This window comes from Pseudomonas sp. WS 5411 (assembly GCF_012985595.1).
Classification (GTDB): Bacteria; Pseudomonadota; Gammaproteobacteria; order Pseudomonadales; family Pseudomonadaceae; genus Aquipseudomonas; species Aquipseudomonas shahriarae.
Map to the genome: position 1 here is coordinate 1 of NZ_JAARMC010000003.1, position 56512 is coordinate 56512.

The window sequence follows — 56512 nt, forward strand, 5'->3', positions numbered from 1 at the left end:
GCTCTGCTTTTGATCTGGCTTTTGATCTTGATCTCAGGCGCCCCGTTAAACCACGATGGCCGCAGGCAGGTATTGCGCAGTGGGCACCCCGGCAGGATGCCGGGGTAGCCGCGACACGGCCATGGATGGCCGATCGCGGCGGGCCCACGGAGCAATGCCTGACTGCGGGCATGCCGAGCCTAGGCGAGGCACCGAGTGGTGGGGCAAGAGCCCTTTTGGTTACTTTTGGGGCTCTTTTCCAAAAGTGACCCGCTGTAAGAGCGGAACCAATAGCCGCCGTAACCCCAGCAACGGATATGTACACAAACCCAAGAAGCACCAGAGAAAAGAGTTATGTAGAGACTCATGCCTATCGCAACCTCGCCAAAGCTCAACAGCTCCCACCTTTGATTTTTGTTGCCTGGTTAGAAGTAGTAACCAATATTCACGTTGGTGCGGTAATACCACTCGTTGCTGCCCACCGAGCTGGTATTGGTAAAGCCGCTGCCATTCTCGGCCCCGCCATAGGGGTTGGCGTTGCGCGCCCAGGTAAAGTCGACCCAGGCCATCACCGGCATCGCCAGGAACTGCGCGCCCACGGTGAACATCTGCGAATCATCCCAGGCGCTCTTGTCTTTCATCATCCGGCTGTAGTCGGTGTACAACTTGACCTTCTTCAACTGCCCCAGCGTCGGCGTGTAGACGTCATAGCCGAGGTTGATCGAGACGAGGGTGGCCTTGGACGCGATCAGGTACGCGGGGGTCAGGCCGTTGCCGCCCATCAGCACCGAGTCCTTGCTGACGCCGGTGGGGTTTTCAGGGTCGTATTCGTAGCGGATGGCCTGGCTGGTAACGGTCCACAGCCCCTTGTTGATGATGGCGTGTACACCGGCGGCCCAGTAGTCGCCGTCGTCCCGGGTGGTGGCGTTGTACAGCTGGGCGGTGGCCAGCGAGGCGCCGATCTCGGTTTTCCAGCCATCGCTGTTGAAGGTCCGTGCTACGCGGGCGTTGAGTTGGTTGCGCTTCTCGTTGTCCTGGCGCGATTGGATCGCGGCAATCGCATTGTCCTTCAGGTCGGCGTAACGCCCGACTTCAGGCGAGTAGCGAAGGTCGCTGGGCAACATGCGCGGGAAGAAACCCAGTTGCACGTCCCAGTCCTGGTCCTTGTAGCTGTACTTGAGGCCGGTGCCGGCACTTGAGGCATAGCCCATGAAAAACGGCAGGTGGTAGCTCCAGCCAAATTGCGGATATGGCTCCAGGCCAAACGGCTTGAACGGCGCTCCCAGTTGCACGTTGGAGTTGGCATTGAGCCGATAGCCGACGAAACCACGGTCGATGGAGCGCTTGCCGTCGTCCTGGAACCAGTAGCCGATATCGCTATAGAGGCTCTTGTAGGTGGCCTGCACGTCCAGGCGGAACGTGTCGAAGAGGAAGCGGCCATTGTTCTCGGTGGTGTCCCAATGCTCGTCGCGATAGTTGGTACGCAATGCACCGCCGATATCCAGGCTGGCGTCGCCGGCCTCACTGCGCCAGGCAATATGCGGGAATGGTTTATTGGCGGCGTTGGCCCGCACCGGTTCGGAAGGGATGGGTTCTGCGGCGAAACTGCTGAAACTGGCAAACATCAATCCTGCACACAAGACACGCTTCATAGAGACCTCTCTACCGGGTAATCGGCAACACTCGTCCGCTTGCCTTTAAAGGCAACTAAGGAGGGAGCGGGTCTTACCGGGTTTAAGTGTTGGTTATTATTGTTTTATCGGCGAAACGCCGTTTAATCAGTGAATGCACAGGGGTAGAGCAGGAAGTGTGCCAGGCGGCGTATTTACTGGGGTTTTACAAAAACCTGCTTGAAAACAATTGTTTATATGGGAAACAAAGCGCTGTGTATAACCCATGAAACAACCTGTAAGTGCGGTAACAAAGTTGCTCGGGATAGGTGCGTCTTTATTGCACGCTGCCAATGAAACGGGCAATTTTGTGTTTTACGGGTGAATAATAAGTTGCCTACTTATTTACTCGATAGATCGTCTGCCTGACATTGTGGCGAGGGGACAAGCCCCCTCGCCACAACAGCCCCACCACCGAGCCTATGCAGACTAAAGGTCCAGCACCAAGCGCCGGCTCTTGCAGCCCGAAACGCACACCATCATCGACGTGTTCGCCGCACGCTCGGCCTTGGTCAGTACCCCGTCGCGGTGGTCGATCTCGCCTTCCACCACCCGCGTTTCACAGGAGCCGCACACCCCCTCGCGGCAGCTGTGGTCAATGTCGCAACCGGCTTCGAGCAACACATCCAGCAAACTCAAACCGGGCTCCACCGACAGCGTCTTGCCGGACTTTTTCAGCTCCACGCTATAGCGGCTCTGGGCATCTTCGCTGGGCGGCAGTTCGGCGGCGGTAAAGCGCTCGATATGGGCATGGGGATAACCCAGGCGCTCACAGGTGCCCTCGAACGCATCCAGCATCGGCGTCGGCCCGCAGCAGTAGAAGTGCGTATCTGCCGGCTGGCCAGCGAGGTAGGCGGCGAGGTCCGGCGGCACGCCTTTCTCGTCGTTGAAGTGGTACACCACCCGCGCATCCAGGCCGTTCAAGGCTTCCACCAATGCCGCTTCCTGGCGCGAGCGCGCGCAATAGATCAGCTCGGCGGATTTTCCCTGGGCCAGCAACTGGCGGAACATGCAGTAGATCGGGGTAATGCCGATGCCACCGGCCACCAGCACACTGTGGCTGGCGCTCAGGTCCAGCGCGAAGTTGTTGCGCGGCGCCGAGATCGACAGCGGCATGCCGACCCGCAGTTGGCTGTGCACATATTCCGAGCCGCCGCGGCTGTTGCGGTCACGCAGGATGCCCACGGTGTAGCGCCCCTGGTCGCTGGGGGAGTTGAGCAGCGAGTAGCTGCGCACCAGGCCGTTGGCCAGGTGCAGGTCGATGTGCGAGCCGGCCTCGAACGGCGGGAACACGGTATCGCCCAACGGCCGAAACTCCACGCTGATGATGCCTTCGGCTTCATAGCGCAGGGTGTGCACGCGGGCATTGAGCAGGGAGGGCTTAGACATCATTCACCTCTGTGACGGTACGCAGGTCGACATCGAGCCGGGCACTGGCCTCGATCTCGACCCGTAGTTCAGGAAACACCAGCGCGCTGACGGCCACCAGGGTGGACGTGGGAAACACGGCCTGCCCGGCGAAAAAATCCCGTCGGGCGCGGCCCACTTGGTCTTTGTCGGCGATATCAGTGAGGTACACCGTCAGCCGGTAGATATTGCCCACATGCCCGCCGGCCGCCGTCACCAGGGCCTGGATCTTGCCCAGCACCACCAGGGTCTGGGCGTAGCAATCCAGGGGGGCCTCGCGGCTGGCGGGGTGCGCGGTCATCCCCGACATCACCACTTCGCGGCCGATCAGCAGCGCATTCGACCAACTGGCCCCGGCGGGCGCCACCACGACCGCGTTCATGGCAGTTGCTTCGCGTCGATCAGTTCAAGCTGGGCCTTGGCCGCGTTTTTCAGGTAACGGCGCATGCGCACCACGCCCAGGTCGTGCTGGTAGAGGTTTTCGCGCTGGTTGGCGTCCGGCTCCATGAATTCCAGCAGCACCCGATCCTGCTCCAGCACGGCCCAGTGCCGCGCTTCCAGGCGGTTCTTGTAAAGGAAGCGCCAGGTGTCGCGCTGCCAGCCGGTCAGCGGTCGGCAGCGCCAGTGGAACACCGCCGAGAGCGCGCGGCTGCTCGGCGTGTAGCTGCCGATAATGGTGAAGTTGCCGCCCGGGCCGCCGGTTTTCGGGTAGGGGATTTCCAGGCGCAGCCAATGGCAGCCGTTGTCCATGAACTCGGTCCAGTCGAAGTTCACCCCGCGCTGGCCTTCCTTCTCGAAGAAGAACCCGTTGTCGGTGTCGCGGGTGACGAACTTGGCGGTGGCTTCGCCTTCACTCATCGAGTGCGACATCTTGTGCAGGTAGGTGCCGTGCATCGGGTCCATGACGTTGTCGATCACGTAGCGGTAGTCGCCTTTCCACTCGGTGTAGCAGACGAAGCTGCTCCACTCCGGCGAGGTCAGTTGCTCGGGCAGCACCAGTTCCGGCGGGGTCTCTAAATGCGCGTCGGTGGCATTGAACAAAAAGATCGCGCCTGCCGCTTCGCGGGTATGGAACATGCGGGTCGGGCGGCTGCCTTCGAGTTTGCAGCCGGGGCTGCCGGGCACCTTGGTCACGGTGCCGTCACAGCGCACTTCGACGCCGTGATACGGGCATTGCAGGCGATCACCCAGCACCGGGCCCTGGGACAGCGGCGCGCCGCGATGGGGGCAATGGTCTTCGAGGGCGTGTACGCGGCCATCGTTGTCGCGCCACAGGGCGATCTTGTAGCCGAGGCGGCGCACCGACACCGGCTTCTCCCCCAACAGGTCCGAAGGCAACACCGGGAACCAGAGGTCTTTGAGGCCATTGGCCAGATGGTTTTCAACAGGGTCGACGGTCAATTGCATAGTCATTGTTCTATTCCTTCTGCCGGGTCATTCGCCCAGCCGGGCCATCAGGGTTTGATAGGCATCTGCCGTCCACTCGCCGCTGGTCAGCGGGCAGGGCGGGCCGGCCAGGTTGAGGTGGGCGAGCAGCGCCGGCAGCTCGGTCACGCCGTTGCCGAAGGCGCGTTCGATGGAGTCGCCCAGCAGCTCTTCAAACTGGGTATTGGGCCGTTTGCGCGCCTGATGGGGCTCGAGGAAGCGTTCGGTAGTGCTCATGTCATTGACCTCCGTTGCGTACCCGTTCGCGGATGGTTTCGCGCACGGGGATAAAGTCGTATGTCGGGAAAACTTCAGTGCTGAACACGCCCCACGCCGAGCGCTCAAGCTCGACGTTAAGGGCTGGCAGCAGGCTCGGCGGCAAGCGCAGGGTGACGATCTGGCCCAGGCCCATGGCCACGGTCCAGCTCACCAACTCCACGCCCTGCGGTGGAAAACGTTCCCACCAATCCTGCTGCTTCATATGCCGCTGAATGTCTTCCAGGTTCTTCGTTTGGTCGTGCTTGAGCAGCACGGTCACCAGCAAGCTGTCGCTCATATTCAGGCCGCGCTTTGGGTGGGGATGGTCCAGGCGTCGTAGCCATAGACCCAATCGGCGTTGCCGCCGTCCTTGAGCCACTGGTTGCCCCGCGAGCCGATCTGGATCTGGCTGGTGCGTTCCAGACGCGCCTGCTGATAGCCCTGCAAGGCCGCGGCGACCTGGGACGGGCTGTCGAGGTCTTGCAGGTAACGGGCGAGCACCACCGCATCCTCGATGGCCTGGCCGGCACCCTGGGCCATGAACGGCATCATCGGGTGGCAGGCATCGCCCAGCAGGGTGATCGGGCCCTTGGACCAGAACGGCAGCGGGTCGCGCTCATACAGCGCGGTCTTGAGCACATCGCTGCACGCATCCAGCAGGGCACGGGCGTCGGGGTGGAACGCCTGATAGTGGCTGCGCAGCTCGTCGGCATCGCCAGCGCTGGTCCACGACTCTTCGTGCCAGCTGTCCTGGGCGGTGGTGGCGAAGATAAAAATATCTTTGCCCTGGTTGAGCGGGAACGTAACGATCTGGCTCTGCGGGTTGGGGCCCCACCACTTGGTAAAGGCCTGGATATTCGGCACATGGGCCACCAACTCGGCCGGCACCACCGCGCGGTACGCCACCACCCCGGTAAAGCGCGGGTGCTCTTCGCCAAACAGCGCGTTGCGCACCACCGAGTGGATGCCGTCGGCGCCGATCAGCACATCGCAGCGGTGCTGGCTGCCGTCCTTGAAGTGCAGGCAGATGCCGTCGTCAGTGTGCTCAACCCGCTCGGCGCGCTTGGCGAATTGCACCTGCTCCAACGGGAACACTTCGGCCAGGGCCGCCAGCAGGTCGGCGCGGTGGATGGTCAGTTGCGGGGCGCCGTACTTTTGCTCGGCGGCGTCGGACATTTCCAGGCGTGAAGTCTCTTCGCCGCTGTCCCACATCCGGCTGATGCGATGGGTCGGCCGGGCGGCCGGGATGCGCACGGCGGCGCCAATCCCCAGGCCATCCAGCGCACGTACCGCGTTGGGGGTGAGGTTGATGTCGGCGCCGACCCGCAAAAAGGCCTTGGACTGTTCAAACACGGTGACCTGGTGACCGGCGCGGTGCAGGGCGATGGCGGCGGTCAGGCCGCCGATACCGGCACCGGCGATAGCAATATTCAGGGAAGGCATGGGCGACTCCTGCTCAGGATTTGGGTTTGTCGGTGAGGAACTTGCCTTGCGGCGCCTCGACGTGTTGTTGGCGCCGGGTATTGCCGTCGATACCGCCGGCAATCGCCCATTCGGCGAACACCGTGGGCCCCGGCTCAAAGGTGCGTGGCTGCCATTCGCCGGTCAGTTGGTCTTCGTCGGCGTAGTACTCCACCAGCGCGCCGGCCGGGTTCTTGAAGTACCAGAAAAACGCCGAAGACACCGGGTGACGCCCAGGGCCAATCTCGGTCGGCCAGCCGCTGCGGGACACGTGCATGCCACCGCCAAACACCTCGTGCACATCGCGCACGGTAAAGGCCACATGGTTCAGTCCCGCCCGTGGCGCCGGCAGTTGCAGCATGAACAGGTCGTGGTGGCCACCTTCCTCGGCGGTGCGCAAAAAGGCCCCGCGATCCGGATAGCGGTCCGAGGCCTGGAAGCCGAAACGCTCGTGGTAGAAGGCTTCGCAGGCGTTCACGTTCTTGACGAAAAACACCACGTGACCGACTTCAATCGGCGTGGCGCGCTCGTAGATCGGCGCCGCCTTGTTGATCCGGCCCTTGGTCTGCCAGGTGTTGTGGCCGCTGCACTCGATCTCCAGCTCGCGCTTACGCGTGACTTGCAGGCGGATCGCTAGGCCGTTGGGGTCGGTGCAGCCGATGCGCCCGTTGCCTTCGACAAACCCCGGGTCGTTGGCGATGCGTTCGGCGTACAGCGCAAGGTCCGCCGCGTCGGCCACGCCCCACACCACTTCACGCACGGTGGAGCCGGCCTCGATGGCGGGCGGCAGGCCGGGTTTGTTCAGGTCGGCGAGCACTACGCGGCAGCCATTGAGGGTCTCGAAGATCACCTCATCGGGTTGCGTGCTGACCTGGGTCAGGCCCCAGTCGCTGAAAAAACGCACGCAGGTGTCGAGGTCCTCGACGCCATAGGTGACTTCATCAATACCTAAAACGCTCATCACGCTACCTCGTGTGGCACACCGGCCCAGGCCAGTGGCTGTTGGTTCATGCCCCAGTAGAGGCTCTTCTGTTCCATGTATTGCAGGATCCCCAGGCGGCCTTTTTCGCGGCCCAGGCCGCTGTCGCGCCAACCGCCGAACGGTGTGGAAATCGAGAACTGTTTGTAGGTGTTGATCCACACGGTGCCGGCCTGCAAGCGCCGGCCCAGGGCCCAGGCGCGCTTGTAGTCGCGGGTCCAGATGCCTGCCGCGAGGGCGTACAGGCTGTCGTTGGCCTGCTCCAGCAATTGATCTTCGTCGTCGAAGGGCATGGCCACCAGCACCGGGCCGAAGATTTCTTCCTGGCATACCTGTTGTTGGTTGTGCAGGCCCTCAAGAATGGTCGGCGGGTAGAAGTAGCCCTGGTCATACAGGCCACCGCTGGGGCGCTGCCCGCCCAGGCGCAGGCGCCCGCCTTCGGCCAGGCCGAGGGCGACATAACGTTCCACCGATTCACGATGGCCGGCGCTGATCAGCGGGCCCATCTGCGTGTTTTCGTCGGCCGGGTCGCCCATGCGCAGGTTCGCGGCGGCGGCCACCAGGCGTTGCATAAAGGGCTCGTACAGGGCGCGCGCGACAAACAGCCGCGAGCCGGCAATACAGGCCTCGCCCGAGGAGCTGAAAATGCCGTAGAGCACGCCCGCCACCGCGTGGTCGAGGTCGGCGTCATCAAGGACGATGGTCGGCGACTTGCCGCCCAGCTCCAAAGACACCGGCATCATCTTGTCGGCGGCGATATGGGCGATGTGCTTGCCAGTGCGGGTGCCGCCGGTGAACGACACGCGCTTGACCAGCGGGTGGCGGGTCAGGGCGTCGCCCAGCAGCGAGCCCTTGCCGGGCAGCACGCTGATCAGGCCCTTGGGCAGGCCGGCCTCTTCGCACAGACTGGCCAGGCGCAGGGCCAGCAGCGGGGTGATTTCCGCCGGTTTGATCACCACCGCATTGCCCGCCGCCAGGGCTGGCGCGACCTTCTGCGCCTCGCTGGCAATCGGTGAGTTCCACGGGGTGATCGCGGCGACCACGCCCATCGGCTCATACACGCTCATGCTGACGAAATCACCGCGCGACGGGGTGATGGTTTCTTCCAGGGTTTCGCAGGCGGCGGCGAAGAACTGGAAAGTGCCGGCCGCACTGGCCACCAGCGCACGGGTTTCATTGATCGGCTTGCCGTTGTCCTGGCGTTGCAGCTGCGCCAGTTCCTCACTGTGCAGGCGGATCAGCTCGGCGATGCGGTACAGCACACCGGCCCGCTCATGGGGTTTGCGCTGGGCCCAGCCGCTGTGCAGGAAGGCCTGGTGCGCGCCCTGGATGGCGTCTTCCACATCCTGCAAATCGGCAGCGTTAAGCCAGGCCACGGCCTCGCCAGTGGCCGGGTAGCGGCTGGCGTAGCGCTCGCCACGGCCCAGGCGCCAGTGGCCGGCGATGCAGATCGGTAAAGTCTGTTCGAGGGTCATCGACGGGCTCCTAAATTGAGATGGCATGGGCGTGGTTGCCCAAGGCACGGACCACGCTGTACACGGTCAGCGCCGAGGTCTTGGGGTTGGCCAAAAGCGGCTTGCCGCGCAGGCTCAACTCGAAACGGCCAAAGGCGCCACGGGCTTCGAAGTGGTGGACGTTTTCGTCGCTGTGGGGGTCGGCGATCAGCGTGACGTGGGTGCGATCCAGGCCCAGCCCGGCCAGGGACAGGGTGGCCGCAACGTTGGCGTTTTTCGGGTACAGCCGCGCGGCCTCACGGGCACTGCCCTGGAAGATCACCGTGGCTTCGCGGATGCTGTCCAGGTCGCAAGCCTGCTCGCCGGGAGTGTTCTTCCAGGCGCGGGCTGGCTTGCGCCCGGTGTAGTTGACCGAGTCCAGGCCGCCGACCTTGGCCGCCGACAACGCATCAATACCGCCAATCGCCCCGGGCAGCAGCTCGATGCGGGTCTTGCCGCGCTCGGCGGCGGCCTCCAGGCGTTCCACCAGGCCCACTTCGGACAAGGCGCCGACCGACACAATCAGGCAGGCAATCCCACGCTCCAGGGCCGGCAGCACATGCTCTTCGATGGCGCGGTGGCCGGCGCACTCCACCAGCAAATCCGGGCGCGTATCGGCCGGCAAGGCGGTCAGCACCTGCGGCGGTTGTTTGAAACTGGCCAGGCGCTGGCGCACCAGGGCTTCGGAGCCCTCGGAAGCGATGACGTAATCCACGCACAACTGCGGATCGTTCTCCAGCAGCTCCAGCACGCCGACGCCAATGGCGCCGCAGCCGATCATGGTGATATGCAACATGCGACGATCCTCAGGCGGTGGCCTTCTGGGCTTTGGTTTCGCTGTTGGGCGGGCCGGCGAACTGGGTGGCGAAGTTGCCCACGCTGAGCATGTCCACTTCCAGCAGGAACGGGCCGGGCTGGCTCAAGGCGCTGTCAACCACCTTGCCGAAATCCTTGAGGTCGGTGACCAGGCCATGGCGCAGGCCCATGGATTCGGCGAGCTTGGTGTAGTCCGGGGTGTGCAGGTCGACATAGCAATGCCGGCTGCCGTAGACCGCGTCCTGGATATTGCGGATCACCCCGTAGCGCTGGTCGTTCATCAGCAGAATCACCAGGTTGGCGCGCTCCTGGACCAGGGTCGCCAGCTCACCCAGGTTGAGGATGAAACCGCCATCGCCCGCCAGGGCAAACACCTTGCGCTCGGGCGCGGTTTCAGCGGCTGCCACCGCGGCACCGATGCCCATCGCCAGGCCCTGGCCAATACCGCCGCCCAAGGCGTGAACCCCGGCGCGTGGGTGGTACAGGTTGAGCAGGCGGTTGCCCCAGATGCTGTTGGACAGGGTCACATCGCGCACCCAGGAGAAGTTGCGCCCGGTGCTGGCCTGCAATTGCTCGACCATCGCCGAGTACGGGCCCAGGTCCGCGACCAGTTGGCTGCGCGACTGTTCACGCACGGCCTTGAGTTCGGCGAGGAACTGCGGGTCGGTGTGCAGGCGGCCTTCCAGGCGGTCAGCCAACCCTTCCAGGGCCAGGGCCGCGTCGCCGCAGATAAACAGTTCGCTGGCATAGCTGCGGCCTTCGATGGCCGGGTTGGCGTCGATGCGCAGCGTGTTCTGCGGCAGCTTGAGCGCGTACTTGAAGGTCTCATTGCTGCGCAGGCGCGACCCGGCGATCAGCAGTGCATCGCAGGTTTGCAGGAACTGCTCGACCCGCTTGTTCTGCGAAAAGGCCCCCAGGCAACGTTCGTCGTCTTCGTTAACCACGCCGCGACCCTGGGTCGAGGTGATCACCCCCACGCCCATCGCCAGCAGGCGCTTGACCTGCGCCCCGGCATGCCGCGCGCCGCCGCCGAGCCAGAGCATCGGGCGTTTGGCACTGGCCAGGCGCGCGGCCACCAGGTCGAGGGCTTCCGGTGCCGGCACAGCGACCGGGACCGGCAGTGGCGACAGGTCGGTGGGCATTGGGATAAAGGCCGACTGGATGTCGATCGGGATCTCGACGCTGACCGGGCCGGTGGGCGCGGTCAGCGCGGTCTGCACCGCGAGCTTCAGGGTGCTGATGGCGGTCTCGACGCTGCGCACGCGGAAGGCCGCCTTGGACACGGCCTTGAGCATGTTCAACTGGTCGCGGGCTTCGTGGATATACGCCAGTTCCTGGTCCAGGTACGGCGTCTCGATCTGCCCGGTGATGTGCAGCACCGGGGTGCCGGCAGTCTGCGCTTCAACCATGGCCCCAGCCGCATTGCCGGCGGCAGTGCCGGTGGAGGTCAGGCACACACCCAGGCCACCGGTGGTGCGGGCATAGGCGTCGGCCATGTTGGCGGCGCCGGCTTCACCCCGGGCCATGACAAAGCGGATATTGCCGCGCACGGCGAAGGCATCGAGGATCGGCATGTTGTGGATCGAGATCACGCCAAACGCGGCCTTGACGTCGCATTGTTCGAGAAAGGCGGTGATGGCAGCGCCCACGGTGACAGTGTTTTCATTACGCATGGCGGGACAGGCCTCCAGAGACATCGATATGGCTGCCTGTGGTGTAAGCCGACAGAGGCGAGGCCAGAAACAGGATCGCGCGGGCCGCTTCAATCGGCAGGCCCAGGCGCCCCAGGGGAATATGTTTTTGTTGGGCCAGGCGGGCGGTCCATTGCGCCCAGTCGAGGTCGCGTTCTTCACGCGCTTCGAAGCGGCGGCGCCATTGCCCGGACTCCACCAGGCCAATCAGGATGCCGTTGACGCGGATGCCTTGCGGGGCGAATTCGGTGGCCATCGAGCGCACCAGGTTCTTGATCCCGGCGCGGGCAGCGGAGGTGGCGACCATGTGCGGTTCCGGCTGGCTGGCCAGCAGTGAGTTGACGCAGACAATCGCGGCGTCGGCCTGGCTTTGCAGCTGCGGCGTGAAGGCGCGGACCGGGTTGATCACCGAAAAAAACTTCAGGTGCAGCTCTTCGGTCCAGGCGCTTTCGGTGGTGTCGGCAAAGGTCGAGACCCGGCCTTGCCCGGCGTTGTTGATCAGCACGCTGGCGGCGCCCAGCGCGGCCTGGCTGGCGCTGGCAAAGGCGTTGACCGATTCGCCATCGAGCACATCGCACACCTGGGCCAGCAGTTGGCCTTGCGGGAAACGTTGGCGCAGGTCGCTTTCGGCACGGCGCAGGCGTTCTGCATCGCGGCCGCAAAACGCAACGCCCGCACCGGCTTCCAGCAGCAGTTCGACGCATGCCAGGCCTATGCCCGAGGAGCCTCCGGTGACGATTGCGGTGCGGCCCTGCAATGAATAAAGGCTCATCTCAATCTCTCATCAAGGCAGTGACGCGGGGCTGCCCGCTGTGGGCGCCGCCGTTGTAGTTGAGCAGGCGCGACAGCTCGTCGGCGCTGCGCCGCACTTGGTTCAGCAGCTCTTCAAAATTCACATGACCGATCTGCGTGGTCGGGATGGTCACGCCGAGGGCTGCCACGATGTCGCCGCTCTGGTCGCGCACGGGCGCGGCCACTGTGGAAATCGCCGATTCAAAGAACCCTTCGCCGCTGACAAAGCCGCGCTGGCGGTCGGCCTGGAGCATGTCGAACAGCTCCATCACGGTTTTCGGGGTGCAGTGGGAGTGCTGTTCCAGGTGCTCCTCGGGGTACAGCTCGCGCAGTTCGGCCAGTGACAGGTCTTCGAGGAGGATGCGCCCCAGCACCGTGGCATGGGCCGGCAGGCGGGTGCCGACGTTGACCGCGTTGGAGAACACCGAAGGCGGCGACACCTTGGCCACGTACACGATGGAACGCCCGTCGCGCACCACCAGGTTGCTCGGGTAGTTAACCCGGTCGCACAAACGGGCCAGCAGTGGCTGGCCGAGTTCGGTCAGCTCCAGCGACGCCAGGTACTCGAAGCCCAGGCGCAGCACCGACATGCCCAGGCGGTATTCGTTGCCGCTGCGGGTGACGAAGCCCATGGTTTCCAGGGTGGTCAGCAAGCGGAAAATCGTCGAGCGCGGCAGCGCCAGGCGCCGCGCCAGTTCCGGCGCGGTCAGGGTCCGGTTGCGCCGGCTGAACTCGCAGAGCAGCAACAAGCCGCGCTCCAGGCCCGGCACGATGTATTTGTCCTGAGCATCCTTCAGCAGATCTGAGTCGTTCATAGGGTTCTACCTGTCAGGGATTGTTTGAGGGCGTAGGCCAGGCGACCGGCAACCACCAGCGGTTGTTCGATGGGGCTGGCATGGCCTGCGTCGGCGATCAGGTTGAAGCTGGCACCCAGGGCCTTGGCCACGCCCAGGCAGGTGTCGGGTGGGGTGATGCTGTCGGCTTCGCCGCAATGCACCTCGCAGGGCATTGCAGGTTGGCCGTGGCGCAGCAAGTCGTCGCCGCACAGCAGTTCGATGGCCTGGCGATAGCCCAGCGGGTTCAGGCGGGCCATGTTCCAGTGCACCCAGGCCAACGCTTGGGGCTGGGCACTGGGCGAGAGCATGTGGGCGCTGCGCTGCTCGGCCAGCCCGGCGATGCCCAGGCGTTGCAGGTTGTCCAGGCGTTGCTGGCGCACTTGCTGGCGCTGCGCGTTGCGCTCGGGCGCGCCATAGCCACGAGCGGGGCTGATCAGTACCAGGCGGCTCACGCGTCTGGCCTGGGCACTGCGGGCCAAGGCCAGGGCGGTCAGTGCGCCCAGGGAATGGCCGACCAGTACGCACTCGTCCACCTCCAGCGCATCGAGCATCTGCACCAGGCGCGCGGCGTATTGCTCGGCCTTGGGTACTTGCGACTCCAGGGGGCTGGAGTCGCCATAGCCGGGCGCGTCCCAGGCGATGACCCGCGCCTGGGCCGCCAGATGTTGTGCCACCTGCAGCCAGGACGCCGCGCCGGAGCCGATGCCGTGCAGCAACACCACTGCCGGTCCCGTGCCGCATACCCGCAGGGCCTGCTGGCCTCCTGCTGACGCGACCCGTTGCTGGGGGAAATCGCGCTGCAGTTGGGCTTGCAGGTCGGCCGTCGGCGCGGCGTGCGTGAGTCCTGGCAACATGGGCTTACCCGCGCTTGATCGAGGCCAGAGGGTGCTCTGGCGGATAGGTCGGGGTGATCGGTTTTTTCGCGCCGAGCATCACGCACATCAGCGCGTCTTCATCGCCGATGTTGATTTCTTCGCGGTACACGCCGGGCGGCACGGAAATCACGTCGCGGTCGGTGAGGATGGTCTCGAAGCGCTCGCCGTCCTTTTCCAGCACCACCTTGAGTTTGCCGCGCAGCACGAAGAACACTTCTTCGACGTCAATGTGCAGGTGCGGCGGGCCTTCGTGGCCGGCCGGGATGACCATGGTGGAAAAGGTGAAGTGCTCCGACGGGATGGTGTTCATGTCGGTGCTGATGCCAGTGCCGCCCGTGCCGATGTAGCGCATTTGCGCGCGGCGGAACTTGGGGTCGTAGTCAGCCTGGAACTTCAGGGCATCCCAGTCGTACTTGCGCGTCTCGTAACGGGCGATGCGCGTGCTCATCCAGCTTTCCAGGCTGGCGCCGGCAGGGCGGTCCCAGCTTTTCGGGGTGTCGTTTTGGGCAGATAGATCAGTCATGACAGTCTCCAGATCAAGGCATGACGAACCCGCCGTTGACCGGCAGGGTTTGTCCAGTGATAAAGCGGGCAAGGTCGGACAGCGCGAACAGCACGGCGCCGCTGACGTCTTCGGGCAATTGCGGGCGTTGCAGGGCCCGTTGGTCGTTGTACAAACGGTGGCGCGCCTCGGGCACGTAGGCGGTGGCTTCCACCAGCACCAGGCCGGGGGCGATGGCGTTGACGGTGATGTTGTCGCTGCCCAGCTCCCGCGCCAGACTGCGGGTCATGGCGATGATCGCGCCTTTGCTGGCGACATAGGCCAACAGGTTCGGCGCGCCCCACAGTGGGGTGTCCGAGGCCAGGTTGACGATGGCGCCCTGGCCGCTGGCGCGCAGGGCCGGCAGGCAGGCGGTGGTCATCAGCCAGGTGCCGCGCACGTTGACCTGCATCACCTGGTCCCAGGTGTCGATGCTCAATGCTTCGCAGCCCTTGCCGCCGGAGTTGGTGATCGAGGCGTTGTTCACCAAGCCATCGAGGCCGCCCAGCAGGCTGATCGTCGCGTCGACACAGGCCTGGATCGACGCGGGTTGGGCCAGGTCGACGGTGACGGCCTGCACATCCAGGCCCAGCGCCCGCAATTCACAGGCGGCCTGCTGCACACGTTCGTGCAGCACATCGGCAATCACCACTCGGGCACCGGCCTGGCCGATGGCCTGGGCAAAGGCATAGCCCAGGCCACGGGCGCCACCGGTGACCAGCACGCGACGGCCTGCAAGCAAAAGGTCATGGCGGCTCATCATTGGGTGCTCAACATGGCTTTGGGCATGTAGTGCAGGACGCGTTTTTCCGCCCACACCACTGCGCCGTAGGCGATCACCCCAATCAGGGTCAGCGCGACAATGGCGACGAACACCCCGGCGGTATTGCCCTGGCCCTCGGCGTCCACCAGCAAAAAGCCCAGGCCCTGGTTGCCGCCGACCAGTTCACCGACGGTGACGCCGATCACGGCCAGGGTCGAGGCAATGCGCAGGCCGGAAAACAGTGCGGCCATGGCCGAGGGGAACTCCACCAGGCGGAAGATCTGCCAGCGGTTGGCGTTCATGGTGCGCACCAGGTTGATCATGTCTGGGTCGACGGTGCGGATCGCCGAGAGCACGTTGATCATCACCGGGAAAAACACGATCAGGATCGCGATCAGAATCTTCGGGTAGATGGTGTAGCCCAGCCACATCACGAACAGCGGCGCGAAGGCGACTTTCGGCGCGATCTGCAAGGCCAGGATGTACGGCGACAACATGGCCTCGGCAGCCGGCGACAGGCCCAGCGAGACACCGATCACCACCCCCAGCAGGGCGCCGAGGGCGAAGCCGACAACGATCTCCAGCGCGGTGATCAGGGTGTGTTGCAGCAGGCCGCCGGTCTGCCACATCACCAGGCCTTCCTGGGCTACGCGGCTGAGTTTGGGCATGACGAACTCGGGCATGCCGAGCAGGCCGGGGCCCCATTGCCAGAGGACCAGGAACAGGATCAGCAGCGCGACGCTACCGAGCACGGAGTTATTGTTTTTCATCGTGTACGTACCTCAATGTCCCGGTGGTTCACTGTGCGGCGACCGGGCTGTCGACGAATTGGTTGGTGAAGAGGTCTTCAAGCGGAGTCGCCTGGGTGACGATGCCTTCGCTGACATAGAACTGCAGGACCTTGTCCAGGTGCTGGGGATCGATGTGCCCGAGCACGGTCTGCTTGGCGTAGACGTGTTCGACGTAGAGCTTGAAGATCTTCTCCAGCGAGTCCTCCTTGCCGGCATACGCCGGTACCGCCTTGGCGAAGGTCACGGCAGCGGCGCGCGGGTCCTGGATGATGTCGCGCATGCCTTGCAGGGTGCCCTGGACCACGCCGCGCACGAGCTTGGGCTGGTTCTTGATGGCGTCGTCGGAAGCGAGAATCGCCTGGGCCATGCTTTCGAAGATCTGGTCCTGGGGGATCAACTTGATCTGCACCCCGGCTTCCTCGGCATTGATCACCCAGTCCGGCACCCCGGCCATGGCCTGGGCCTTATTGGCGGAGAACAACTGCCAGACGCCGGCGGGGCCGGCGGCCTGGATGTTCACGTCGTTCTTGCCCAGCCCGGCTTTGCGCAGCGAAGCGAGCAGGGCGTAGTAGGTGGTGTCGGAGTACGACATCACCGTCATGGTCTTGCCCTTGAGGTCGCTGACGCTGTTGATGTTGTCCTTGGCGTTGGTGGCGATCATCGTCACGCCGCCGTCGCCCAGCACCGCCACGGCGCGTACCGGGATGCCATTGGCCCGCACCACGATAGGCGTGTCACCGATGGCCCCGCCGATCAACGCGTTACCGGCGCCGATCTGCTTGGCCACATCCACGCCACCTTTGGCGGCGATGAACGTCAAGTCCAGGTCCTGGGCCGTGTAGTAGCCCTTTTCCTTGGCGATGATCCACGGTGCGAACGCGGGCGAGTTGGGCGGCGCCGGCAGCAGGTAGGTGACCTTGGTCGGCTGCGCCTGGGCGGCACAGGCCACACCGAGGCCCAGGCTGAGGGCGCAAAGACGTTGAAACAGAGACTTGAGCATGGGGACTCCGGAATCGGTTGGGGGCCGCAAGGGCGGTGATCAGTGCAGTTCGGTGTCGGCGCCGACCTGGAGCAACTCCATCAGGCGGCCTACCAGCGGGCCGATTTCCGGCAGCTTGCGGCGCTCCAGGGGGTTGTCGCGAAACGGCAGGTCGATGCTGATTTCTTCGATGATCGTGCCGGGGCGGGCGCTCATGACCAGCAAGCGGTCGGACATGGCGATGCCTTCGATCAGGTCGTGGGTGATGAACAGCGCGGTTTTCTTCTCGTCGAAGAGCATCCGTGCCATGTCCTGTTGCAGGATCATCTTGGTCTGGGCATCGAGGGCCGAGAACGGCTCGTCGAGGAACAGCACCTGCGGGTCGATGGCCAGGGTGCGGGCCAGGGCGGCGCGCTGGCGCATGCCACCGGAGAGCTGGAACGGGTAGTGATCGGCGTAGCCATTGAGGTGGCAGCGGTCGAGCAGGTCCAGGGCCACCTTCTGCCGGGTGGCGGCAGGCACGCCCTGGATTTCCAGGCCCAGTTCGACGTTGCGGCGGATGCTGCGCCAGGGCATCAGCAGGTCCTTTTGCAGCATGAACGCGACCTGCGGCACCGGCCCGGTGACTGGCTCGCCACCGACGAACACTTCACCTTCGCTGGGGCGGTACAGACCCGAGCCCATGTTCAGGATGGTGCTCTTGCCGCAACCGGAAGGGCCGATGATCGACACCACTTCACCCCGGCGAATCTTGAAGTTCACCTCGCGAATGGCGAAGGGCGCGTCCGCTTTACCCTTGGCCGGGAAACATTTACCGACATTGCGAAATTCAATTTCAGTCGGCTCCAGCTCTTCCCTGAGAGCTTGGTTATTCCATTGGGGCGTCACGGCGTACATCTCTTTCACAGCCATCAGGAAGGTACTCTGGTCTGTTTTATAGGTGATACGCCGTTTAGTGCATGAACAATGCCAGGGGTTTATTTCCTACAGGTTTTTAGTAAATGTCCTTTTATATGAATGACTTGGGGTTGATTAATTGAAAGTTTGACGTTTCATATATGAAACGTTGGTTCTTATATGGCACGAATTTGCACACTGTTCGGGCATGTAATGGGAAGTTGCGAGAGGTCGGTGCTTTTTCAGGTAACGCGGGGAAGTTAATAAACGGCTTATTTGTTTTATATATAAAACGCAGTTGCGCGCTTCTATATAGGTGTTAGTGGGAGCGAGCCAACTCGCTCAGGGGGCAGGCGTTAAAAAGCAAAAAAAAGGGCCTGAAGATCGAAATCTTCAAGCCCTCAAAAGGGTGAGAGGTGTCTAGTCCCTCAACCTGGTGAGCGGTGCTACATGCGTTCAGGCCTTCAAAGGCACCAGACGCGGGGCAATCATGTTTTCCGGGCGCAGGATGTCGTCGAGCATGGCGTCGTCGAGCAAGCCTTCTTCGCGCACCAGTTCCAGCACGCCACGGCCGCTTTCAAGGGCGATACGGGCGATGCGGGTGGCGTTTTCATAGCCGATGTACGGGTTCAGCGCGGTGACCAGGCCGATGGAGTGCTCCACCAGTTCGCGGCAGCGTGCTTCGTTGGCGGTGATGCCGACGATGCAGTGTTCGCGCAGCATGTCCATGGCGCGTTGCAGCAGGCGGATCGAGTCGAAGATCTTGAAAGCGATCAGCGGCTCCATCACGTTCAGTTGCAGTTGGCCGCCTTCGGCCGCCATGGTCAGGGCCAGGTCGTTACCGATGACCTGGAAGGCCACCTGGTTCACGGCTTCCGGGATGACCGGGTTGACCTTGCCGGGCATGATCGAGCTGCCTGGCTGACGCGCTGGCAGATTGATCTCGTTGATCCCGGTACGTGGGCCGCTGGACAGCAGGCGCAGGTCGTTGCAGATCTTCGACAGCTTCACCGCGGTACGCTTGAGCATGCCGGAGAACAGCACGAACGCGCCCATGTCGGAGGTGGCTTCGATCAGGTCGGCCGCCGGTACCAGCGGCTGGCCGCTGATGGTGGCCAGGCGTTGTACGGCCAGGGCCTGGTAACGCGGGTCGGCGTTGATGCCGGTACCGATGGCGGTGCCGCCCAGGTTGACTTCGGTCAGCAGCTCCGGAGCCAGGGTCTTGAGGCGTGCCAGGTCTTCACCCAGGGTCGTGGCGAAGGCGCGGAATTCCTGGCCGAGGGTCATCGGCACGGCGTCTTGCAGTTGGGTGCGGCCCATTTTCAGGACGTGGCCGAACTCGACACCTTTGGCGGCGAACGCCTGGATCAGGCTGTCGAGGCTGGCCAGCAGCGCGTCATGGCCCAACAGCAGACCCAGGCGGATCGCGGTCGGATAGGCGTCGTTGGTCGACTGCGCCATGTTCACGTCGTTGTTGGGGTGCAGGTATTGGTATTCGCCCTTGTTGTGGCCCATGGCCTCCAACGCGATGTTGGCGATGACTTCGTTGGCATTCATGTTGGTTGAAGTGCCAGCGCCGCCTTGAATCATGTCCACCACGAACTCTTCGTGGAAGTCGCCGCGGATCAGGCGGGCACAGGCTTCGCTGATGGCAGCGTGCTTGGCTTCGCTGAGCTGGCCCAACTCGCGGTTGGCATCAGCGGCGGCTTGCTTGACCATTGCCAGACCGACCACCAATTTCGGGTAATGCGAAATCGGAACGCCGGAGAGACGGAAGTTGTTCACCGCTCGCAGGGTCTGGATGCCGTAGTACGCTTGGGCAGGTACTTCGAGTACGCCAAGCAGGTCTTTTTCTGTACGGAATGATGCAGCAGAGGACATGACGGAAATCATCTCGATATGGACCCGGGCTAGGCCGGAACGCTGTGAATGCTAGGCTTGTGGAAATTTTTGGGCCAATGCTATTAAGCGCTGGCCTATGCACAAACGGCATAATGTTGATGTGACCCGGTTATCATGGCGGGCGTGTGTGCCAAAATGGTGCATGCCCTGGAGAATCAGATGAACCTTGAAAGCAAATGGCTGGAAGACTTTAGCGCCCTGGCGGCCACGCGCAGCTTCTCCCAGGCGGCGGAGCGGCGCTTTGTCACCCAGCCGGCCTTCAGTCGACGCATCCGCAGCCTTGAGGCGGCCCTGGGACTGACCCTGGTCAACCGCTCGCGCACGCCCGTTGAGCTGACGGCGGCGGGGCAGTTGTTTTTGGTCACGGCGCGCACGGTGGTCGAGCAACTGGGCGAGGTGCTGCGGCATTTGCATCACCTTGAAGGCGGCCAGGGCGAAGTCATGCAAGTGGCGGCAGCGCACTCCCTGGCGCTGGGTTTTTTCCCACGCTGGATCGCGCAATTGCGCAACGAAGGGCTGAACATCGCCACGCGCCTGGTGGCCACCAACGTCGGCGATGCGGTGCATGCCCTGCGCGAAGGCGGCTGCGACCTGATGTTGGCGTTCTACGACCCGGACGCAGCCATGCAAATGGATCCGGAGATTTTCCCGTCACTGCACTTGGGCAACACTGAAATGCTCCCGGTGTGCGCCGCCGATGCCGATGGCAAGCCGTTGTTCGACCTGGAAGGCGAGGGCAGTGTGCCGCTGCTGGCCTACAGCGCCGGGGCGTTCCTCGGCCGTTCGGTGAACCTGCTGTTGCGCCAGCGCGCGCTGCGCTTTACCACGGTGTATGAAACCGCCATGGCCGACAGCCTGAAAAGCATGGCCCTGGAAGGGTTGGGGATTGCCTGGGTGCCACAGTTGAGCGTGCGCGCCGAACTGGCCCGGGGCGAGCTGGTGGTGTGTGGTGGGCCACAGTGGCATGTGCCGCTGGAGATTCGCCTGTATCGCTGTGCGTTGGTGCGCAAGGCGAACGTGCGATTGCTGTGGCGCAAGCTGGAAGGTGGGGCGGCGCAGAATAGCTGAGCCCAACACAAACCCAATAAGCACTAGATAGAAGAGTTGTGTAGATACCTATGCTGCGATAGCGGTGTATCAGCCGACATTGCAGGCAAGCCAGCTCCCAGAGTATTTCGGGGTGTTTTCGCTGACTCTAAAGTCAATAAAACCGCAGGTTTGAAGCGTAAGACAGATGGTCGGCACAGGGGCTGTTTATCTGCATTATTACGGTATACTGCGCGGCCTTCGGCCGGTCCAACCGGCCTTAATTCGTACAACAAGCCACGCCGGATTTCCCGCGTGGCTTGTTGTTTTTTGACGCGCCTGCGGGCGCCCAGAGAGAAGAGGCACGACGATGAGTGCATTGGTTGGCGTGATCATGGGCTCCAAGTCCGATTGGTCCACCCTTAGCCACACCGCCGATATGCTGGAAAAACTCGGCATTCCGTTTGAAGTGAAGGTGGTTTCCGCCCACCGCACGCCGGATTTGCTGTTCCAGTATGCCGATGAAGCAGAATCCCGTGGCATCGAGGTGATTATCGCCGGTGCCGGTGGCGCAGCCCACCTGCCGGGCATGTGTGCGGCCAAGACCCACTTGCCGGTGCTCGGCGTGCCGGTGCAGTCGTCGATGCTCTCGGGTGTGGATTCGCTGCTGTCCATCGTGCAGATGCCCGCCGGGATTCCGGTGGCCACCCTGGCGATTGGCAAGGCCGGCGCGATCAACGCGGCATTGCTGTCGGCCAGTATCCTGGGCGCCAAGCATCCACAGTTCCACGCGGCCCTGAAGAAATTCCGCGCCGAACAGACTGACAGCGTCCTGGACAATCCAGACCCACGCATCGCCTGAGGTTGTTGATTGATGAAAATCGGTGTAATCGGTGGCGGCCAACTGGGTCGCATGCTGGCCTTGGCGGGTACGCCGCTGGGGATGAACTTCGCGTTTCTTGATCCGGCGCCGGACGCCTGTGCGGCGGCCCTGGGCGAACACCTGCGGGCGGACTACAGCGACCCGGACCACTTGCGCCAATTGGCCGATGAAGTCGATCTGGTGACCTTCGAATTCGAAAGCGTGCCAGCCGAAACCGTGGCGTTTCTGTCGCAATTCGTCCCGGTGTACCCGAGCGCTGAAGCACTGCGCATCGCCCGTGACCGCTGGTTCGAAAAGAGCATGTTCAAGGACCTGGGCATTCCGACTCCGGCCTTCGCCGACATCCAGTCCCAGGCGGACCTGGATGCGGCGGTCGCCAGCATCGGCCTGCCGGCGGTGCTGAAAACCCGCACCCTGGGTTATGACGGCAAGGGCCAGAAAGTCCTGCGTACCGAAGCCGATGTGGTCGGCACGTTCGCCGAACTGGGCAGCGTCGCCTGCCTGCTGGAAGGCTTCGTGCCGTTCACCGGCGAAGTCTCGCTGGTGGCCGTGCGCGCCCGTGATGGCGAAACGCGCTTCTACCCGTTGGTGCACAACACCCATGACAGCGGCATCCTCAAGCTGTCCGTGGCCAGCACCGACCACCCGTTGCAGGCCCTGGCCGAAGACTATTCCAGCCGAGTGCTCAAGCAACTGGATTATGTCGGCGTGATGGCATTCGAGTTCTTTGAAGTCGACGGTGGCCTCAAGGCCAACGAAATTGCCCCGCGCGTGCATAACTCCGGGCACTGGACCACCGAAGGCGCCGAGTGCAGCCAGTTCGAAAACCACCTGCGGGCGGTAGCGGGCTTGCCACTGGGTTCCACGGCCAAGGTGGGCGAGAGCGCGATGCTCAACTTCATTGGCGTGGTGCCGCCGGTAGAGCAGGTCATTGCGATTGATGACTGCCACCTGCATCACTACGGCAAGGCGTTCAAGGCAGGGCGCAAGGTCGGCCACGCCAACCTGCGTTGCAAGGACCGCGCGACACTCGACGCGCAGATCGCCAAGGTCCAGGCGCTGATCGCCGCGCAATAACCCACGGGCTGGCGGGAACCATTGGTGACCGCCATCCTCTGATTGCAGGACGCCAAAGTCTGACTAGGCTTCAGCTAACTTTCATTCAGAGGGAAATGCCATGGGTATCATTGGGACCATCTTTATCGGTTTGATCGTCGGCCTGCTGGCGCGTTTCCTGAAACCAGGCGACGACAGCATGGGCTGGATCATGACCATCCTGCTGGGTATCGCCGGCTCCCTGGCGGCGACCTATGGCGGTCAGGCCCTGGGTATCTACCAGGCAGGTCAGGGTGCAGGTTTCATTGGCGCGCTGGTGGGTGCCATTGTGTTGCTGGTGATCTACGGTCTGCTGAAAAAGAAGTAATTTAGCGACAGGCCCTCTGCGCTGCGCAGGCGCAGAGGGCTAGAATGCCGGCACTGTTCTTATTTGCCGAGCCCCTTCATGCGCCGCCTTCTGTTGACTGTCCTTTTGCTGGGTTCAAGCCTGGCCCACGCCGCTGAGCTTACGGAAACCGACTGGCTGGAACTGATGCCCGAGTCGGACCAGAAGGCTCTCGAACAAATGCCGGATATCGACCACAACTCCCCAGAAGCCCTGGGCACCTTTACCGAAAAGGGTGGCCTGAAACAGAGCAAGGGCTTGCCGGCGGTGATGTATTCGACCAAGACCGTGGCCGCCATGAACGGCAAGCACATCCGTCTTGGCGGTTATCCGGTGCCATTGGAAACCGATGCCAAGGGCCGCAGCACCCTGTTTTTCCTGGTGCCTTACCCGGGCGCCTGCATTCACGTACCGCCGCCGCCGCCCAATCAACTGGTGCTGGTGCGCTATCCCAAAGGCTTGAAGCTGGACGATATCTACACGCCGTTGTGGGTCACTGGCACGTTGAAGGTGGAGACGGTCAACAACGACCTGGCGGATGCAGCGTATGCGCTGGATGCAGGGGTGGTGCGGGTGGTGCAGGAGTCGGACCTGTAACCGGCGCCAAAAATCCCCTTGTGGGAGCAAGCCTGCTCCCACATTCGATTGGGATTACAGGGGCAGGCTGGCGATGCTCACACCCATGGTGTGACTAGCACCCGGTGCCAATGCCACCACATCGTCCAGCACGTTCGCCGTCTCGATGCACAGCATGCCCTGCCAGCCATCGTCGGCCATATCATCGAAAGCCTTGGCCCGTTCGGTCCATGGGTTCCAGATCACGGTCGATTTGGACCCTTCGCTGGTGAGCTGGATCCGGCGTTGCCAGTCTTGATCGACGATGTTCAATTGAGCTGGAGTATCGAGGTAGATACGATCGGTCTCTGCAGCGAAGTGCAGTGCGCCGGCCTGTTGCTTGGTCACCCAGCCGTCGGCGGTATCGATATAGTCCAATCCGTCCAGGCCTTCGACCTGCACCTTGCGCACGTCGCTGACTGCGAAGTAGCTGTGCAGCGCCTGGCTGATGGTCACGGTGTCGGTGCCACGGTTGTGGCTGGTCAGGCGGATATGCAGTTGCTCGTCGAGCAGGATGCTCATTTTCAGATCGACCTGATGCGGCCAATCCGGGAAGCCGCCAGCAGGTGCCGGCAATACCAGCTCAACCCGATTGTCTTCGACGCCGGCCAAGGTCCAGATGGCCGTGCGCGCGAAACCATGGGCGCCGGCCGGCTGATCACTCTGGCGCATCGCCTTGACGCTTTGCGGGTTGCGGTCAAACACACCAAACCACGGCCAGCACACCGGCACACCCGTACGGATACCTTTGCCAGCCTTGAACACGGCCTGGTCGTTGGGCCAGATCACCGGCTTGGCGCCCGCGGGCTGGTAGCTGAAGATGTGCGCGCCTTGTTGGGCCACCAGCACTTCGGCGCCGTTGTGGCGGATGCGCCAGCAGTCCAGCTCATCCATTTTCACGGTTTCAAGGTGGGGCGTAGGCATACAAGGCTCTCTTAGTGACAGGCAATGGGGCAATGGACCGCCAAACCGCCGCGAGGTTTAACGCGCCCGCGACGGAACCGAGCGAGTGCGACCGCTGCCATCAATGGCGACGAACACAAACACCGCCTCGGTGACTTTGCGCCATTCGCTGGACAGCGGGTCATCGCTCCACACTTCGACCATCATCTGGATCGAGCTGCGGCCGATTTCCAGGGCCTGGGTGTAGAAGGACAGCTGCGCGCCCACTGCCACCGGAACCAGGAAGGCCATGCGGTCAATGGCGACGGTAGCCACGCGACCACCGGCGACCTTGCTGGCCATTGCCGTGCCAGCGAGGTCCATCTGCGCCACCAGCCAGCCGCCGAAAATATCGCCGAAACCGTTGGTTTCACGGGGGAGTGCGGTGATTTGCAGGGCGAGATCGCCTTGCGGGATAGGATCTTCTTGTTCGAGTTCGATCATGCCGGGGGTGCCTCTGACCCGTGACTCTTGGACTATGTAATCGGTGAATAGCCGTCTTGGAAAAACGATTCAGCCCCGAACATACTACGTTCGTCACGTTTTTCGAAAGGCGCCTGAAGGGAAACTCTGCGAAATCGGCTGGCCGGTGCCAACGACGTTTTCGCGCAACTTCCACGGATATGCCGGTGCAAGGTGGGCAGTATATCGGTCGATAGCCTGCGCGACGACCGTCCGGCCCTGATTTTGTACATCTATCTGCACGGCTTTACAGGCGTCAAGGAAATGGCCAAAACAGTCATGCAACTTGAGGGGTTTGACCATTGTGCCTTTTGAACTCTGCGCTCCAGTATTTGCTGGCGTTTTCGGTCCCCGATAATAATTCGAAGAGGGAATAGGCGGGCCTTGCAAGGTGGTGACTTTGCGAGTCGACGCCAGTCGCTGTGCAGGTGTTTAGACTGTGCTTTTGCGGGCAATTTGTTATCTTGCCGGACCTGCCAGGCCAAACCAGCACTGTTGCGGATTCCTGATCTGACCTAATAAGAGAAGCCTTGCCATGACCACAGTGCCTTCAAGCATTGCGCCGCCCGCACGACCGCTGAACCGCAACGACTACAAAACCCTGTCGCTGTCCGCCCTGGGGGGCGCGCTGGAGTTCTACGACTTCATCATCTTCGTGTTCTTCGCCACTGTGGTCGGGAAACTGTTTTTCCCCGCCGACATGCCCGAATGGCTGCGCCTGATGCAGACCTTCGGCATCTTCGCCGCCGGCTACCTGGCGCGGCCGCTGGGCGGGATCATCATGGCGCACTTCGGTGACCTGCTGGGGCGCAAGAAGATGTTCACCCTGAGCATCTTCATGATGGCGGTGCCGACCCTGATCATGGGCCTGTTGCCGACCTACGCGCAGATCGGCCTGTGGGCCCCGATCCTGTTGTTGCTGATGCGCGTGATCCAGGGCGCGGCGATTGGTGGAGAAGTGCCGGGCGCGTGGGTTTTTGTTTCTGAACATGTACCGCCACGCCATATCGGCTATGCCTGCGGCACCCTGACCAGCGGCCTGACCGCCGGGATCCTCCTGGGTTCGCTGGTGGCCACCGCGATCAACACGATCTACACCCCGGAGCAAGTGTCGGACTACGCCTGGCGGATCCCGTTCCTGTTGGGCGGTGTGTTCGGCCTGTTCTCGGTGTACCTGCGCCGCTGGCTGCACGAAACCCCGATCTTCGCCGAAATGCAGCAGCGCAAGACCCTGGCCGCCGAGCTGCCATTGCGTGCGGTCCTGCGTGACCACCGTGGCGCCATCGTGCTGTCGATGCTGCTGACCTGGCTGCTGTCGGCCGGCATTGTCGTTGTGATCCTGATGACCCCGACCGTGCTGCAGACCATCTACCACTTCAGCCCGACAGTCTCGTTGCAGGCCAACAGCCTGGCGATCGTCACCCTGAGCCTGGGCTGCATCCTCTCCGGCGCACTGGCTGACCGCTTCGGCGCCGGGCGCGTGCTGATCGCCGGTTGCGCGTTGCTGCTCGCGACCTCGTGGACGCTGTATCACAGCCTGCTGGACCACCCAAACTGGTTGTTCCCGCTGTACACCCTTACCGGCCTGTTCGTCGGCGTGGTCGGCGTGGTGCCCTACGTGATGGTCAAGGCCTTCCCACCGGTGGTGCGCTTCAGCGGCCTGTCGTTTTCCTACAACGTTGCCTACGCGGTGTTCGGTGGTCTGACGCCGTTGGTGGTGTCGCTGCTGATGAAAGAAAGCCCGATGGGCCCGGCGTACTACGTCGCCGTGATCTGCACGATGGGGATGCTGGTGGGTGCCTACCTGTGGAAACGCGGGCGGTAAACGCCTCGGGCTTACTGATGCACATGGATGTGCTGATCAAAACTCAGGAAGGTTCGGACGCCAGGTAGACAGTCGGGCTTGGCATTCTGATACGGGCAAGCGAGAGCCTCCCGCTAACATGGTGTCTAGCGCCGTCGCTGCGTCGCCAGAGCTGATGACTTGATGCTCGACCATAAGGTCGAGTAGCCACAGTGCACCATGTACTTGCAGCCCGTCCTGGATAGCCTGGCGACGGAGCTTCCCATCTCCTGTGAGCAGTGGTCTTCCGGTTATCTGTGCCAGCAGGTAGCAGGAGACGTCAGCCAAGGCGCTGTTGTTGTGTGCAATTTTGAGCGCCCAGAGTTTTTGTACACCTCGCTCGTCAAATGACTCGACCACCAGCCCTTGGGCGAGCAGTTCATCATGAGCGAAGTCCTCGAGTTCGTGCATGACGAAATCAGTGCAGCAGAGCGTGAAAGGTAGCCTGAACATATGCTCCAGCAATCCCGCGTTTCTGAAATCAATCCAGATATTGGTATCGCTGATATAGATCAGGCTCATGCACTCTCCAGTGAGCCCAGAAAATTAGGGTCTAGAGCCTTCACTGGGCGACGCAGTAACTCAGCTGCCCGTGACTTGGTGATCAAGCCCTCCGCCAGGCCCCAGAACACCAGCGATTCGAAACGCTGAGGCGGCTTGCACGGCAACTGCTCGGGTTCTGCCTTGCGCCAGCCATTGCTGCTGAACTGAATAGTCAGGGATTTGTAGCCACTTTCTCCCAGCAGATTGAGGTCCTTCAACCGACGGAGCGCCGCATGCATCGAGAGTCCATACTGGCGTTTGGCAATCAAGAGTTCGCGAGGGTGGACGCGTGAGCGTTGATGGCTCCCGAAATCTCCGGTGACACTTTTGGCTGGATAAAGAAAAGCCCCCGCGAAGCGGTGACAGCAGTGTTCTTTATCGCGTTCGGACATCTCATCGGGTAGTTGCATCACCCAGTGTCCCAACTCATGAGCGGCGGTAAAGCGAATGCGCTCGCCTGGTCGTTGGGCGTTCAGAGCTATCAGCACATGTTCGCCATCATGGGTGGCGGCACAGGCTCCGTCGAAATCATCCGGGCCGTTGAGCATCACCACTTTGATACCGTGCTCCTCAAGTTGCTCAGTCAGATGGGCGATTGGGTCTGCGCCGATGCCCCAATATTTGCGCAGCTCCTCGGCCGCCCATTCGGCCTCCTCTATAGAGGTAACGGACAACATCTGTGGTGGAGTTCTGGCGGTCTGGATATCCAGCGGATCGAAGCACTCCTCTAGGGCTATGTATCGCTCCAGGTGTTCACGAACCTGTTCCTCGACCTGTACCTGGCGGTATTGAGGCATCTTCGCCAGCTTGCGGAACTCCAGCGGCGCAAGTGGCAGGGCTTCAGGGCGGAAAAAATACTCCGGGCTCACCTCCAGCGCCCTTGCCAATTGCAAAAGACGCTGGGAGTTCGGAGTACTCAAGCCCTTTTCATACTTGCTCAGGCCTTGCTTGGTGATGTCGCCGAGACTGAGTGCCAGTGCTTCCAGCGACATACCACGCAACAACCTTGCGCGGCGAATTCGGTCATTGATCATGTGGGGTCTCCTTAGGTTGACAAGACTATGCTTTGCTTGTTTTTTGTCAACCTAAGGGGGGCCTCTGGTTACGTCGTGTCATTGGCAGCGACGTGCGGAGGTTAGTCAGTGCGGTTCCTAGAGGAAACCCTAAAGATCTGTCGGAAAATTCCGGGCGACCTTTCGCTCAATACTGGCCTTTCATCTAATTGTCATATTCCAGACATAGAGTGTTCACACGGCCTACCGATACTTGGCCCCGATCCAACTATCCCTATCTGCTAGGAGTAAGGCATGAAACTGAAGCGTTTGATGGCGGCAATGACTTTTGTCGCTGCTGGCGTAGCCACTGCCAACGCGGTCGCCGCTGTTGACCCTGCGATCAAGCCCTACACCAAGACCTCTGGTGTGTCGGGCAACCTGTCCAGTGTCGGCTCCGATACTCTGGCCAACCTGATGACTCTGTGGGCCGAGAACTACAAAAAAGAATACCCGAACGTCAATATCCAGATTCAAGCCGCCGGTTCTTCCACCGCGCCGCCTGCACTCACCGAAGGCACCGCTAACCTGGGCCCGATGAGCCGCAAGATGAAGGACAACGAACTGCAGGCTTTCGAGCAGAAGTACGGCTACAAGCCGACTGCTATCCCGGTGGCCGTGGACGCCCTGGCTGTGTTCGTACACAAGGACAACCCGATCAAGCACCTGACCATGGCTCAGGTCGACGCCGTGTTCTCGTCGACTCGTCTGTGCGGTGCCAAGGCTGACGTCAAGACCTGGGGCGACCTGGGTGTGACCGGTGACCTGGCCAACAAGCCGGTGCAACTGTTCGGTCGTAACTCGGTATCCGGCACCTACGGCTACTTCAAGGAAGAAGCCCTGTGCAAAGGTGACTACAAGCCCAACGTCAACGAACAGCCAGGTTCGGCTTCGGTCGTGCAGTCCATCAGCTCCTCGCTGAACGGCATCGGTTACTCGGGCATCGGCTACAAGACCGCCAGCGTGAAAACCGTGGCCCTGGCCAAGAAAGAAGGCGGCGAGTTCGTCGAAGACACCGAAGAGAACGCCCTGAACGGCAAATACCCGCTGTCGCGCTTCCTCTACGTGTACATCAACAAAGCCCCGAACAAGCCTCTGGCCCCGCTGGAAGCCGAGTTCGTGAAACTGGTTCTGTCCAAACAGGGCCAGGAAGTTGTAGTGAAAGACGGCTACATCCCACTGCCAGCTAAAGTGGTCGAAAAGACCCTGGCTGAGCTGGGTCTGAAAGAAGGCAAATAAGCCTGCATTACCTGGTGTAGACGCATGCTCTTGTGTGAGAGCGGGCTTGCCCGCCCTCACAACAAGCGTGCCTACACCCCTAATTTTTCGGTCCGCTGCCAGCCCTGCTACGCGGCGGATTTCTTGCGTCACTGCATTGTCATCTTTCTGTCATACAGGATCGCTAGGGTGTGCGCATGAATGATCTGGCCAATTCCACCATGACGACGACTTCTCCTCCCAAGCGCATTGACTTCAATACGCCTGAGCTGCAACGCAAGCGCCGCATCCGCGCGCTCAAGGACCGCCTGACCCGTTGGTACGTGCTGGTCGGCGGTCTCGCCGTCCTCGGCGCTATCACCCTGATTTTCTTCTTCCTGGCTTACGTGGTCGGGCCGCTGTTCCAGGGTGCCAGCCTGACCAAGGACGAGGCCCTGACGCCTGCCTGGATGCAGGATGCCGGCAAGCCGTTGCTGATCTCGCTGGAAGAACAGAACCAGGTCGCCATGCGGGTTTCCGACAAGGGCCAGGCATTGTTCTTCACTGTCGACACCGGCGCTGAGCTCAAGCGGGTCGACCTGGCTCTGCCGGCCGGCGCCAGTGTGGTGTCCATCGGTGAAGACCAGCCGGGCAGCCCGCTGGTGATCCTCGGTCTGTCCAACGGCCAGTCCCTGGTGTTCCGCCACACTTATAAAGTGTCCTACCCGGACGGTAAGAAGACCATTTCGCCGGAAATCGAATACCCCTACGGCGAAGCGCCGATGGTGCTCGATGAGGCGGGTCGTCCGCTGGAGCATGTGGCCCTCAACGCCACCGACACCACGTTGGTCATTGCCGGTTCCTCTGGTTCGCACCTGAACGTGCTGTCGGTGAGCCGCGAAGAAAACATGATGACCGGCGAAGTGGTCAGCGAGCAGAAGCGCATCGACTTGCCGCAAATGACTGAGCCTGTGAAAGCGATCTTCGTCGATCCGCGCCAGCAATGGCTGTATGTGATCAACGGTCGCGCTCTGGCCGATGTGTTCAGCCTGCGCGACAACAGCCTCAACGGTCGATACAAGTTGTTGGAAGATGGCAGCGCCGAAATCACCGCCAGCACCCAGCTGGTGGGCGGTATCTCGCTGATCGTCGGCGACTCCAAGGGCGGCCTGGCCCAGTGGTTCATGGCCCGCGACCCGGATGGCGAGCAACACCTCAAGCAGATCCGCACGTTCCAGATGGGCAGCACACCCGTGGTGGAAATCACCGCTGAAGAGCGTCGCAAAGGCTTTACCGCCCTGGATGCCTCCGGCAACTTCGGTGTGTTCCACAGCACCGCGCATCGCACCCTGCTGGTGGACCCGGTGGTAGAAGGCCAAGGCATCTTCGGCATGTCGCCACGGGCCAACCGCGTGATCGTCGAAGCCGGTGGCAAGCTGCAGCCGTTGGCCCTCGACAACCCACACCCGGAAGTGTCCTGGAGCGCGTTGTGGAGCAAGGTCTGGTACGAAAACTACGACGAACCTAAATACGTCTGGCAGTCGACCGCCGCCAACAGCGACTTCGAACCCAAGATGAGCCTCGCGCCACTGACCTTCGGTACGCTCAAGGCCGCGTTCTACGCCATGTTGCTGGCTGCACCACTGGCCATTGCCGCGGCGATCTACACCGCCTACTTCATGGCCCCGAGCCTGCGCCGCAAGGTCAAGCCGGTGATCGAACTGATGGAAGCGATGCCGACGGTGATCCTCGGCTTCTTCGCCGGCCTGTTCCTGGCGCCGTATGTCGAAGGGCACCTGCCGGGGATTTTCAGCCTGCTGATGTTGTTGCCGATTGGCATCCTGGTGGCTGGTTTTGCTTTCAGCCGCCTGCCTGAGTCGATCCGCCTGCGGGTTCCCGATGGCTGGGAAAGTGCGATGTTGATCCCGGTGATCCTGTTTGTAGGCTGGCTCTCGCTGTACATGAGCCCGTACCTGGAAACCTGGTTCTTCGGTGGCGACATGCGCATGTGGATCTCCCACGACCTTGGCATCACCTACGACCAGCGCAACGCCCTGGTTGTCGGCCTGGCCATGGGTTTTGCGGTGATCCCGAACATCTACTCCATCGCCGAAGACGCCGTGTTCAGCGTACCGCGCGGCCTGACCCTGGGTTCCCTGGCCCTGGGCGCCACGCCTTGGCAGACCATGACCCGCGTTGTATTGCTGACCGCCAGCCCAGGGATTTTCTCGGCGCTGATGATCGGCATGGGCCGTGCGGTGGGTGAAACCATGATCGTGCTGATGGCCACGGGTAACACCCCGGTCATGGAGATGAACCTGTTCGAAGGCCTGCGAACGCTCGCAGCCAACGTCGCGGTGGAAATGCCCGAGTCGGAAGTGGGCGGCAGTCACTACCGGGTGCTGTTCCTCTCGGCGCTGGTACTGCTGTTGTTTACCTTCGTCATGAACACCCTCGCCGAGCTGATCCGTCAGCGTCTGCGCAAGAAATACTCGTCGCTTTAAGAAAGGTAGAAGTCTGTGAAACAGAACTCCCTGAATGGATGGTTCAAGAGCGGCGCCCCCGGCGTCTGGATCAGCGGTGGCGCGGTGGCCATCGCGGTCATCATGACCATTGGTTTGCTGGCTGTGATTGCCGTGCGCGGCTTGGGTCACTTCTGGCCGGCTGACCTGATCCAGGCCAACTACGGCGTGCCGGGCCAGGCCAACCACATCGTCATCGGCGAAGTGGTACAGAAAGAACAAGTGCCGCGCGAGCGCCTGAAAAGCGCTGGCCTGCCGGTGCCGGACGAAGGTCCGGAGTTCATGACCCGCGAGCTGATCAAGGTCGGCAACCGTGACTTGAACGGCAATGACTTCACCTGGATCGTCGGCGAGTGGCTGACCAACCAGACCACGCCTGCCGAGTTGATGGTCATCGAGCGTCGTGAGTGGGGCAACTTCTACGGCACCCTGATCAACGTCAAGCAGGATGGCAAAGTCATCGCCGAAGGCGAGGCTGCGTGGCCAGAGCTGCAGGCGCGGGTTGAGCGGGTGAACAAGCTGGCTGCCGATCTCAAGACCCTTGAGAAAGTCGACATCGGCGCGATCAACGCCGGTCTCGAGCGCATCCGCCTGCACGGTCGTAAGCTGGAGCTGGACGGCAAGCTCGACGCCGCCGCCCAGGCCGATATGGATGCCGATCGCGCCGAGCTGAATGCCCGTTACCAGGCCGTCGAAGCGCGCCTGACCGACCTGCACGCCCAGTTCAACCGCGACAGCCTCACGGCCCGCGATGCCAACGGCAAAGAGCTGGAAATCAATATTGGCCACGTGGTGCACGCCTACCAGCCGAACGCCATGGGCACCCTGACCAAGATGGGTTTCTATGTCAGTAAGGTCTGGGAATTCCTCAGCGATGACCCACGGGAAGCGAACACCGAAGGCGGGATTTTCCCGGCGATCTTCGGCACCGTGATGATGACCCTGATCATGGCGATGATCGTGACCCCGTTTGGCGTGCTGGCGGCGGTCTACCTGCGTGAATACGCCAAGCAGAACACCTTGACCCGTATTATCCGTATCGCGGTGAACAACCTGGCCGGCGTCCCGGCGATTGTCTACGGCGTGTTCGGCCTGGGCTTCTTCGTCTACGTGCTGGGTGGCTCGGTGGACCGCCTGTTCTTCCCCGAAGCCCTGCCGGCACCGACCTTCGGTACGCCGGGCCTGTTGTGGGCTTCGTTGACCCTGGCGCTGCTGGCGGTGCCGGTGGTGATCGTGGCCACTGAGGAAGGCCTGGCGCGAATCCCACGCACCGTGCGTGAAGGTTCCCTGGCACTGGGTGCAACCAAGGCGGAGACCCTGTGGAAAATCGTCCTGCCCATGGCCAGCCCGGCGATGATGACCGGCATGATCCTCGCCGTGGCCCGCGCCGCGGGTGAAGTCGCACCGCTGATGCTGGTGGGTGTGGTCAAGCTGGCGCCGTCGCTGCCGCTGGACGGCAACTACCCGTACCTGCACCTGGACCAGAAGATCATGCACCTGGGCTTCCATATCTACGACGTCGGCTTCCAGAGCCCCAACGTCGAAGCGGCCCGCCCGCTGGTGTACGCCACCGCGTTCCTGCTGGTGCTGGTGATCGCCACGCTGAACCTGTCGGCGGTATGGATTCGTAACCACCTGCGCGAAAAATACAAGGCGCTGGACAGCTGATTGAATTGAACGCGGACCTAATGTGGGAGCGGGCTTGCTCGCGAATGCGGTGTCTCAGTAATAGATTGGTTGACTGACCTGACGCTTTCGCAAGCAAGCCCGCTCCCACAGGGAACCGAGTTGGAAACAGATTTGAGGTAAACCGCAAGGCCCACTATGAAGCCGCGGTTCAACGAAACGAATTGGTAGCACAGGGAGCATCCCATGCAACATGAAACCCATTCCCACGGCATCAACATGTCAGCCCTGGGTCGCGACAAGCAGAGCCTGAGCCTGGCCGAAGAAACCGTGGCCATCGAAGTTCCGGGCCTGAGCCTGTACTACGGTGAGAAGCAAGCGCTGTTCGACGTCAGCATGAACATCCCCAAGCAGCGCGTGACCGCCTTTATCGGCCCGTCGGGCTGCGGCAAGTCCACGCTGTTGCGCACCTTCAACCGCATGAACGACCTGGTGGACGGTTGCCGTGTGGAAGGCGCGATCAACCTCTACGGCAGCAACATCTACCGCAAGGGCGAAGATGTGGCCGAGCTGCGTCGCCGGGTGGGCATGGTGTTCCAGAAGCCCAACCCGTTCCCCAAGACCATCTACGAAAACGTGGTCTATGGCCTGCGCATCCAGGGCATCAACAAAAAGCGCATCCTCGACGAAGCAGTGGAGTGGGCCCTCAAGGGCGCGGCGCTGTGGGATGAGGTCAAGGACCGCCTGCACGAATCGGCCCTCGGCCTGTCCGGCGGCCAGCAGCAGCGTCTGGTGATTGCCCGGACCATCGCCGTGGAGCCGGAAGTACTGCTGCTCGACGAACCGTGCTCGGCACTCGACCCGATCTCGACGCTGAAAGTCGAAGAGCTGATCTACGAGCTCAAGTCCAAGTTCACCATTGTCATCGTGACCCACAACATGCAACAGGCGGCACGGGTTTCCGACTACACCGCGTTCATGTACATGGGCAAACTGGTGGAATTCGGCGATACCGATACCCTGTTCACCAATCCGGCGAAGAAGCAGACCGAAGACTACATCACCGGTCGTTACGGCTAGGAAGCTGTGGTTCTGATTGCACTGACGCTGCGGTTCTCCGCACCTTACCGGACGCTCCAAGGACGCCAACATGATTAGTAAAGAAGGCCTTACCCACCACATCTCCGCGCAGTTCAACGCCGAGCTTGAGGAAGTGCGCAGCCACCTCCTGGCCATGGGCGGGCTGGTGGAGAAGCAAGTCAACGACGCGGTCACCGCGCTGATCGAGGCCGACTCGGGCCTGGCCCAGCAAGTGCGCGAGATCGACGACCAGATCAACCAGATGGAGCGCAACATCGACGAGGAATGCCTGCGCATCCTCGCCCGTCGCCAGCCGGCGGCGTCCGATCTGCGTTTGATCATCAGCATTTCCAAGTCGGTGATCGACCTCGAGCGTATCGGCGACGAAGCCACCAAAATCGCCCGTCGCGCTATCCAGTTGTGCGAAGAAGGTGAAGCGCCACGCGGTTACGTCGAAGTGCGCCACATCGGCGACCAGGTGCGCAACATGGTGCGCGACGCGCTGGATGCCTTTGCGCGCTTTGACGCCGACCTGGCATTGTCCGTGGCCCAGTACGACAAGATCATCGACCGCGAGTACAAGACCGCCCTGCGTGAGCTGGCGACCTACATGATGGAAGACCCGCGCTCTATCTCGCGGGTATTGAGCATCATCTGGGTGCTGCGTTCCCTGGAGCGGATCGGCGACCACGCGCGCAATATCTCGGAATTGGTGATTTATCTGGTGCGCGGCACCGACGTACGGCACATGGGCCTCAAGCGCATGAAAGCCGAAGTTGAAGGCACAGCCGATCAAATCCCTAATGTTCCGGCCGAATCTGACGATAAGTAAGATTGCCCGAGAAATAAACGCCCGACCTCTGGTCGGGCGTTTGCGTTTGTGGCGTATGAGTTTTGCGCTGCGGGCGGCTGTAAAGTCCCGGCGTGACTGACGAGTTTTTGGCAAAATGCCATCAGTTAAGCGTTTTGCTTGCCGGGGTTTTGAGAGGATGAAGGGTCGATGAGTAAAGTCAGTGTATTGGTGGTGGATGACGCCTCGTTTATTCGCGACCTGGTGAAGAAGTGCCTGCGTAACTACTTCCCCGGTATCAAGATTGAAGATGCGGTGAACGGCAAAAAGGCACAGGCCATCCTGATGCGCGAAACCTTCGATATGGTGCTGTGCGACTGGGAAATGCCGGAAATGTCTGGCCTGGAACTGTTGACCTGGTGCCGTGAGCAGCCTCAGCTCAAGTCCATGCCGTTTGTCATGGTCACCAGCCGCGGCGACAAGGAAAACGTGGTCCAGGCCATCCAGGCCGGCGTCTCCGGCTATGTCAGCAAACCGTTCACCAACGAGCAATTGCTGAACAAGGTCAAGCAGGCCCTGAACAAGATCGGCCGCCTCGACGCCTTGCTGGCCAGCGCGCCGACCAAGATGAACTCGGCTTTTGGCAACGACTCCCTCAGCGCCCTGACCGGCGGCAAGCCCGAAGCGGTCAAGCCGGCCCCGGTGGCTGCGCCGAGCAAAGGTTTGCTCAACAGCCCGGCAGTGCAGCCCGCCGCCGCCCCCTCGGCCGCCAGCGGTCGCGGCCAGGGCCAACTGCGCCTGTCCAGTGGCACCCAGCAATGTGTGATCAAGGGCCTGAGCATCAAGGAGGCGCTGCTGGTGGTACGCCGGGGCGACGTCCTGCCACAAGTGCTGGAAAGCGCGGTGCTCGACCTTGAGCAAGGCGAGAACGCCGAAACCGCACGCCTCAACGGCTACCTGCACGCCATCGTCGCCTACGAGCCGCGCCCTGACAGCGACTGGCTGCAACTGACCTTCCGCTTTATCGACCAGGACGCGCAGAAGCTCGACTACATCTCCCGGCTGATTGCCCGGGGCACCGCGCAGAAGCATTTTGTGCCGGGTGCCTGAAGCAAAACCTCGATCACCTGTAGGCGCTGGCTTGCCAGCGATCTCGGTCTGTCTGTCGCTGCATCAGTGACAGGCAAGCCGACGCCTACAGGGGTCGTTAGTCCACACAACATTGTCATGAACCCTTGCTAGCCTGCCGTTCAGTCATACCCGGCAGGTTTATCCGATGCTTGTGCGTTTTATGTTGTTTTGTGGCCTGTGCGCGGTCGCTTCATCGACCCTGGCCATGACCCTCTATCGTTCCACCGATGCCCGTGGCGTGGTGTTTTTCAGCGACCAGAAGACTCCTGGCGCCCAGGCGTTTGTCTTCCAGGAGCGCCGTGTGGCGTCGGTAAAGCGCCAGGCGCTTGATCCCCAGCCGCCACGTCACCTGCGGCCCGCCCAGTTCCAGCGTTACGCCTTGCCCTGGCGTGGCGGTCCGTTCCGCCTGACCCAGGGCCCTGGGGGCACGTTCAGTCACTCTGACGTCAAGAGTCGCTACGCCATGGATATCGCCATGCCTGAGGGCACGCCGATCATCGCTGCGCGGGGCGGCTTGGTGGTGAAGACCGAGAACAACCAAGCCGGGCGCGGCAGTGACCCTTCGGGCAACTTCGTGCGGGTGTTGCACGATGACGGCACCCAGGGCGTGTATCTGCACCTCAAGCAAGGGTCGGTCAGCGTCAGGGACGGGCAGCGCGTGGGGGTGGGCAGCCTGCTGGGGCTGTCGGGCAATACCGGCAACAGCAGCGGGCCACACCTGCATTTTGTGGTGCAGCGCGATACGGGGGCGGGGTGGGTGTCGATTCCGTATGAGTTCACGCAGCCGGTACAGGCCTTGCCCAACTTTGCGTCGGGGTTGTAGGAGCCGGCAAGCCGGCTCCTACAGGGGTTCAGTCGAGCATCAGGACCTTGGCCAGCACGATTTTCGGGCCTTTCATCTTCTTGATGATGATCCGCAGGCCTTCCACTTCCAGCACTTCTTCCTCTTCCGGCACCCGGTTGAGGGTGTCGTAGATCAGGCCGGCGAGGGTTTCGGCTTCGATGTGGTCCAGGTCGATGCCCAGTAGGCGCTCGATCTTGAACAGCGGCGTATCACCACGCACCAGCAGCTTGCCCGGCTGGTAGGCGAGAATGCCGCGCTCGGCCTTGCGGTGTTCGTCCTGGATATCGCCCACCAGCACTTCCAACACGTCTTCCATGGTCAGGTAGCCGATGATGTTGCCGTCGGCTTCTTCTACCAGGGCAAAGTGCGCGCCGCCCTTGCGGAACTGCTCGAGCAGTTGCGACAGCGGCATGTGCCGGGATACGCGCTCCAGTGGGCGGGTCAGTTCGGCCAGGTTGAACGACTCGGGAATATGGTCCAGGGCCGCCAGTTCCAGCAGCAGGTCCTTGATGTGCAGCAGGCCGACAAACTCACCCCGCACCGGGTCGTACACCGGGTAGCGGCTGAATTTGTGGCGGCGGAACAGTGCAAGGATTTCCTTGAGCGGCGCGTTGAAGTCCAGGGTCACCAGGTCTTCCCGCGAGTTGGCCCAGTCCACCACTTCCAGCTCGCCCATTTCCACGGCCGAGGCCAGCACGCGCATGCCTTGGTCGCTCGGGTCCTGGCCACGGCTGGAGTGCAGGATCAGCTTGAGCTCTTCACGGCTGTAGTGGTGCTCGTGGTGCGGGCCGGGCTCGCCCTGGCCGGCGATACGCAGGATCGCGTTGGCGCTGGCGTTGAGCAGGTAGATCGCCGGGTACATGGCCCAGTAGAACAGGTACAGCGGCACCGCCGTCCACAACGACAGCAACTCGGGCTTGCGAATGGCCCAGGACTTGGGCGCCAGCTCACCGACCACGATGTGCAAGTAGGAAATCACGAAGAAGGCAGCGAAGAACGACACACCCTTGATCACTTCGGCCGATTCGACGCCCATGGCGCCCAGCATCGGCTCCAGAATGTGCGCGAAGGCCGGCTCACCGACCCAGCCCAGGCCCAGGGAGGCAAGGGTGATACCCAGCTGGCAGGCCGACAGGTAGGCGTCAAGCTGACTGTGTACGGTGCGCAGGATCTGCCCGCGCCAGCCATTGGTGTGGGCGATCGCCTCGACACGGGTGGCGCGCAGTTTGACCATGGCAAATTCCGCCGCAACGAAGAAACCGTTGAGCAGTACCAGGATCAGTGCAAAAAGAATCATGCCGAAATCGGCGAAGAGTGTCGCGAGGGTGATACCAGGGGAAGGGTCCATGATGGGGTTTTGCGGGTTCCGTGTATTCAAAAAGGGGTGATGGCTGTGCCTCAAGGGCGGGCACAAGTCAGGCAATGTAGCGGCTGAAGGGGCGCTTGCCTAGTGGCGGCTGCCGGGTGGAACCGTGAATGCCTGCTGCAGCGGGCTTATGCGGGAGCTGGCTTGCCTGCGATGCAGGCGCCTGGCGCTTACAGAAGCACCCAGGAGATGCTATGGCAGGCAAGCCCGGTCCCACAGGCGGTGGGGGGTATTTTCAGATTAATCCTTCACCGCGATTGTTTGCGCATGGGTGACCTGGGTCGGTGCGAAGTGGCAGGTAAAGGTGCTGCCGTGGCCCAGCACACTGCTGATTTCCAGGCGGGCCCGATGACGCAGCAACACATGCTTGACGATCGCCAGGCCCAGCCCGGTGCCGCCGGTGTTGGAGTTACGGCTGGAGTCGACGCGGTAGAAACGCTCGGTCAGGCGTGGCAAGTGCTTGCTGTCGATACCAATCCCCGAATCCTGCACGCTCAGGTGCGCCCCTTGGTGATCGGCCCACCAGCGGATGCGGATCGTGCCTTTGTCCTGGGTGTACTTCACGGCGTTGAACACCAGGTTGGAAAAGGCGCTGCGCAACTCGCCCTCGCTGCCCTTGAGCAGCACCGACGGGTCGGCTTCCAGGGTAATGATCTGGCCGCGCTCGCCGGACAGGGCCTGGGCATCGTTCTTGATGGTCTGCAGTAGGCCCTGTACGGCCACGGGGTGGTTGTCCGAGGGGTAGTCGGTGGCTTCCAGCTTGGCCAGCAGCAGCAGGTCGTTGAGCAGGGTCTGCATGCGTGAGCCTTGTTGCTGCATTTGCTGCAAGGCACGGCTCCAGCGCGGGTTGACCTCTTCGACGTTGTCCAGCAGCGTCTCCAGGTAGCCACAGATCACGGTCAGGGGCGTACGCAATTCGTGGGAGACGTTGGCGACGAAATCCTTGCGCATCTGTTCCAACTGATGGATGCGGGTGACGTCGCGCACCAGCATCAAATGCTCGTTGTTGCCGTAGCGCGTGAGGTACAGCTGGATGCGCACCCGGTCGTTGGTGGGCGAGGGGATTTCCAGGGCTTCCTCATAGTTTTCCTGCTCGAAGTATTCCTTGAAGCGCGGATGGCGTACCAGGTTGGTCACCGGCTGGCCGCTGTCCTGGGGCGTCTTCAGGCCCAGCAGGGTCTCGGCGGCGCGGTTCCACCATTCCAGGTTGCCGTCGCTGTCGAGCATGATCACCGCGTCTTTGAGCGCGGCAGTCGACTCCTGGACACGGTCGATCACCGCCTGCAGGCGGCCACGTACCCGCTGATCGCGGCGTTGCAGGTGGTAGATGCTGTCAAACACCTCGCCCCACAGGCCGTAGCCGTCGGGTGGTGCCTCGTCGGGTTTGTGCTGGCGCAGCCATTCGTGCAGGCGCAGCAATTGCTTGAGGGTCCAGCCCAGGTAAAGGCCCAGGCCAATGGCCAGGCTCCAGCCGTAGTAGCCGCTGATCAGGCCCACCAACAGGCAGCCGGTGACCAGCAAGAGCATGTGGCGGATCAGGGTGCCATGCCAGTTTTGATTCACTTGAACATGCGTCCTTGTCGGCTGTTAAGTCTGAGTGGGGCTGGCTCAGCCCTTGGTGGAAAACCGATAACCGGTACCGCGCACGGTTTGTACCAGGTTCTCGTAGGCATCGCCCAAGGCTTTGCGCAGGCGGCGGATATGCACGTCCACGGTGCGTTCCTCGACATACACATTGCCGCCCCACACCTGATCGAGCAATTGCCCGCGGGTGTAGGCGCGCTCCTGGTGGGTCATGAAGAACTGCAACAGGCGGTATTCGGTGGGGCCCATCTCGGCAGGTTTGCCGTCGATGGTCACGCGGTGGCTGATCGGGTCCAGCAGCAGGCCACCGACTTCAATCGGTGCCTCGCCATCGGTCGGGCCGGCGCGGCGCAGCACGGCCTTCAGGCGGGCAACCAGTTCCCGTGGGGAAAATGGCTTGGTGATGTAGTCGTCGGCGCCGACTTCCAGGCCCTGGATCTTGTTGTCCTCTTCGCCCTTGGCGGTGAGCATGATGATCGGGATATCCCCGGTCAGCTCATCGCGCTTGAGGCGTCGGGCCAATTCGATGCCGGAGGTGCCGGGCAGCATCCAGTCCAGCAGGATCAGGTCCGGCTTGCGGTCGACGATAATGGCGTGGGCCTGCTGGGAGTTCTCTGCCTCCAGGCAGTCATAGCCGGCCATTTCCAACGCAACGGCGATCATTTCGCGAATGGGCGCTTCGTCGTCAACGATCAGAATGCTCCTGCCAACCATGCTAAGTCCTCTTGTCATTTAACTGTCTTGCGCCGCATTAGATAACGGAATTATTGCAGTCGTGTGACAGTATTTTACTGGCCTGCGCAATAGGCGTGGTCCTGAACTACGCTTTGAGTCCGAATCCTGACAACCGCAAAAGGAAGGTTCCGATGAATCAACGTACTTTTTCCTGGAAAGCTCTGCTGGTCACAGCGGCGTTGACCCTGCCAACACTGGCTTTCGCGGCAGAGCCCGCCATGACTAAAGACGGGATGTTGGTGGATCACAAGGAGATGACCCTCTACACCTTCGCCAAGGATGCCGACGGCAAGTCCATGTGCAATGACAAGTGCGCGACCAACTGGCCGCCGTTGAAGGCCGAGTCCACCGATAAACCGATGGGCAAGTGGACCGTGATCACCCGTGACGACAACACCAGCCAGTGGGCCTATGGCGGCAAGCCGCTGTACACCTTCATCATGGACAAAAAAGCTGGCGACGCGACCGGCGACGGCAAAATGGACGGCGCCTGGAAGATCGCCAAACCCTAAGCCATTACTGTGGCATGCGGGCTCCTCGTGATGAGGGTGCGGCCCGCTCGCCACGTTTATCGCAGGGCGTAGTCAGCGACAATCCCGAGGAAGATCGCCAGCCCTGCCCAATGGTTGTGCAAAAACGCCTTGAAGCACTTCAGCCGGTCCCGATCCCGGGTGTACCAGAACTCCCAGGCAAAACACCCTGCTGCCGCCAGCAACCCCAGGTGGAACCAACCGCCCAGCTCGAAGCGTGAGCCCGCCAGCAGCAGGCAGAGCAGCGCCAAACTCTGCAGGGTGAGGATGATCATCCGGTCGGCATCGCCAAACAGGATCGCGGTGGATTTGACGCCGATTTTCAAATCATCATCGCGGTCAGTCATCGCGTAATAGGTGTCGTAGGCCACCGTCCACAGCAGGTTGGCGATATACAGCAACCACGCAATGGCCGGCAGGCTGCCGGTCTCTGCGGTAAACGCCATGGGCATGCCCCAGGAAAACGCCGCGCCCAGCACCACTTGCGGGTAATAGGTGTAGCGCTTCATGAACGGGTAGCTGACCGCCAGCGCCAGGCCGCCCAGGGACAGCCAGATGGTCGCGGCGTTGGTCAGCAGCACCAGCACAAAGCTGATGCTCATCAATACGGCAAAAAACACCAAGGCTTCTTTCGAGCTGATCTTGCCGCTCGCCAACGGGCGTTGCGCGGTGCGCTTCACGTGGCCGTCGACCTTGCGGTCAGCCCAGTCATTGATCACGCAACCCCCGGCTCGGGTCAGCGCGACGCCGAGCACGAAGATCACGATATTGCTCAACGAAGGTGAGCCCTTGCCGGCAATCCACAGCGCCCAGAGGGTGGGCCACAGCAGCAGATAGATGCCGATGGGCTTGTCCATCCGCGTCAGTTGCACGAAGTCCCAGGCCCGTGGGTTCAGGCGGTTCAGGGATTGGAGCAGGCGCTGGTACATCAGCCATTCTCCGCAGATTGCTGCACCGCTTGCCACAGGCTCGGCAGGAACACTTCCGCCACCAACACGCTCAACGCCCCGCGATCAAAACGCGAGCGCCGCGCCCATAAGCCACTGGCCTGATCTGCCTTCGGCAGCCAGGCCCGTGGGTAATGGCAGACTTCGATGGCCTGGCGGCTGAAGGCCCGGTCACAGAACAGCAGCTCACCCAGGGAGCGGCTGCCCAACTCATCCATATGCAAGCCATCGCCCTGCAAGGCACTGCGCGCTGCAACGCTGCGGGCGAAGACCCAGGCCTGGCCGTGACCGCGTAAATACACCTCGCGCACCCAGCCAATACTGGCGACGGGTAGGTCGAGGGCGGCGCATTCGTCGTCTCGCAGGGGCTGCCAGCCTTCGTACAATGGCGTGACACTGAAGCCGTCGTTGGACAGGTGCGTCAGGCGGCGGGTCAGAGAGCCCTCATCGAACAGCCAGTCGAGGGCAGGAGGCGTGGGCAGGGGGTGCAGAAGGCTCTGGTTCAGCCATTGGCAAGCATCGGGAACGGCAATCGAATGCGGCACGGGGAGTCATTATTGGCAGTTAATGAGGCGCCGAGCTTACCATGCTCACCCGGATTTTTGCCGGGTTGCGCCAGGACATTGGGTCGAACGTGCTTGCATCTGGGCGCCCCGATCAGTACAAAACGCCCTGAGCCGCACAGCAATGCTGGATCTATCGACTGTCGGCCAGTACGCCTGGACCCTGAGGAAGTAAGTAATGAAGAAGTGGCAATGTGTAGTCTGTGGCCTGATCTACAACGAAGCGGACGGATGGCCGGATGACGGGATCGCCCCCGGCACCCTGTGGCAGGACGTCCCGGAAGACTGGCTGTGCCCGGACTGCGGCGTCGGCAAAATGGATTTCGAAATGATCGAAATCGGTTGATTCGCTGAATTTAAGAAACGTACTACAAGGAGAATGGAATGAGCGCACCTGTCGTGATCATCGGCACGGGCTTGGCCGGTTACAACCTGGCTCGGGAGTTTCGTAAACTCGACAGCGAAACTCCGTTGTTGCTGATCACCGCGGATGACGGGCGTTCCTACTCCAAACCCATGCTCTCCACCGGCTTTGGCAAAAACAAGGACGCCGATGGCCTGAGCATGGCGACCCCTGGCGCGATGGCCGAGCAACTCAAGGCCGAAGTGCGCACCCATACCCGCATCAGCGGCATCGACCCTGGCCACAAGCGCCTGTGGATCGGCGAGGAGGCGGTGGTCTACCGCGACCTGATCCTGGCCTGGGGCGCCCAGACGGTACAGGTACCGGTCGAGGGCGATGCCGCTGATCTGATTTTCCCGATCAACGACCTGGAAGACTACGCGCGCTTTCGCCACGCCGCTGCCGGCAAGCGTCGTGTGCTGCTGTTGGGCGCGGGCCTGATCGGCTGTGAGTTTGCCAACGACTTGATCCTGGGCGGCTACACCATCGATCTGGTGGCACCGTGCGAGCAAGTCATGCCGACCCTGCTGCACCCGGCCGCGGCCGCAGCAGTGCAAGCCGGGCTGGAAGGCCTTGGGGCACGCTTCCACCTGGGGCCGGTGCTCAACCGCCTGCAACGCACGGTGGACGGCCTGGAAGCCCATCTGTCCGATGGCACGGTGATCGAGTGCGACCTGGTGGTCTCCGCCATTGGCTTGCGCCCACGGGTGGACCTGGCGGCTGCGGCCGGCCTGCAAATCAACCGTGGAATCATGGTTGACCGCCACCTCAAGACCTCCCACGCCAATATCTACGCCCTGGGCGACTGCGCCGAGGTCGATGGCCTGAACCTGCTGTACGTCATGCCCCTGATGAGCTGCGCCCGCGCCCTGGCCCAGACCCTGGCGGGCAACGCCACGGCGGTCAACTACGGGCCGATGCCCGTCACGGTGAAAACCCCGGCGTGCCCACTGGTAGTCTCGCCGCCACCACGGGGCCTTGAAGGCGTGTGGAGCGTCGAAGGGCAGGGCGGTGACATCAAGGCCTTGTGCCGCGATGCCAGCGGGCGCCTGCTGGGTTACGCGCTGACGGGCACTGCGGTCATGGAAAAACTGGCCCTAAATAAGGAACTTCCGCCTCTGCTGGCGTAAATGCTGGTCGTTCTGTCGGAATAAGCACCTTTTTCCCCCTAGAAAGGTCGCCGCGAGACTGGCGCAGGCACCAATGGCATGCCATTCTCACTCCCGTCTGCCGCAGAGTAGAGCCTGCGGCGCCTTGGCGCTGCTCCAGCAGAGAGCAGCACGGACATAACAACAAAAAACCGTCAAAGAGGCTTCACCTATGCGTAAACCAGAACTCGCAGCCGCCATTGCAGAAAAAGCAGACCTGACCAAAGAACAGGCCAACCGCGTCCTCAACGCCGTTCTTGAAGAAATCACTGGCGCCTTGCACCGCAAGGACAGCGTCACCCTGGTTGGTTTCGGCACCTTCCTGCAGCGCCACCGCGGCGCCCGCACCGGCAAAAACCCGCAAACCGGCGAGCCGGTGAAAATCAAGGCGAGCAACACCGTAGCGTTCAAACCGGGCAAGTCGCTTAAAGACAGCGTCAACCCGTAAGCACGGCACCGTCTCGAAGGGAGGCGGGGAGGTATGAAAAATGGGCACGCTGACTGGGTTGGGTGCCCATTTTTATTTGCTCTTGAACAGCAACTGCATGCTGTACGCTGCCTTGTTTACACGTTCAAGTCCAATGTTTCTATCAGCTCGCAAGTCTTCCGGTAAATCAAAGTGCCCCATGCATTCGTTTTCCCCGATGGCTTCTCGTAGATGAGTAATTACGCGAAAAACAACATGGTCCCTTCGCCAACAGAGGGAATGCTCTATCCCCGAAAGTTGTTCTGCGGTCGCTGGATGGCTGGTACCACCCATCCAGATTCGCCTTTATAAAGGCAAATTGGATTTTGTCGTAATGGGAGTTGGGTTTTTATACCCCGGATCACTGAAAAGTATCTTCCAGCTTGGAATGCCCGACGAGCGCAGGCTGCAGAATATCGGCCTGAATAATCGGCGCGACGTGTCTACTATCCTCGATAGAGGCAGGGATCTTTGTACAAAAATGGGCGAACACCTCGATCAAATGGCCGAGCGCTGGTGGTATGAGCTCAATGTAGCGTGCGATCACGAAGCCCGGTTCATCGTTTGCATTGACGGCCGGAAAGTAAAATAAATCGCCGGGCTTAGGTGCTGTCAGATCCGTCATGAATTGGGTTAGTCGCAATAAATAAAAACATTCAGTTTTTTGCTATAAGCACTTTGAAGGAACTTGACTAGATCTTTCAATTCGCTGGAGTTTAAGTTTTTTAACTTTGTCGCTTTTTCGATTTCAGTCACTAAAGGTAGAATTTCGCCGAATAGAATACTTGTGTCGGCGTAATAATCAGAAAATTTGTGCGTCTTTGGGAAATCTTTTCTTGGTGCTGATGCGCCCATAAGAGCGCCATGGGTAGATTCACTCAAGCAAAAAACTGGAGTGTTCTCATTAATGTCTTTCTGATTTTCTGCTGCCATAAAGTCAAGGGGCATAAAAATTTCCGTGTTGGACGGGACGAATATCACAGCACTTTATCAAATGAGGATCGTGATCTGTCAGGTTATCTCTAAATATCTTAAATAAATATTTAAGCTTTTTCCTGTGCCCGGCGGAATAATTGAGAATTTTAAGGGGCAGCGCTCAAGGAGTAAAAAGGTTAATGCGGGAGTTTCTTTGAATTGGCATTTGTAATTTACGAATTAAATGATAAGAATAAGTGATTCTGTCGTTTGTTTTTGAGCGTTCGTGATGTTTTTTGTATGAGTTGTTATTTTTCTGTTAGGTCTGAATTTATTATGGTCATACCTATCCTCGGGATAGCGTAAACCAAATAAGCAGTCAATTACTGTATCGACATTTTTTCCATAGTCCTCAGGGAACCCGATTTTTTCAGCAAGAGCTACGTACAGTTGATCCACGCCTTCTATTTTAGAAAAGTCCAGTTCAATAATCTCTTTTATATTCACAAATTTCACCTGCCAAGGTTGATTTCTATGAATGAAATCATGGGGATTGGAGTGTAATGGACTTTAAATAAAATAGTCCCGTTTTCCCCTTTGGTAAGTTTGCTCGCTTACTATCAGCTGGCCACTTTGCTCTTAAAAAGGCAAGGTGTTTTTGATGGCTGAAAGTTTCTCCACTATGGCACCTCTGCTGATTAAGTGACTCAATGCTTCATCGAGACTCGGAAATGTCAGTATTTCTTCGTTTTCATCATCTTCAATGACTTCCATTTGGGACTCGTCTATTGAGAAAAAATAGGTGTAATACAGATTGTTCTGTTTTTTTATGGCGTATTGAAATAGAAATGAGGCCCCATCTATTTCACGTCTTTCCTCGTAGCCTCGGCGTTTCCCAGCGTTGAGTGCCTCTATGAGATTGTTCATACTCTAACCTGTAATATCAATGCGGACCATTGTGCCATCGGCGCGCTTAATGTTGACGTGCGGTAGTTCACCGTGGCCTGTACCTTTCGGATCGTCGTGGCCATAAACACGACCTGTTTCTTTATTAATGGGGTAATCTTTTCTGTATCGTACTTTTCCATCTCTCTTTTTGAATTGGTCCATCTTGTTTTTCTTTCTTATACCTTGGGCGTCTTGCGATCCTATGCCTCTGACTTTTTGGCTGTTTGGAAATGCTTCTTTCAATAACTCGTTCGCTTCTTTTTTAGTTTTCACTTTTACGACGGTTTTTTGAGGGCCGTTACGCAGGGCGTCCACTTTCTTGGCGCAGGCTGCCAGGCCCAAGGGGTCTGACCACATGAATGGGTTGGGTGAGTAGGCATAGGTGTTTAGACCTCCCGCCAACCCAATCGGATCCGGCGTAGTAAACCGCCCTACATCCGGATCATAAAACCTGAACGTATTGAAATGCAGCCCCGTCTCCCGATCCAGGTACTGCCCCTGGAACCTCAGGTTCTGCTCTTCAATAAAGTAAGGCTCCCGCACCTCCTCCACGGTATTGCCCCACACCCGATAAGTCGCCTGCCACAGGGTGTGCCCATCAGCCTCGGTCAGTTGCTCCGGCAAGCCATTGAGGTCGTTGTGGTAATAGCGAATTTTTTGCAGCGCCCCGATGCCATCGACGCGGGCCAGGGGTTGGTAGCCTTCGTCTTCATAGAGGTAAAGGCTGGTCTGGCTGTGCTTTTGCTCCTGTAACAGGCGTAAACCGTCCCACATGAACTGGGTTTCGCCCAGTGGATAGCCATTGCTGTCATGTTCGATTTTTCCGATGCGTCGGCCCAGCGGGTCGTAGGCCATGCGCACCACGCTGCCGCCTTCATTGCGCACTTCAATCAGCCGGCTTTCGGCGTCGTAGGCAAAGTGTTGTACGCCACGGGCGCCGCTGCGTTTTTCGATCATCCGGCCAAAGGCATCGTAGCGGTAGCGTTTGTCCTGATAGGTCAGCAGCTTGTTATGCACCACCAGCCCGGCCCCGGACTGTGGGCCGTCCAACAGGTTGGCGGCCGCGTCGTAGGCGAAGGTTTCGCGCTGGCCGTGCAGGCTGTCCTGGCTGGCGATGACGCGGCCGGTGGCGTCGTAGTGCAGCAGTTGGCGATGCTGCGTGGAGGGTTGCTGGTCGAGCTTGCCGATCAGGTTGTCGGCGGGGTCGTATTCGAAGTGCTTCTGTACCGCCGCCGGCACCAACGCCGGCTGGCTGGTGTGGCGGCGTTGGCGCGCGCGCAGGCGGCCGCTGCGGTCGTACTCGCTGCGGGTGCTGATCTGGCCTTGGGTGCGCAGGACTTCGCGGTGCAGGCGGTCGCGCTCAAAGTCACTGATGAGTTGGCCGTCGAGGTTGATCTGGTGCAGATGGCCGCTGCCGTAGTACAGGCGGTTGAGCCAGCGGCCGTCCGGCAGTTGGCTCTGGATCAGGTTGCCGAGTTCATCGTAGTGGTGCTGCAGTTCGCCGGCCGAGCTGCGTTCGGTGAGCAATTGGCCAACCGCATCATAGGCAAAGCTCAAGGCTTGGGCATTGCCCTGCAGGTCGGTGAAGGACACGTCCGTAAGCTGGTCCAATGGATCGTAGGTGTAGTCGGTACGGCCATCTTCGGTGGTTTTGGCAATCAATCGGCCAACCGCATCGCGTTCCAGTCGATGCACGATGGGGGCGGGCGGCGTCTCGGGGACCACGGCCATGCCTGTGCCGTAAGGTGCCGCCAGGGCGGTCATGGTGGTGACGTTGTCCAGGCGGTCGTAGCTGTAGCGCTTGGCGCTGCCGTCGAGATCTTGCTGCTCCGTCAACCGATCCCCATCATCCCAGACAAACCGATAACGTTCGCCGTTCTCGTTGATCAGCGCCTGCAGCCGACCAAAGCTGTCATACCCGAACTGCACCTGCCGGCCATGGGCGTCGGTGCGTTGGCGCACCTGGCCGCGCCGGTTGTGTTGATAGTGTGTGGTGTGGCCGGCCGGGTCGGTGTAAGCCGTCAGTTGGCCGCTGATATCTCGCTGGTACTGCTCGCGACGACCGTCGGGTAATTGGCTGCTGAGCAGGCGGCCTTGGGCGTCATAGTGGAGTTGGGTACGTTCGCCGAGGGCGTCGGTGATGACTTGCAAAAAGCCCTGTTCGTTGTAGCTGAACCGTGTCGGGTAACCCGAGCAGTCGACGTGCTCGAGCAGTTGCCCGAGCGGGTTCCAGCGCAGTTTTTTGCTTTTGCCCGTGGCGTCGATGATCTCGACGACTTGGCCATGGGCGTCATAGCGATAACGGGTGACATGGCCCAGCGGGTCAATGGCGACGGTGCAGTTGCCGCGCTGATCATAGCGGTAGCGCCAGCTGTTGCCGGCGGCGTCGGTTTGCACCAACGGCAGGGCCCAGTGCTCGAGCCATAACGTCGAGTCGCTGCGCCCCAGTGGGTCGGTTTCGCCGATGAGGTTGCCGGCCTCGTCGTAGCTGTATTCATAGCGGCCGCCCTGAGGGTCGGTGGCGTTGAGCAATTGACGCTCGTCGTTCCATTCGAACAGCCAGGTCTGGCCGAGGTTGTCACTGTAGCGGGTAATCTGGTGCTGGCTGTTCCAGTGCCGGGTGCTGACACGCTGCAAGCTGTCGGTAATGCGTGTGGTGCCGGCCAGCAGGTCATAGTCGAACCGGTAAGCATCGCCTTCATTGGTCCAGTGCTTGACCACCCGCCATTCCTGGCCATCCATCAGGGCCCACTCGTAGAAGCAGTGCAAGCCGGTGGGCAGTTGGTGTTCCACCATGCGCTGCCCGGTGTCGTAGGCGAAGCGCCGTTGCACCTGGCCGCTGGCATCGCGTACCTCGGCCAGGTTGCCGATGGCGTCGTAACCATAGCTGACGAGCACTTCTCGGCGTTGATCGGGGTACACGCGCTCGATGCGGGTTACGTGGAGCGGGTCGCGGATCAGTTCGACCTGCACCAGGTCGAAGGTGTCGCGCAGCCGCACCAGGCTTCCGGCCTCGTCATAATCAAGGTAGATGCGGTTGTCGTTGCGGTCACCCAGTTGGCTCAGGCGCAGCCGCGACGGGTTTGCCGGGGTGGCTTCGAACAGGCGATACACACCATCGTCGCTTTCAATCAGTAACGGCCCATCGCGGTGGCGCCGTACAGCAAGCCCTTCACCGGCGCTGAACACCGCGCCGCCCAAGGGGATGGTGCCCATGTCGATGGGCCGGCCCTGTTCGTCGGTGTAGACAAGCGTATCGCCGCCTTCGGGGTGGGGCAGCACGTCGACGCACACTTCGTAGGGCACGCTCCAACCGGCGCCAAACAAGCTGCCTTGGCGTTCGTCGCGGCTGTTGTAGACGCGTTGCCAGTCAATCGGCAACAGGCCGGGCAGGACGAAATCCAGATCGTCATCGCCGCCGAGCACCTTGGCCCCGGTGGCCGCATGTACCGGGTTCGACGAGCCCATGGCAGCGTTGGCCGCCGCACCCATGGCACTGCTGACGGCCATCGACACCGCCCCGCCAACCAGCATGCACGGCAATTTGCTGAAGAACTTGCCCTTGCCCCCCTTGAGCATCAGCAGCACCGTCACGGCCAGCCCGACCCCCGGGGTCTTGCCGCTGCGAATCTCGCGCACCACCACCGAACCGCCGCCGATGGTGACGTCGGAGGAGATCAGCCCGGAGGACACCACTTTCGCATCGCAGGTGCTGCGGTCACCGCTGCGTACCGCGGGCTGGCCGTTGATGGTCACCTTGGCCGAGCCTTCGGCCATGAACTGTGGCGGCATCGGTGGGTGCTTCATGCAAAGCACCAGGTCTTCGGGCTTGGTCTCTGTGCCTGGCGCAGGTGAAGCCACGGTGGGGCGCCACATCTGTGAGAAGAACTCGCCTGCCATGTCCAGGTAACTGGCTTCGGCTTCAGGCGCTTCTTCCGGCGCCTGCATTTCCAGCTCGGTGCCGGCCGGTGCCACATGGGACACAACCGCCCCGGCGGCACGGGCCGAGGGGATGTTATTGGTAAACGTGTCGAAGGAACCGGTGAGGATATTGGCCTGCACCGTCGGCGGGAACAGCGCGTTGCCGATGCCCTCGCATAAATTGCTCAGGCCCTTGTCGGCCCCGCTCTTGCTCATCGCAAGCCCCACGACCACGCCCACGACCGCGCCGAGGAGGAAGCACCCCAGCCCGCCCGTGACAACCGTGATCCCGGTGGCGGCGACCACTGCAGCGGTGGCCAGCGCTGTAATCGCGATGTTCGCCGCCACCTCCAGCACGCCGCCGAGAATATCGGCCATCATCGACGTGTGGTCCATGGCATCGCCCATTCGGGCGGCCCATAACGCGTCAGACATGCAGGATGCCCATCACGCAGGCACGTCGAACGACAATGAGTTCTTGATGATCGCCCAATGCGCCGCCTCAGCATCACCAAGCTTGTCGGCCTTCACATAACTCAAGGCAAGCATCTTGCGCGTCCCCGGCAACACCAGGGCCAACTGGTACTGGAACACCTTGTCGTTGCCCTTGTTGAACTGGCTGCGCAGCTCGATCCCTTCGACCTCCTGGGCGGCGCCCAGGCGTACCGGCACGCTGGGCAGGCAGCGCAGGTCCTGCACCTGTTTTTCCAGGCGCTTGAGCTGGTCCTCGAAGTTGCTGTGCAAGGTTTCGCCTTCCGCCAGCAAGCTGCGGCTGACGATCAGCGAAGTCCCCAGTCCCGGGAACTTGAGGATATTGATCGTCGCGTCCTGCAGCTCGCCGGCGGGCAGTTGAAACTGGAATTCGTTGATGCGGTACGTCATGGCAAACAGGTCTCGTCAGGAGCTTTTAGGCGCGGGGAACGCGGCTTTGATATTGGCGTCGATGCTGGTTTTTATGCCTTGGCCATCCGGTGTGGCGCCAGGCCCGCCGCCGTTGTTGAGGTGCAGCACGCCGCCGGTGTTGAATTCGGCGTCGCCGCTGGCGTAGAAGCTGATTTGCACGCCAGTGAGGTTGATCTGCCCGCTGGCGTTCAACTCGAGGATGCTTTCCCCGCACACCAGGCGCAGGTTTTCGCCGACCTCGATGACATAGCTCTGGCTGATGCTGTCGGTCTTCTTCTGGCCAACGGAGAGCACGTCTTCCTGCTTGACGATGCGCAGGCGGTTATTGCCAATGGTCACCGTCTCGTTATGCCCAATGCTCTTGTTGCGGTCATGCCCCACCGAGTGGCTTTCATCCACCTCCACCACGATGTCCTGATTGCGCTCGGCATGGATGTACAGCTGCTCCAGGCCCTTCTTGTCCTCCATGCGGATTTCATTGAAGTTCGCCGGGCTGCCGCCCTTGCTGGAGCGGCTTTTCATCCCGCTCTGGGTGGCGTTTTCCGGCAGGTCGTAGGGCACCGTCTGTTCGGCGTTGTACACCCGCCCGGTAATGATCGGCCGGTCCGGGTCGCCCTCAAGGAAGCTCACAATCACTTCCTGGCCGATGCGCGGGATCTGCATCGAACCCCAGTTCTTGCCGGCCCAGGATTGCGACACGCGAATCCAGCAGGAGCTGTTTTCGTTGGACTGATCGTGGCGGTCCCAATAGAAATGCACCTTTACCCGGCCATACTGGTCGGTCCAGATTTCCTCGCCCTTGGGCCCGACCACCAGTGCGGTCTGCGGGCCTTTGACGATGGGCCGGTGGGTGTTGGCCAGCGGGCGGAAGCTCTGTTGAGCGTCGATGCAGGTCAGGCTGCTGTCGAACTGCGCCGACGCCGCGCCGCCTCCGGATTCCAGGCGCTCCTGGGTGATGTAGTAGCGCGCGCCGAGGATCAGGTACTCGCGGTTCTGGTCGCGGCGGCTGAAGCCGGTGAGGCTGAACAGATGGCCGGAGCCCAGGCCCCGGGCGTTGCCGCTGAACTCCACTTGTTCGTGCAGGGTTTGCAGGGCTTCGATACGGGTGCGCGCGTAGTGTTCGCCGTCTTCGCTTTTGACGTAGGTGCCGGGGTAGTCGTACAGCGGATAGTCGCCGGCGGTGTGCGGGCGCGGCATGGCCGAGCGCACGTCGATGCTGGCGCTGGGGCGCTGAAAGTCGTAGTCGTTGAGCTCAAGGGAACCGGGCTGGACTTGCTGCACCAGGTGCCAGTTGTGCATATGGTCGCGTTCGCGCTGCTGCTCGTCCTTGGGGTAGTAGGGCACCGAGGTGTAGCCGGGCACCGTGGCGTGGGCGCCATAGGCGTCGGCCAGCACCAGCACATGGCGGTCCTGCTCGTGACGGAAGAAGTAGTAGATGCCTTCCTGTTCCATCAGGCGGCTGACGAAATCGAAGCTGGTCTCGCGGTACTGCACGCAGTATTCCCACTCGCGATACGGCCGGCTCAGGGCATCTTCGAAGTCGGAAAAGCCCAGGTCGCGGAACACCTGCTTGATGATCTGCGGGATGCTCAGGTTCTGGAAAATCCGGCAGTCGGAGGTGCGGCTCAGCAGCCACAACCACGGGCGCAGGGTCACCTGGTAACTGGCGAACTGGCCCTGGTCGATGTTCTGGCTGCAGCGTGCGACGAGCCCATGGAAATACCGCTCGCCGCCATCCGCCAGTTGCAGGCTGACGCTCATCGGCTTGCCCAGCAACTGGTTGAGATCGATATTGGCGTCCAGCGAGTTCAGTTGCAGCTCGTAGCTGAACAGCCGCCCCAACTCTTCGTCACCGCCCATTTCATTGAGCAGCAGCACATCCGGCCCCAGGGGGCTGGTGATCTTGGCCAGGCGTGAGGCTTGGTTGAAAAGCATCGGTTGTCCCGTAAGTGTCTTAATAACTGAAGAAACCGAATCCGATGTGGGAGCGGGCTTGCTCGCGAATGCGGTGTATCAGTTGATACATCCGGCGACTGACTCACCGTATTCGCGAGCAAGCCCGCTCCCACATTTGGATTGCACTTCGTCAGGTTATTCGGTGTCGCTGAAGGTGTAGTGCAATTCGTTATCCCGCGTGCCGATCCGCACCCCCGCCAGTGCCTTGCCTTCGAGCATGCGCGTGAGGAACTCGCGGCTCATGTCCGGCAGCAGGCTGTTGGTGAGGATGGTGTCGATCATCCGCCCGCCGCTTTCGGTTTCGGTGCAGCGCGAGACGATCAGGTCGATCACCGCGTCGTCGTAGTCGAACGCGACTTTGTGGGTGTTCTCTACACGCTTCTTGATGCGGTCCAGTTGCAGGCGGGTGATCGCCTTGAGCATCACGTCGCTGAGTGGGTAATACGGAATCGTCACCAGGCGCCCGAGCAGGGCCGGCGGGAAGATTTCCAGCAGTGGCTGGCGCAGCGCCTTGGCGATGTCCTCCGGGTCGGGCACGTTTGCCGGGTCTTTGCAGACGTGGGAAATCAGCTCGGTGCCGGCGTTGGTGGTCAGCAGGATCAAGGTGTTCTTGAAGTCGATCACCCGGCCTTCGCCGTCCTCCATCACGCCCTTGTCGAAGACCTGGAAGAAAATCTCATGCACGTCCGGGTGAGCTTTTTCCACTTCGTCCAGCAGCACCACGCTGTAGGGTTTGCGCCGCACGGCTTCGGTCAGCACGCCGCCTTCGCCATAACCGATATAGCCCGGTGGCGCACCTTTGAGGGTCGACACGGTATGGGCTTCCTGGAACTCGCTCATGTTGATGGTGATCACGTTCTGCTCGCCGCCGTACATGGCTTCGGCCAGGGCCAGGGCGGTTTCGGTCTTGCCCACGCCGGAGGTGCCGGCCAGCATGAACACGCCAATCGGCTTGCTCGGGTTGTCGAGGCCGGCGCGGGAGGTCTGGATGCGCTTGGCGATCATCTGCAACGCGTGGTCCTGGCCGATGATGCGTTTCTTCAGGTGCTGGTCCAGGTTGAGCACCGTCTCCAGTTCATTGCGCGCCATACGGCCCACCGGGATGCCGGTCCAGTCGGCAACCACCGAGGCCACGGCCTGGTAATCCACGGTCGGCAGGATCAGCGGGGTTTCGCCTTGCAGGGCGCTGAGGCGCTGTTGCAGGTCCACCAGGTGTGCGCGCAACTCGTCGTTGCCGCTGTCGACAGCGCCAGCCTTCTCGCGCAGGGTCGCCCGGGTGGCGAGCAGCTCGTCCACCAGGGTTTTCTCGTCGGCCCAGCGGCTTTCCAGCGTTGCCAGGCGCTCGCGCTCGGCGCTCAGCAAGGCTTCGCTATTGCTCTGGCGTGCACCAATGGCGATGCCGATCGCATGCTCACGGGCGATGATTTGCAGCTCGGTTTCCAGGGCTTCGATACGGCGGCGACTGTCGTCTACCTCGGCCGGCACTGCGTGGAGGCTGATGGCGACGCGGGCGCAGGCGGTGTCCAGCAGGCTCACCGACTTATCCGGCAACTGGCGTGCCGGGATATAGCGGTGGGACAGCTTCACCGAGGCTTCCAGGGCTTCATCGAGGATCTGCACCTGATGGTGTTTTTCCATGGTCGAGGCCACGCCGCGCATCATCAGCAGCGCCTTGTCTTCCGACGGCTCGGCCACTTGCACTACCTGGAAGCGGCGGGTCAGGGCCGGGTCTTTCTCGATGTGCTTCTTGTACTCGGCCCAGGTGGTGGCCGCCACCGTGCGCAAGGTGCCACGGGCCAGGGCCGGCTTGAGCAGGTTGGCTGCATCACCGGTGCCGGTGGCGCCACCGGCACCGACCAGGGTGTGGGCTTCGTCGATAAACAGGATGATCGGTTTTGGCGAGGCCTGGACGTCTTCGATGACCTGGCGCAGGCGCTGTTCGAATTCGCCTTTCATGCTGGCGCCGGCTTGCAGCAGGCCCACATCCAGGCTGCGCAGTTCTACGTCCTTCAACGCCGGCGGCACGTCGCCGGCGACGATGCGCAGGGCAAAACCTTCGACCACCGCCGTCTTGCCCACCCCCGCCTCACCGGTGAGGATCGGGTTGTTCTGGCGTCGACGCATCAGGATATCCACCAGTTGGCGAATTTCTTCGTCACGCCCCACGATCGGGTCGAGCTTGCCGCTGCGCGCCTGCTCGGTGAGGTCCACGGTGAAACGCTTGAGGGCTTCCTGCTTACCCATGGCACTCGGCGCCATGGCGCCGCTGGCTTCGCCCGGCACGGCACCGGCGTTGAAACCGTCACTGGCGCTCAGGGCGTTTTCCGGCGAATCACCGACATATTCATCAAAGCGCTCGCTCAGGGCCTCGGCCTTGATCTTGTCGAACTCCCCCGACAAACCCAGCAGCGCATGCCGCAGGCTCGGCGTCTTCAGAATGCCCAGCACCAGGTAGCCGGTACGCACCTGGCTTTCGCCAAACATCAGGCTGCCGTACACCCAGCCGCGTTCTACTGCTTCTTCCACGTGGGACGACAGGTCGGTGATCGAGGTCGAGCCACGGGGCAGGCGGTCC

At 61.5% G+C, this 56512-nt stretch carries 54 protein-coding genes (1 of these 54 cut by a window edge); 17 read left to right on the forward strand and 37 right to left on the reverse strand.

Annotated elements, in window-relative coordinates; genetic code table 11:
- Positions 1 to 404: 404 nt before the first annotated feature.
- The 20 genes from HBR93_RS06580 to aspA all read right to left on the reverse strand — a co-directional run bounded on the left by HBR93_RS06580 (position 405) and on the right by aspA (position 19534).
- Positions 405 to 1631, reverse strand: a complete 1227-nt coding sequence (locus HBR93_RS06580) for a hypothetical protein (protein ID WP_169960039.1) — start codon at positions 1629 to 1631, stop codon at positions 405 to 407.
- 447 nt (positions 1632 to 2078) lie between these two features.
- Complete coding sequence (locus tag HBR93_RS06585) at positions 2079 to 3038, reverse strand: PDR/VanB family oxidoreductase (RefSeq protein WP_057440558.1); 960 nt, start codon at positions 3036 to 3038, stop codon at positions 2079 to 2081.
- Positions 3031 to 3438, reverse strand: coding sequence for a Rid family hydrolase (locus HBR93_RS06590; RefSeq protein ID WP_057440557.1), 408 nt, complete (start codon positions 3436 to 3438; stop codon positions 3031 to 3033). The genes HBR93_RS06585 and HBR93_RS06590 overlap by 8 nt, the downstream gene beginning before the upstream one ends.
- On the reverse strand, positions 3435 to 4469 hold the full coding sequence (locus HBR93_RS06595; protein WP_057440556.1) for an aromatic ring-hydroxylating dioxygenase subunit alpha: 1035 nt from the start codon (positions 4467 to 4469) through the stop codon (positions 3435 to 3437). The genes HBR93_RS06590 and HBR93_RS06595 overlap by 4 nt, the downstream gene beginning before the upstream one ends.
- A gap of 21 nt (positions 4470 to 4490) precedes the next feature.
- A complete protein-coding gene (locus HBR93_RS06600; protein ID WP_034116488.1) occupies positions 4491 to 4718 on the reverse strand; it encodes a recombinase-like helix-turn-helix domain-containing protein in 228 nt (75 codons plus the stop codon).
- A 1-nt stretch (position 4719) separates the two neighbouring features.
- Entirely contained in the window at positions 4720 to 5037 is a 318-nt protein-coding gene (locus HBR93_RS06605; protein ID WP_169960040.1) for a hypothetical protein, read from the reverse strand.
- Between the two features lie 2 nt (positions 5038 to 5039).
- Positions 5040 to 6182 carry an FAD-dependent monooxygenase gene (locus HBR93_RS06610; RefSeq protein WP_057440554.1) on the reverse strand — a complete coding sequence of 381 codons (1143 nt, stop codon included), beginning with the start codon at positions 6180 to 6182 and terminating at the stop codon, positions 5040 to 5042.
- A gap of 13 nt (positions 6183 to 6195) precedes the next feature.
- Positions 6196 to 7161: a VOC family protein gene (locus HBR93_RS06615; RefSeq protein WP_169960041.1), complete on the reverse strand. Its 966-nt coding sequence runs from the start codon at positions 7159 to 7161 to the stop codon at positions 6196 to 6198.
- Positions 7161 to 8654, reverse strand: a complete 1494-nt coding sequence (locus HBR93_RS06620; RefSeq protein WP_169960042.1) for an aldehyde dehydrogenase — start codon at positions 8652 to 8654, stop codon at positions 7161 to 7163. Before HBR93_RS06620 ends, HBR93_RS06615 begins: the two co-directional genes overlap by 1 nt.
- A 10-nt stretch (positions 8655 to 8664) precedes the next feature.
- A complete protein-coding gene (locus tag HBR93_RS06625) occupies positions 8665 to 9468 on the reverse strand; it encodes an aspartate dehydrogenase (protein WP_057444232.1) in 804 nt (267 codons plus the stop codon).
- 10 nt (positions 9469 to 9478) lie between these two features.
- A complete protein-coding gene (locus tag HBR93_RS06630; protein ID WP_169960043.1) occupies positions 9479 to 11161 on the reverse strand; it encodes a thiamine pyrophosphate-binding protein in 1683 nt (560 codons plus the stop codon).
- The gene (locus tag HBR93_RS06635; protein ID WP_169960044.1) at positions 11154 to 11951 is read right to left on the reverse strand and encodes an SDR family oxidoreductase; all 798 of its coding nucleotides are present in this window, start codon (positions 11949 to 11951) and stop codon (positions 11154 to 11156) included. Before HBR93_RS06635 ends, HBR93_RS06630 begins: the two co-directional genes overlap by 8 nt.
- A gap of 1 nt (position 11952) precedes the next feature.
- On the reverse strand, positions 11953 to 12786 hold the full coding sequence (locus tag HBR93_RS06640) for an IclR family transcriptional regulator (RefSeq protein ID WP_057440549.1): 834 nt from the start codon (positions 12784 to 12786) through the stop codon (positions 11953 to 11955).
- The gene (locus tag HBR93_RS06645) at positions 12783 to 13661 is read right to left on the reverse strand and encodes an alpha/beta hydrolase (protein WP_169960045.1); all 879 of its coding nucleotides are present in this window, start codon (positions 13659 to 13661) and stop codon (positions 12783 to 12785) included. The genes HBR93_RS06640 and HBR93_RS06645 overlap by 4 nt, the downstream gene beginning before the upstream one ends.
- 4 nt (positions 13662 to 13665) lie before the next feature.
- Positions 13666 to 14205 carry a cupin domain-containing protein gene (locus HBR93_RS06650; RefSeq protein ID WP_029289969.1) on the reverse strand — a complete coding sequence of 180 codons (540 nt, stop codon included), beginning with the start codon at positions 14203 to 14205 and terminating at the stop codon, positions 13666 to 13668.
- A gap of 13 nt (positions 14206 to 14218) precedes the next feature.
- Positions 14219 to 14983 carry an SDR family oxidoreductase gene (locus HBR93_RS06655; RefSeq protein ID WP_115129446.1) on the reverse strand — a complete coding sequence of 255 codons (765 nt, stop codon included), beginning with the start codon at positions 14981 to 14983 and terminating at the stop codon, positions 14219 to 14221.
- Positions 14983 to 15756, reverse strand: a complete 774-nt coding sequence (locus HBR93_RS06660) for an ABC transporter permease (protein WP_057440547.1) — start codon at positions 15754 to 15756, stop codon at positions 14983 to 14985. The genes HBR93_RS06655 and HBR93_RS06660 overlap by 1 nt, the downstream gene beginning before the upstream one ends.
- A gap of 28 nt (positions 15757 to 15784) precedes the next feature.
- Positions 15785 to 16777 carry an ABC transporter substrate-binding protein gene (locus tag HBR93_RS06665; RefSeq protein ID WP_169960046.1) on the reverse strand — a complete coding sequence of 331 codons (993 nt, stop codon included), beginning with the start codon at positions 16775 to 16777 and terminating at the stop codon, positions 15785 to 15787.
- A gap of 39 nt (positions 16778 to 16816) precedes the next feature.
- Positions 16817 to 17653 carry an ABC transporter ATP-binding protein gene (locus HBR93_RS06670; RefSeq protein WP_057440627.1) on the reverse strand — a complete coding sequence of 279 codons (837 nt, stop codon included), beginning with the start codon at positions 17651 to 17653 and terminating at the stop codon, positions 16817 to 16819.
- A 456-nt stretch (positions 17654 to 18109) separates the two neighbouring features.
- On the reverse strand, positions 18110 to 19534 hold the full coding sequence (gene aspA, locus HBR93_RS06675) for an aspartate ammonia-lyase (protein ID WP_038444539.1): 1425 nt from the start codon (positions 19532 to 19534) through the stop codon (positions 18110 to 18112).
- 180 nt (positions 19535 to 19714) lie between these two features.
- On the opposite strand from aspA, the gene HBR93_RS06680 reads away from it, so the two are divergent.
- The 5 genes from HBR93_RS06680 to HBR93_RS06700 all read left to right on the forward strand — a co-directional run bounded on the left by HBR93_RS06680 (position 19715) and on the right by HBR93_RS06700 (position 23502).
- On the forward strand, positions 19715 to 20623 hold the full coding sequence (locus HBR93_RS06680; protein WP_057440625.1) for a LysR substrate-binding domain-containing protein: 909 nt from the start codon (positions 19715 to 19717) through the stop codon (positions 20621 to 20623).
- Between the two features lie 328 nt (positions 20624 to 20951).
- Entirely contained in the window at positions 20952 to 21443 is a 492-nt protein-coding gene (purE, locus tag HBR93_RS06685; protein WP_057440545.1) for a 5-(carboxyamino)imidazole ribonucleotide mutase, read from the forward strand.
- 12 nt (positions 21444 to 21455) lie between these two features.
- Positions 21456 to 22541: a 5-(carboxyamino)imidazole ribonucleotide synthase gene (locus tag HBR93_RS06690; RefSeq protein ID WP_057444228.1), complete on the forward strand. Its 1086-nt coding sequence runs from the start codon at positions 21456 to 21458 to the stop codon at positions 22539 to 22541.
- A gap of 100 nt (positions 22542 to 22641) precedes the next feature.
- A complete protein-coding gene (locus HBR93_RS06695) occupies positions 22642 to 22887 on the forward strand; it encodes a GlsB/YeaQ/YmgE family stress response membrane protein (protein ID WP_029289950.1) in 246 nt (81 codons plus the stop codon).
- A 78-nt stretch (positions 22888 to 22965) separates the two neighbouring features.
- Positions 22966 to 23502 (forward strand): DUF3299 domain-containing protein, encoded by a 537-nt coding sequence (locus HBR93_RS06700; RefSeq protein ID WP_057440544.1) that lies wholly within the window; start codon positions 22966 to 22968, stop codon positions 23500 to 23502.
- Between the two features lie 54 nt (positions 23503 to 23556).
- Here the strand turns inward: HBR93_RS06700 and HBR93_RS06705 are convergent, their stop codons facing one another.
- A complete protein-coding gene (locus HBR93_RS06705) occupies positions 23557 to 24444 on the reverse strand; it encodes a D-hexose-6-phosphate mutarotase (RefSeq protein WP_128593290.1) in 888 nt (295 codons plus the stop codon).
- A 57-nt stretch (positions 24445 to 24501) separates the two neighbouring features.
- On the reverse strand, positions 24502 to 24906 hold the full coding sequence (locus HBR93_RS06710) for an acyl-CoA thioesterase (RefSeq protein WP_003176975.1): 405 nt from the start codon (positions 24904 to 24906) through the stop codon (positions 24502 to 24504).
- A gap of 562 nt (positions 24907 to 25468) precedes the next feature.
- On the opposite strand from HBR93_RS06710, the gene HBR93_RS06715 reads away from it, so the two are divergent.
- Positions 25469 to 26749 carry an MFS transporter gene (locus HBR93_RS06715; RefSeq protein ID WP_169955454.1) on the forward strand — a complete coding sequence of 427 codons (1281 nt, stop codon included), beginning with the start codon at positions 25469 to 25471 and terminating at the stop codon, positions 26747 to 26749.
- Positions 26750 to 26785: 36 nt separating this feature from the next.
- Here the strand turns inward: HBR93_RS06715 and HBR93_RS06720 are convergent, their stop codons facing one another.
- Complete coding sequence (locus tag HBR93_RS06720) at positions 26786 to 27289, reverse strand: DUF3368 domain-containing protein (RefSeq protein WP_057961186.1); 504 nt, start codon at positions 27287 to 27289, stop codon at positions 26786 to 26788.
- The gene (locus HBR93_RS06725; RefSeq protein WP_057961185.1) at positions 27286 to 28344 is read right to left on the reverse strand and encodes an XRE family transcriptional regulator; all 1059 of its coding nucleotides are present in this window, start codon (positions 28342 to 28344) and stop codon (positions 27286 to 27288) included. The genes HBR93_RS06720 and HBR93_RS06725 overlap by 4 nt, the downstream gene beginning before the upstream one ends.
- 273 nt (positions 28345 to 28617) lie before the next feature.
- Between HBR93_RS06725 and HBR93_RS06730 the strand changes: the two genes are divergently transcribed.
- The 7 genes from HBR93_RS06730 (at position 28618) to HBR93_RS06760 (ending at position 37531) form a co-directional block, all read left to right on the forward strand.
- Positions 28618 to 29601, forward strand: coding sequence for a phosphate ABC transporter substrate-binding protein PstS (locus HBR93_RS06730; protein ID WP_057440542.1), 984 nt, complete (start codon positions 28618 to 28620; stop codon positions 29599 to 29601).
- A 428-nt stretch (positions 29602 to 30029) separates the two neighbouring features.
- The gene (locus tag HBR93_RS06735; RefSeq protein WP_169960158.1) at positions 30030 to 32063 is read left to right on the forward strand and encodes an ABC transporter permease subunit; all 2034 of its coding nucleotides are present in this window, start codon (positions 30030 to 30032) and stop codon (positions 32061 to 32063) included.
- Between the two features lie 15 nt (positions 32064 to 32078).
- A complete protein-coding gene (gene pstA / locus HBR93_RS06740) occupies positions 32079 to 33749 on the forward strand; it encodes a phosphate ABC transporter permease PstA (protein ID WP_057440540.1) in 1671 nt (556 codons plus the stop codon).
- 204 nt (positions 33750 to 33953) lie between these two features.
- Positions 33954 to 34787, forward strand: coding sequence for a phosphate ABC transporter ATP-binding protein PstB (pstB, locus tag HBR93_RS06745; RefSeq protein WP_029289934.1), 834 nt, complete (start codon positions 33954 to 33956; stop codon positions 34785 to 34787).
- A gap of 70 nt (positions 34788 to 34857) precedes the next feature.
- A complete protein-coding gene (gene phoU, locus HBR93_RS06750; protein WP_057961181.1) occupies positions 34858 to 35619 on the forward strand; it encodes a phosphate signaling complex protein PhoU in 762 nt (253 codons plus the stop codon).
- 168 nt (positions 35620 to 35787) lie between these two features.
- The gene (locus HBR93_RS06755) at positions 35788 to 36687 is read left to right on the forward strand and encodes a response regulator (RefSeq protein ID WP_169960047.1); all 900 of its coding nucleotides are present in this window, start codon (positions 35788 to 35790) and stop codon (positions 36685 to 36687) included.
- Positions 36688 to 36853: 166 nt separating this feature from the next.
- Positions 36854 to 37531, forward strand: coding sequence for a M23 family metallopeptidase (locus tag HBR93_RS06760; RefSeq protein ID WP_169960048.1), 678 nt, complete (start codon positions 36854 to 36856; stop codon positions 37529 to 37531).
- A 28-nt stretch (positions 37532 to 37559) separates the two neighbouring features.
- On the opposite strand, the gene HBR93_RS06765 is transcribed toward HBR93_RS06760, so the two are convergent.
- The 3 genes from HBR93_RS06765 to phoB form a co-directional block, all read right to left on the reverse strand.
- The gene (locus HBR93_RS06765; protein ID WP_057440537.1) at positions 37560 to 38900 is read right to left on the reverse strand and encodes a hemolysin family protein; all 1341 of its coding nucleotides are present in this window, start codon (positions 38898 to 38900) and stop codon (positions 37560 to 37562) included.
- Between the two features lie 258 nt (positions 38901 to 39158).
- A complete protein-coding gene (gene phoR / locus HBR93_RS06770) occupies positions 39159 to 40445 on the reverse strand; it encodes a phosphate regulon sensor histidine kinase PhoR (RefSeq protein ID WP_178112044.1) in 1287 nt (428 codons plus the stop codon).
- A gap of 81 nt (positions 40446 to 40526) precedes the next feature.
- Positions 40527 to 41216, reverse strand: coding sequence for a phosphate regulon transcriptional regulator PhoB (gene phoB, locus HBR93_RS06775; protein ID WP_003176964.1), 690 nt, complete (start codon positions 41214 to 41216; stop codon positions 40527 to 40529).
- Positions 41217 to 41368: 152 nt separating this feature from the next.
- On the opposite strand from phoB, the gene HBR93_RS06780 reads away from it, so the two are divergent.
- Complete coding sequence (locus HBR93_RS06780; RefSeq protein ID WP_057444223.1) at positions 41369 to 41749, forward strand: hypothetical protein; 381 nt, start codon at positions 41369 to 41371, stop codon at positions 41747 to 41749.
- Between the two features lie 56 nt (positions 41750 to 41805).
- On the opposite strand, the gene ubiA is transcribed toward HBR93_RS06780, so the two are convergent.
- The gene (gene ubiA / locus HBR93_RS06785) at positions 41806 to 42696 is read right to left on the reverse strand and encodes a 4-hydroxybenzoate octaprenyltransferase (protein ID WP_169960049.1); all 891 of its coding nucleotides are present in this window, start codon (positions 42694 to 42696) and stop codon (positions 41806 to 41808) included.
- On the reverse strand, positions 42696 to 43259 hold the full coding sequence (locus HBR93_RS06790) for a chorismate lyase (RefSeq protein ID WP_115129297.1): 564 nt from the start codon (positions 43257 to 43259) through the stop codon (positions 42696 to 42698). The genes ubiA and HBR93_RS06790 overlap by 1 nt, the downstream gene beginning before the upstream one ends.
- Before the next feature lie 196 nt (positions 43260 to 43455).
- Here HBR93_RS06790 and HBR93_RS06795 point away from each other — a divergent pair, with 196 nt between their 5' ends.
- From HBR93_RS06795 to HBR93_RS06805, 3 genes are all read left to right on the forward strand, one after another.
- Positions 43456 to 43623: a rubredoxin gene (locus HBR93_RS06795; protein WP_032856748.1), complete on the forward strand. Its 168-nt coding sequence runs from the start codon at positions 43456 to 43458 to the stop codon at positions 43621 to 43623.
- 38 nt (positions 43624 to 43661) lie between these two features.
- Positions 43662 to 44810 carry an FAD-dependent oxidoreductase gene (locus HBR93_RS06800; RefSeq protein ID WP_057961176.1) on the forward strand — a complete coding sequence of 383 codons (1149 nt, stop codon included), beginning with the start codon at positions 43662 to 43664 and terminating at the stop codon, positions 44808 to 44810.
- Positions 44811 to 45000: 190 nt separating this feature from the next.
- Positions 45001 to 45276 carry an HU family DNA-binding protein gene (locus tag HBR93_RS06805; RefSeq protein WP_003213368.1) on the forward strand — a complete coding sequence of 92 codons (276 nt, stop codon included), beginning with the start codon at positions 45001 to 45003 and terminating at the stop codon, positions 45274 to 45276.
- A 379-nt stretch (positions 45277 to 45655) separates the two neighbouring features.
- Here the strand turns inward: HBR93_RS06805 and HBR93_RS26900 are convergent, their stop codons facing one another.
- The 8 genes from HBR93_RS26900 to tssH all read right to left on the reverse strand — a co-directional run.
- A complete protein-coding gene (locus HBR93_RS26900) occupies positions 45656 to 45919 on the reverse strand; it encodes a hypothetical protein (RefSeq protein WP_225923827.1) in 264 nt (87 codons plus the stop codon).
- An 8-nt stretch (positions 45920 to 45927) separates the two neighbouring features.
- Positions 45928 to 46242 (reverse strand): hypothetical protein, encoded by a 315-nt coding sequence (locus HBR93_RS06815; RefSeq protein ID WP_120734352.1) that lies wholly within the window; start codon positions 46240 to 46242, stop codon positions 45928 to 45930.
- 207 nt (positions 46243 to 46449) lie between these two features.
- The gene (locus HBR93_RS06820; RefSeq protein ID WP_162947778.1) at positions 46450 to 46716 is read right to left on the reverse strand and encodes a barstar family protein; all 267 of its coding nucleotides are present in this window, start codon (positions 46714 to 46716) and stop codon (positions 46450 to 46452) included.
- Positions 46717 to 46848: 132 nt separating this feature from the next.
- Positions 46849 to 47136: a hypothetical protein gene (locus tag HBR93_RS06825; RefSeq protein ID WP_128593294.1), complete on the reverse strand. Its 288-nt coding sequence runs from the start codon at positions 47134 to 47136 to the stop codon at positions 46849 to 46851.
- A 3-nt stretch (positions 47137 to 47139) separates the two neighbouring features.
- Positions 47140 to 51513, reverse strand: coding sequence for an RHS repeat-associated core domain-containing protein (locus HBR93_RS06830; RefSeq protein WP_169960050.1), 4374 nt, complete (start codon positions 51511 to 51513; stop codon positions 47140 to 47142).
- Positions 51514 to 51525: 12 nt separating this feature from the next.
- Positions 51526 to 51960, reverse strand: a complete 435-nt coding sequence (locus HBR93_RS06835) for a DcrB-related protein (RefSeq protein WP_169960051.1) — start codon at positions 51958 to 51960, stop codon at positions 51526 to 51528.
- Between the two features lie 15 nt (positions 51961 to 51975).
- Positions 51976 to 53916, reverse strand: a complete 1941-nt coding sequence (locus HBR93_RS06840; protein ID WP_057961028.1) for a type VI secretion system Vgr family protein — start codon at positions 53914 to 53916, stop codon at positions 51976 to 51978.
- A 156-nt stretch (positions 53917 to 54072) separates the two neighbouring features.
- Positions 54073 to 56512: the 3' portion of a type VI secretion system ATPase TssH gene (gene tssH / locus HBR93_RS06845; RefSeq protein WP_169960052.1), read on the reverse strand. Its footprint extends 224 nt past the window's final position; 2440 of the gene's 2664 nt are visible here — the last part of the coding sequence; its start codon lies off the right edge, out of view — the gene reads right to left on this strand; it ends in the stop codon at positions 54073 to 54075.

Coding starts and splice junctions, on each gene's coding strand:
- HBR93_RS06650 (WP_029289969.1), bottom strand. CDS start 14,205: ATGACTGATCTATCTGCCCAAAACGACACCCCGAAAAGCTGGGACCGC.
- HBR93_RS06700 (WP_057440544.1), top strand. CDS start 22,966: ATGCGCCGCCTTCTGTTGACTGTCCTTTTGCTGGGTTCAAGCCTGGCC.
- HBR93_RS06765 (WP_057440537.1), bottom strand. CDS start 38,900: ATGGACCCTTCCCCTGGTATCACCCTCGCGACACTCTTCGCCGATTTC.
- HBR93_RS06695 (WP_029289950.1), top strand. CDS start 22,642: ATGGGTATCATTGGGACCATCTTTATCGGTTTGATCGTCGGCCTGCTG.
- HBR93_RS06630 (WP_169960043.1), bottom strand. CDS start 11,161: ATGCGTAATGAAAACACTGTCACCGTGGGCGCTGCCATCACCGCCTTT.
- HBR93_RS06595 (WP_057440556.1), bottom strand. CDS start 4,469: ATGACTATGCAATTGACCGTCGACCCTGTTGAAAACCATCTGGCCAAT.
- HBR93_RS26900 (WP_225923827.1), bottom strand. CDS start 45,919: ATGACGGATCTGACAGCACCTAAGCCCGGCGATTTATTTTACTTTCCG.
- HBR93_RS06830 (WP_169960050.1), bottom strand. CDS start 51,513: ATGTCTGACGCGTTATGGGCCGCCCGAATGGGCGATGCCATGGACCAC.
- HBR93_RS06760 (WP_169960048.1), top strand. CDS start 36,854: ATGCTTGTGCGTTTTATGTTGTTTTGTGGCCTGTGCGCGGTCGCTTCA.
- HBR93_RS06690 (WP_057444228.1), top strand. CDS start 21,456: ATGAAAATCGGTGTAATCGGTGGCGGCCAACTGGGTCGCATGCTGGCC.
- HBR93_RS06825 (WP_128593294.1), bottom strand. CDS start 47,136: ATGAACAATCTCATAGAGGCACTCAACGCTGGGAAACGCCGAGGCTAC.
- HBR93_RS06805 (WP_003213368.1), top strand. CDS start 45,001: ATGCGTAAACCAGAACTCGCAGCCGCCATTGCAGAAAAAGCAGACCTG.
- HBR93_RS06655 (WP_115129446.1), bottom strand. CDS start 14,983: ATGAGCCGCCATGACCTTTTGCTTGCAGGCCGTCGCGTGCTGGTCACC.
- HBR93_RS06665 (WP_169960046.1), bottom strand. CDS start 16,777: ATGCTCAAGTCTCTGTTTCAACGTCTTTGCGCCCTCAGCCTGGGCCTC.
- HBR93_RS06625 (WP_057444232.1), bottom strand. CDS start 9,468: ATGTTGCATATCACCATGATCGGCTGCGGCGCCATTGGCGTCGGCGTG.
- HBR93_RS06600 (WP_034116488.1), bottom strand. CDS start 4,718: ATGAGCACTACCGAACGCTTCCTCGAGCCCCATCAGGCGCGCAAACGG.
- HBR93_RS06815 (WP_120734352.1), bottom strand. CDS start 46,242: ATGCCCCTTGACTTTATGGCAGCAGAAAATCAGAAAGACATTAATGAG.
- HBR93_RS06585 (WP_057440558.1), bottom strand. CDS start 3,038: ATGTCTAAGCCCTCCCTGCTCAATGCCCGCGTGCACACCCTGCGCTAT.
- HBR93_RS06720 (WP_057961186.1), bottom strand. CDS start 27,289: ATGAGCCTGATCTATATCAGCGATACCAATATCTGGATTGATTTCAGA.
- HBR93_RS06735 (WP_169960158.1), top strand. CDS start 30,030: ATGCAGGATGCCGGCAAGCCGTTGCTGATCTCGCTGGAAGAACAGAAC.
- HBR93_RS06605 (WP_169960040.1), bottom strand. CDS start 5,037: ATGAGCGACAGCTTGCTGGTGACCGTGCTGCTCAAGCACGACCAAACG.
- HBR93_RS06580 (WP_169960039.1), bottom strand. CDS start 1,631: ATGAAGCGTGTCTTGTGTGCAGGATTGATGTTTGCCAGTTTCAGCAGT.
- HBR93_RS06620 (WP_169960042.1), bottom strand. CDS start 8,654: ATGACCCTCGAACAGACTTTACCGATCTGCATCGCCGGCCACTGGCGC.
- HBR93_RS06725 (WP_057961185.1), bottom strand. CDS start 28,344: ATGATCAATGACCGAATTCGCCGCGCAAGGTTGTTGCGTGGTATGTCG.
- HBR93_RS06710 (WP_003176975.1), bottom strand. CDS start 24,906: ATGATCGAACTCGAACAAGAAGATCCTATCCCGCAAGGCGATCTCGCC.
- HBR93_RS06780 (WP_057444223.1), top strand. CDS start 41,369: ATGAATCAACGTACTTTTTCCTGGAAAGCTCTGCTGGTCACAGCGGCG.
- HBR93_RS06615 (WP_169960041.1), bottom strand. CDS start 7,161: ATGAGCGTTTTAGGTATTGATGAAGTCACCTATGGCGTCGAGGACCTC.
- HBR93_RS06680 (WP_057440625.1), top strand. CDS start 19,715: ATGAACCTTGAAAGCAAATGGCTGGAAGACTTTAGCGCCCTGGCGGCC.
- HBR93_RS06835 (WP_169960051.1), bottom strand. CDS start 51,960: ATGACGTACCGCATCAACGAATTCCAGTTTCAACTGCCCGCCGGCGAG.
- HBR93_RS06800 (WP_057961176.1), top strand. CDS start 43,662: ATGAGCGCACCTGTCGTGATCATCGGCACGGGCTTGGCCGGTTACAAC.
- HBR93_RS06610 (WP_057440554.1), bottom strand. CDS start 6,182: ATGCCTTCCCTGAATATTGCTATCGCCGGTGCCGGTATCGGCGGCCTG.
- HBR93_RS06795 (WP_032856748.1), top strand. CDS start 43,456: ATGAAGAAGTGGCAATGTGTAGTCTGTGGCCTGATCTACAACGAAGCG.
- HBR93_RS06635 (WP_169960044.1), bottom strand. CDS start 11,951: ATGAGCCTTTATTCATTGCAGGGCCGCACCGCAATCGTCACCGGAGGC.
- HBR93_RS06705 (WP_128593290.1), bottom strand. CDS start 24,444: ATGCCTACGCCCCACCTTGAAACCGTGAAAATGGATGAGCTGGACTGC.
- HBR93_RS06590 (WP_057440557.1), bottom strand. CDS start 3,438: ATGAACGCGGTCGTGGTGGCGCCCGCCGGGGCCAGTTGGTCGAATGCG.
- HBR93_RS06640 (WP_057440549.1), bottom strand. CDS start 12,786: ATGAACGACTCAGATCTGCTGAAGGATGCTCAGGACAAATACATCGTG.
- phoR (WP_178112044.1), bottom strand. CDS start 40,445: ATGCTCTTGCTGGTCACCGGCTGCCTGTTGGTGGGCCTGATCAGCGGC.
- HBR93_RS06755 (WP_169960047.1), top strand. CDS start 35,788: ATGAGTAAAGTCAGTGTATTGGTGGTGGATGACGCCTCGTTTATTCGC.
- aspA (WP_038444539.1), bottom strand. CDS start 19,534: ATGTCCTCTGCTGCATCATTCCGTACAGAAAAAGACCTGCTTGGCGTA.
- HBR93_RS06660 (WP_057440547.1), bottom strand. CDS start 15,756: ATGAAAAACAATAACTCCGTGCTCGGTAGCGTCGCGCTGCTGATCCTG.
- purE (WP_057440545.1), top strand. CDS start 20,952: ATGAGTGCATTGGTTGGCGTGATCATGGGCTCCAAGTCCGATTGGTCC.
- HBR93_RS06840 (WP_057961028.1), bottom strand. CDS start 53,916: ATGCTTTTCAACCAAGCCTCACGCCTGGCCAAGATCACCAGCCCCCTG.
- pstB (WP_029289934.1), top strand. CDS start 33,954: ATGCAACATGAAACCCATTCCCACGGCATCAACATGTCAGCCCTGGGT.
- HBR93_RS06730 (WP_057440542.1), top strand. CDS start 28,618: ATGAAACTGAAGCGTTTGATGGCGGCAATGACTTTTGTCGCTGCTGGC.
- HBR93_RS06645 (WP_169960045.1), bottom strand. CDS start 13,661: ATGTTGCCAGGACTCACGCACGCCGCGCCGACGGCCGACCTGCAAGCC.
- phoB (WP_003176964.1), bottom strand. CDS start 41,216: ATGGTTGGCAGGAGCATTCTGATCGTTGACGACGAAGCGCCCATTCGC.
- HBR93_RS06670 (WP_057440627.1), bottom strand. CDS start 17,653: ATGTACGCCGTGACGCCCCAATGGAATAACCAAGCTCTCAGGGAAGAG.
- phoU (WP_057961181.1), top strand. CDS start 34,858: ATGATTAGTAAAGAAGGCCTTACCCACCACATCTCCGCGCAGTTCAAC.
- ubiA (WP_169960049.1), bottom strand. CDS start 42,696: ATGTACCAGCGCCTGCTCCAATCCCTGAACCGCCTGAACCCACGGGCC.